Source organism: Rhodococcus sp. MEB032, from assembly GCF_030208925.1.
In the GTDB taxonomy this organism is placed as follows: domain Bacteria; phylum Actinomycetota; class Actinomycetes; order Mycobacteriales; family Mycobacteriaceae; genus Rhodococcus_F; species Rhodococcus_F qingshengii.
In genome coordinates this window covers 171,754-228,301 of record NZ_JARVSY010000002.1, presented here as the reverse complement: position 1 = coordinate 228,301, position 56,548 = coordinate 171,754, and the positions used below count along the sequence as shown (strand labels likewise).

The window sequence follows — 56,548 nt, the reverse complement described above, 5'->3', positions numbered from 1 at the left end:
GCTCTGACGGCAACCAGTGCGCCACGATCGTGGCCGACGAGGGCGAACTTCTCGTGTCCCAATTTCCTCGCCACCTCGACGATGTCGGCAGCCATTGTTCGTTTGGAGTAGGTGTCCGGGTTTTCCTCGACCGGTTTGTCGCTGGCTCCGTATCCGCGGAGATCCGGGCAGATGACGGTGTGATCCGACGCCAAGGCAGTGGCTACGTGACGCCACATGAGGTGAGTCTGAGGGAAGCCGTGCAGAAGGGCGAGTGGTGTTCCGCTTCCGCCGACCGCGACGTTGAGCCGCACTCCGTCTGCTGTGGAAATCTGCTGGTAGTCGAAGCCTGGAATGGTGATAGTCATCGGTCGCTCTCGTTAGTCGGGGTGATGGCAGGTCGGGGTGATGGCAATCAGCTTCGCCGCAGTCGATGAGCGTTCGATGAGCGCGATAGCGTGGGGAAATGCGAGACCACACATTTGAAGCCCCGGCTTTCGGAGTGCTCGGACCCGTGGTCGCGTGGAACGAGTCTTCACACCAGATCGATCTGAAGGGTCCACGACACCGAGCGGTCCTCGCTCGTCTCGTCGTCGCCCGCGGCCGTGTTGTTCCCGTGGACGTGATTGTCGACGACCTCTGGGTCGATCCTCCGTCCGGCGCTACCAGCGCAATACGTACGTTCGTTTCCGCATTGAGGCGTGCGCTCGAACCGGATCGCGCGCCGCGAAAGAAGCCGAAAGTCATTGTCACCGAAGGGCCCGGTTACGCCTTTCATGCAGCACCCGACGCGGTCGACGCTTGGGAATTCGAAAGACTGGTGCGAGAAGCCGCAGATTCGACGCCGGCGCAATCACTCGAACTGCTCCGAACCGCGCTGCAGCTGTGGAGAGGGCCGGCCTACGCGGAGTTCGCCGACGAGCCTTGGGCCCGAACGGAGCGATCACGCTTGGAGGAACTGCGTCTGACTGCCGTCGAACGCTTGGCATCCGCGCAGCTCGATCTCGGGCGAGCTGCCGAAGCGATTCCCGATCTGGATGCCCACGTGACGGAACACCCTTGGCGCGAGGAGGGTTGGCGACTACTCGCTCTGGCGCTGTACCGGTCCGATCGTCAAGGCGATGCTCTGGCAGTCCTACGTCGCGCACGGAAGTTACTCGCCGAAGAGTTGGGCATCGACCCTGGTCCACGACTGAACGACCTCGAGTCCGACATTCTCCGCCGGGAAACCCGCCTGGATCCTGTAGGGGCAGAACAGATCTTCAGTCAGGTTTCGGCAGCGTACGACCGGACCGTAGCGGCAGGATCGAAATCGAGATTGGAGTCAACCGTCGGCCTCCTCCGAAGTTTGGCAGTTGCGGGCGGAAGCGGACTCGAGACTGCCCGAAACCAACGACTGACAATCATCGGCGCCGCTGAACAATTGGACGACGTCGAACTCACCGCGCGGATCATCGGCAATTACGACGTGCCCGGGATCTGGACGCGATCCGACGATCCTCGGCAGGCTACGCAGATCGTCGAGGCCGCTCAGCGCACTCTCGATCGACTTCCGGCCGGCAACGAACCCGCTCGGGCGAGACTGTTGGCGACAATCGCACTCGAATCGCGCGGACTGCCCGGTCATCACGGTCTCGAATGTGCCCGTGCCGCAGTACAGATCGGTTGCGCTCTCGACGATCCAGGGCTCCTGGCCTTCGCTCTGAACGGATTGTTCATGCAGACGTTCTGGACTACCGGTCTGGCCTCCGAGCGCGACGACATCGGCCGTGAACTGGTCGACCTCGCCATTCGACACGGCCTGGCTACCTTCGAGATCCTCGGCCATCTGATCCGCATGCAAGCCCTCAGCGCCCTTGGGCAATTCGATGCAGCCGAGCTACATGCCGAGACGGTTGATCGATTGGCCGGACGTCACGAACGCCCGTTGGCAGCGGTGTTCACCACCTGGTTTCGCGCTATGCGTACTGCCGCTGCCGGCGCGGAGGCCGCGCACTGCGAGAAGCTGTACGAAGCTGCGGCGGTCAATCTTTCCGATGCCGGCATGCCGGGTCTCGCGGACGGCATACTCCCTCTCGCAATTCTCGCCCTCCGCGTGTGGCGGGGACTGCCGGCGATTTTCGACCCGACCACGCAGTGGGGCCCCTACGAACCCTGGGCCCGGCCACACCTGCTCATCGCACAGGGGCAGACGAACGAAGCAGCGAAGGCGGTCGAGGCATTGCCGGACCCGCCCGAAGACCTACTCTCCGAGGCACTGTGGTGCTTGACTGCCGCAGCGGCGACTGCAGTCGGCGACCGTCGAGTCAAGGAGCGTGCGCGAGCGGCGCTCCTACCTGCCGCCGCCGAAATAGCCGGCGCCGGAAGCGGAATGCTCACCGTGGGACCCGTCTCGCACTACCTGGCCGAATTGGAGCAGGGCTGAACCGTCAGGTGAATGCAATCACCGTCTCACCCCACGCCTCCCGGATCTCGCGGTCGAGATCAGCGACGACGGCATCGCGTTTGTCGATCAACAGTGTCGAGCGTGTGTCGGTGTCGTAAGTGGGCCACCCCGGGTCCGCACCCAGTTCGCGATCGTCCCCGGCGTCGTAATCGCCTGCAGCTCTGGCAAAGTCCAACCACCTCGCCTGCATGCGCTCAGAGACATGACGCGCCGCGCTCAAGCCACCCAACTTGTAGGTGATGTCTCGTGCCCCGTGGTTGATGTTGCCGAAGACGTAGGCAAGTTCGGTGCCGTGGGTCGCACCGATCTTCAGCGCCTTGAGCATCGGCGGCGCGTAGTCGAAGCGATACAACCACGTCGGCGCAACCTTGCTGTGAGCCTCGGCGATCCACAACGTAGGCAGCCGGAATCCGAAATCACGGGTCAAACCGAGACCGGCGCCCAGCTTGGACAGTCCCGAATACGCGCCTTCGATTTGAGAATGATCCGGTAGCTCGAGTCCTGGATGCTCGTCGGCGATCTCCGCGAACATCGACGTGATCACGACGGGATCGATCGGCATCAACGGCGACTTCATCATCCGGAAGAGCGAAGATTCGTCCTTGTTGGTTCCGATGATCAGCGGAATCGGGTGTGCATTGCCGTGACGGAACGCGCGCACCGGGTAGTCAGGGAGCAGATCACCGTCGACGATCGGCGCGAACGCCAAAGTGCCAGGCGTCTCCTGGGGGACGCGAGCAAACAGTTCGTCTGACGGCCCGATCAAGTCTTCGGCAGACGTGGACCGCAACAGACCCAGATCGCCTCCGCCGCTGAAGATATTGAGGAAAAGCTTCGCGACGATCTCACCACGTTCACTACCGTACACCGAAGTGGCGGGCGAACTTTCGGCAATAGCGCGATGAAACAGGCCGCGAGCGGACGGGACGGTCATCAGCGTCGTCACCGCGCCGCCACCTGCCGACTCGCCGAACAACGTCACTTTGTCGGGATCGCCACCGAAAGCCGCGATGTTGCCTTGAACCCATTGCAGCGCTGCAATCATGTCGCGGAGAGCGACATTGGGCTCGAAGGTATGTTCACTCGAATTGAAGGACGAGAAATCGACGAAGCCGAACACACCGATGCGGTAGTTGATCGAGACGACGACAACGTCGCCGTTCTCAGCCAATGTGGTTGCGTCGAAAAGTGGTTGGCTGGACGCTCCGCGGAAATACGCTCCGCCGTGAATCCAGACCATCACCGGTTTACCCGGCGCATCAGAACCGACGGGGCCCGGTGCCCACACGTTGAGGAACAGGCAGTCTTCGTCCATCGGAACGTTCTCACCGAGCGGGATCATCGCGAGTCGACTTTGCGGCTCACACGGCCCGAATTCTGTTGCGTCCTGGACCTCGGTCCATGGCTTCGGCGGAACCGGCGCGCGAAATCGCAGCGGACCGACCGGAGGTGCCGCGTAACGAATCCCCTTCCAACTCGACACCGAGCCTTCCGTCGATCCTCGAACCGGCCCGTACGTTGTCTCGACTACCGGCGCTTCGCTGGGTGTGATCGTCATTCGATTTCTCCTCGAAAACAAGTTGCTACTTCGACAGGGCTTCGACAACGTGCGAGAGTTCCAATGCTGCCAGCATCAGGAACAAAACGGTCATGATTGCCGCATTGTGGCGGATCAGAGTGCTTTTGGTGGCGCTCAGTGCATCGGTCACCTTCGCCGAGGGCACGGCAGCCAATGCTGACAGCACGATCAAAGCGATGGACGCCCCTACCGCGAACAGGACGGAGTACGCGATCACTGATACCCAGCCGAGGTGCCCGCCACCGATGATCGAACCTGCCTTGAGTTCGAGCGGCAGGTTCTTCGCGTTGGGTACGGTCAACAACAGTCCCAGGACCGCGGCTTTGGCCGGTTGCATCGAGTCGATCTGCGCCAGCCACGACGGCATCGCCGGCTCGGCATCGTCTTTCGGACGGCTACGCCAACTCGAGTATGCGAGCGCCAGAAAACCGACAGTGAACACGACGGCGAACACCGTCTGGACGGTATGCGCGCTGCCGCTGGACTTCGATTCCACTCCGGTGGTCGAAAGTGCCGTCGCTGCTGTGATCGCTGTCGCGGCCAGCACGATGCTCGCGGTGTACGCGAATGCATTTGCCTTCGCCCGAGTGGACAGCAGGATCGCGATGATCGCAACCAGAGGAATCGGGCTGATGACGACGCCGGTGGCGAGTGGGATGAGCTGCGCAGTAATCGATTCCATTTCTGCGACCGTACAAGCGGCCAATCCGGCCATTGGCGAAACGTTCGGCCTCCACGACATCGCCACTCACGGTGTCACAGAAGCACGGCTGTGAGGACCACCCGGTCTTCCTCTTCGACAAGTTCGAGGGACGTTACCGTACCGGCGAGCGATTCAAGCCCGATCCCTGAGTCCCGTGCCACCGGCAGCCGACCCGGCGAACTGATCCGCACTACTACCGCCCGAGCATCGGCGAGTGTCACCTCGAGGAAGACGGGCCCTCCTGCACCGTGTTTCACGGCGTTGGTCAGTCCCTCCGACAGGATCTCCACCACGCTGTCGAGCCGAGCGGAGCCGGAACCGATCACCGCCCAGACTTCGTCGTCGACGTGACTGACGACCGGAATTGCGTAGCGCCACACCGTGACAAGATCATCGATACGCTTTCGGGCATCGGAGTCAGCCGACTGATCGGATGACGCAGACAGGTCGCTTTCCAAGCCGTCGAGAATGTGGGCAATGGTTGCCGCAACATCGACTGGGCGACCGGCAACGGCGTCCGAAGACCATGCGGCCGCTACGAGTTCGCCCTGCACCGACGAGTGCAACAACCTGGCCAGTCCACGTCGGGTGTGCATGAGCTCGGCATGGATACGAGCTGCATCGAGCGCTTGCCGGCTCAGGGCACTGCGGAGTTGACGCTCCTCGTCCTGACGCTGCGTATCCGCAGCCCTGATCAGGCAGACGGACAGCGCAACCAACGGGTAGACGGCCATCGACGAGAGATAGAAAGTCGGGGTACGGCCGAACACCGTCAGGAGCAGCCACGTCGCGGTACTGCTGATCAGCGCACTCGAGCAGTACACCGCAGAAAGAGTCGCGATCCGTCTCAGAGGGCCGTCTCCGCTGCTGACAACTCGGCGAGCGCACGCATTGCCACCGACGAAGAGCCAGAAACCGACGCCGAGCTGGACCGCCGTGAACGTCACGCCGTAAGTCGTGAGCAGGTAGACGGTCACCAGTGCCGTGTACGCGAACACCGGTACGTACAGTGGCGCCGGTTCAACGCTGCGTACGACGCCGATCAGTCGATCTCTCGCCGTCAGCCGCACAGTCGGCGTCGGTGATTCGATCGGGGGAATCTCCCGGAACAGTCGATGACTCATCGGGCGAACCACGTCGTCGGAGATTCGCTTCAAGAGCGCTGCTCCTCGTACTCCCTCGAGTTCCGTTTCAGCAACCGCGTGCATGACTGTCTCGATACTGCGCTCGAGCTCTCGCCGACACTGCGCACGGGTTTGGTCGAGGCGGAATCGATCCCGGGTCTGCTGGAGTTGGACGGCGGCCCCGGCAACCTTCAAACTCCGTTGCAGCGCGAGGCGGTCACGGAGAGCGCCTACCAGTACGGCGGTCAACGACAAGAAGACAACGCTGCACACGACGTTGAGTCCCACCCGGACGAGCATCGGTCTGGGGTCGACGGGGAGTTCGAGCGAGCGGGTGATCGCGTCGAGGACGAACGGGCGGATCGCGCCGATCATTGCGAACAGGGCCAGGGCTGCGAGCTGCGATCGGTGTGCTGCAAGAACAGCCCTCGCCATCAGCAGCATCACCCCGACAACGCAGTGGGTCGCGAAGGCGCCGACTGCCATCACGCCTACTTCGCGCACCCCGGTACACAGGTAGTAGTTGGCCATCACGGTCACCGCGAACGGCAGCGTCAGAATCCAGGACCACTTGGTGACGATGTTCCGATCACCGAGACGAAGCCACCACTCGCGCGGGTTCACACCGAGTCGGTCACTTCGGGCACACCGAAATGGCGGATGAAGATACTCGCAGCAAGCACTCGCGGATTGGTGGACGAATCGTGCGTCAATCCCAGGCTCTCGAGAGTGCGCGCGATGAGCTTCTCCACACCTCGGATCGAGGACCCACGATGCGCTGCGATTGCGCTGTTCGACCACCCGAGCGAGATGTAACGCAGAAGATCGAGCTGTGATCTGGTGAGGCTCGACAAGGCGGAGTCCGGATCACTCCCGAGCGTCGGTGGCTCGGTTTCCGTCAACGCGGCCTCCACTACGCCGATCAACTGATCCGCCGACTGGACAGCCGCCTTGTCCACGAACAGCGATTTCGGCGGCACACCCGCAGAACCTGGCGCTGTCGATGCGTTGGGGTAGTTCGTCAGGAACACGATCGCGCAATGCGGGGCCTTCACGGTGACGATGTTTGCGAGATCGACGCCGTTCGGCCGTACGCCAAGGTCGATGTCGGTGACCAAGAGGTCAGGATCGAATCCGTCGAACTCCGTGAGCGCTTCGACCGCCGATCCGGCCGTATGGACCACGAACCCGGCGTGTGTGAGCGTGTCACCGACGAGCGCACGCATCAGCGGTTGGTCTTCCACCACCAACACCCGTCGCACCCACTGGCTGGTCTCCATGACCAGAGATTAACCGTTGGGAGAGTGCGTATTCGACCGAGCAGGTGGTGACGGATTCCGAGTAACACGGCAGTTATCAACCAGGCGGGTTCCAAGCATTTCGCCCGATATGTCCCAAGCGTCGGAGCCCAGGGTGTTCCGAGTACACACCCCTTCGACCATCAGGACGGGCCATGACCGCACCGATCACCCCGAAGAACACCGCAGTACGACGAGCCACTCTGCTGGCAGTATGCGTGAGCACCGCAATGCTCATGCTCGACATCGCCGTCGTCAACACCGCCCTGCCGTCGATCGCATCCGATCTCGATACCGGAGTCAGCGCCCTGCAATGGGTGATCGACGCGTACACGCTGGCATTGGCGACGGTGGTTCTCAGCGCCGGATCGTGGGCAGACCGACGGGGTCGACGCCATGTTTTCATCATCGGCATTCTGTGGTTCACCACGGCATCTCTGTTCTGCGCTCTGGCGCCGAACATCTGGGTGCTCGACCTCGCGCGGGCCGCTCAGGGTATCGGCGGTGCCGTACTCTTCGCCTGCTCACTTGCCTTGCTGGCGGACGTGTTCGAGAAGGGTCCCCAGCGCGCGACTGCTCTGGCTGCATACGGCGCCACGATCGGGGGCGCGTTTGCCGTCGGCCCACTGGTGGGCGGGTTGCTCACCGAGTTGTTGGATTGGCGCGCAATCTTTTTGATCAACGTTCCGATCGGGTTGATCACACTGGCGATGACGGTGCGGTGGGTTCCCGAGTCACGCGATCCTCGACCTCGCCGCGCGGACGTGCCCGGGCAGATTCTGGTGTCCACCGGCCTGGCAGCTCTGGTGTTCGGTTTGTTACGCGGTAACGAGGATGGGTGGTTCGAGCCGCAGCCGATGATCGCCGCGGTGATCGCCGCGGCCGCCATGATCGGTTTCTCCCTGCACGAGCTTCGTACCACCGAGCCCATGCTGCCCCCGCATCTGCTCGCCAATCGGGCCTTCGCCGGAGCTCAGGTCGCAGCGTTCTCGATCTCCGCCTCCATGTTCGCGGTGTTCGTCTACACGACCATCTACCTGCAGAACGTGCTGCATCTGTCTCCCGTGGACGCCGGCCTGCTGTATCTACCGGCGACGATAGCGATGTTCGTCGTCGCGGGCGCCACCGCGAAATTGGACGGGCGCATCCCCGTCTCGGTCTCGTTGACGTGCTCGCTTCTACTCGTCTCGGTGGGGCTGGTCATGATGACCGTCGTCGACGTGACCAGTTCGCCGTACGCGATACTTCCCGGATTTGTTGTCGCGTGCGTGGGGGCCGGGGTGTTCAACCCCGTCATGAGTGGGTTGGTTCTGGGCGAAAGCACTTCGAACCATTCCGGATTGGCCGCAGGGATCAACGACGCGTTCCGGCAGACCGGCATCGCAGTCGGGGTTGCCGTGCTCGGCGCCTTCCTTCCGGCGCAGTCGATGCTGCCCGGCGGACCACCGGACGACTTTGTCGGTGGACTTCGGTTGGCACTGTTTGTCGCAGCCTTCATCGCAGCTCTCGGTGCGTTGGTCTGTGCGGCGACGCTGCGCACTACCGGCGTCAACCAGACTCTTTCCGAGGAATCCGAGCAGATGTTGACGAGAACTAGTTGACCGTTTTGTCCTGCATGTATGAATTTCGCTCCTTAGAATCGAACCGTCCTGCGTCCGCAGGTACGAGGGGAAACGGATGATCTATCGACTGCTCGGGCCGTTGGAGGTCGCACGGGGTCCGGCGACGAGCGACGTGATCGATCTGGGCCCTCGAAAACAACGAACGGTCCTTGCCGTTCTACTGCTCAACCGTGGTCGCGTCGTCTCCACCGACCGGCTGATCGATGCTCTCTGGCACGACGACGCACCGGCGAGTGCGATGGCAAGCATCCAGGCGTATATCTCCAACCTGCGCCGAGCGCTACGCGTCGAAACCGGTACGGCGTCACCGATAGTGCGTCAATCGCCTGGCTATGTCCTCGAGGTCGCTCCGGCAGACGTCGATCTGTCGGTGTTTCTCGACGACGCCGAAACGGCGCGACAACACGCTGAGAACGAACGGTGGCAGGAGGCTTTGACGACCGCTGACCGTGCCCTCGCCTCGGTCCGGGGGCAGCTTCTGGACGACCTGAACGACGCGCACTGGGTGGAGGTGGAAGCCGCAGCCTTCGAGGAAGTGCGGACCGAGTGCCGGGAGACCCGGATAACGGCGCTTCTGGCTCTGGGGCGCCTGGCACCCGCGCTGGTCGAAGCTGCTCAACTCTGTGGCGAGTACCCGTTCCGCGACCGGACCTGCTGGCTGCGAATGGTTGCCCTGCATCGGGCGGGCAGGTCACCGGAAGCCTTGGAACAGTTTCGATTACACGCGTCTCGGCTCGACGCCGAGCTGGGACTGGAGCCCGGCGGGGAGCTGACAGCATTGCAAGGCGCGATCCTGCGCCACGAACCCGGCCTGGCCGCCTGGCCGCGCACTCCGGGATGGACGGGGGCCGAACAAGTGTCGGTCCCGGCTTCTCCCCCAGCCGTAGCAGCGATGCCCGAGACGGATTCCTCACGCTTGTTCGTCGGGCGCGACGCTCAGACGATTGTCGCCGACAAGATGCTCGACGACGTTCGCCGTGGCTCACCTCGCTGGTTGATCTTGACCGGCCCCGCCGGCATCGGCAAGACACGATTCGCCGAGGAGTGTTCGTCGAGAACAACGTCCATTCGAGGAGCCACCGTCTGGGCACGTTGCCCGGAGGACGACGGAACGCCGCCGTGGTGGCCGATCCGCCGACTGGTTCGGGAACTCGGAGCCGACGCCGATTTCGTACTGACGCCGCCGACGGACATCGATCCGGACGAAGCGAGATTTGCCGTCTACGAACGGGTTCGCACCACCATCGAAGCTGCGGCGAAAGATGCACTGTTGACCGTCGTCATCGACGACATTCAATGGGCCGATCCCACGTCCCTTCGTTGCCTGACCTACCTGGTCGGCGCAATGACCAGTGCCAGAGTCTGGTTCGTGTCGACGCTCCGAGACTTGGAAGTCGGGCCGGCAGTGCGCAAGTTCGAAGAAGCCGTACTCCACGGCGAAGGAAACCGAACCATGATTGTGCCGGCGCTCGCGCAGGGCGAGGTTGCAACACTCGCAAGGTGCGTCTCCGGGGACACGCTCGACGACGCGGAGGCGCGAACCCTGGCGGAACGAACCGGCGGCAACCCGCTGTTCGTCTCGGAGTACGCCAGGCTTCCCCGGAACGAGCGACTGGGCGACGGCATCCCCGTCGCCGTTCGATCTGTCCTCGGTCGACGCCTTGCCGCAGTCGAACCGGCAGTGTTGCAAGATCTTCGGGTTGCCGCAGTTATCGGCGACGCCATCGAGGTGTACACACTGGCCGCAGCCACCCGTCTCGATGTCGACACTCTCGCCGACCATCTCGACGCGGCTGCTGATGAACGAATCATCGTCGCGGACTCGACAAACGGCGGTTACGTCTTTGCTCACGGCCTTCTCCGAGACGAAGTCCTCGAAGCGATACCCACGCTTCGTCGCCAGCGGATACATGCCCGAGTTGCCGAAGTGCTCGAAAATTCCTCCGATCCGGACCGGCTGAGCCGCCGCGCGCAACATCTGATGTCGGCACTTCCCCTGGTCGATCCACTCGTCGTTCTGGAGGCATGCACGGCTGCAGCTCAGGATGCGACCGATCGGTGGAGTTCGGAGACCGCGGCCGAGTGGTGGGAGGCAGCTGTCCGCGCGTTCGACTTACTTCCGGTGTCCCAGCAATCCGCTGACGATCGGGACGACCTGCTGGTGGCCAGAGTCGAGGCCCTCGCCCGCGCAGGTCGAGGGCAGACAGTTCTCGACGTCGTCAATGCCGGTCTCCTCGAGGCTGTTCGGGAGGGGCGAACCTCCGCCGTCGGACGACTGGCAGGCGCATTACTTCGGGCTGCCGGTGCGTGGCCGTGGGTTTCCTACGGTACCGATCCGGGACCACTGCTCGAACGGCTCGCGGCGGTCGAGCCCTTGGTCGAGAACGACAGGTCAGCTCACGCACGGGTTCTTGCTGCGCTGGCGGTGGGAAGTTGCTACCACCCCGAAGCCGAGATCCCGAATCGATGGAGCGCCCGTGCTCTCGACATCGCCCGCGAACTCGACGATTCGGATGTGATCGCGGACGCGCTGCTCGGACGGATTCTGCTTTTCTCCGGAGTCGCGGTGCACAGCGCGGAGTCCATGCGCCTACTGCGCGAGCTTTTCGAACTGCCGCACCAACAATCGCGTGTCGACAGCGTCGTCGCACACGCCGTCGCGAGCATGACGGAGATGAATCTGGCCAATGTCGATGCTGCCGTCAAACACGTCAGGCAGGGGATCATCGGCTGCGAGCTACTGAGACTCCCGGTGGTTCGGGTCCAATTACGTTGGATGGAAGCAACTCTCGCCGAATGGTACGGAGACTTCGCGCAAGCCCGCCGGCAGTACGAGACGGCCAGGCAGATCCATCTGCAAACGGAGTTGTACACGGCTGGCAGCGCAGATCTGGCGTTCAACACTCTGGAGTGGGAGCGAGGTGCGTTGGCAGAATCTGATCCCGGTGTCGTGGAACCTGATTCGTGGAACATCGCCATCGACGCCGCCCGAGGCGAGCGCGACGCCACTTCCGAAGGCATCAAGAAGTGGCTGATCAATCGCGGGCCACAGACGTGGACGACATTGGGACACCAGACACTACTTGCACGCGTCGTGGCTGATCTGGAACTGGTCGAATACGCCGACACCTTCATCGGCCTTCTCTCGCCACACACCGGCTGCATCGCAACGGTAGGCCATGTCGGTGAACTGGGCTCGGTTGCCGAAGCCTCCGCGCGTCTGCACGCGCTTCTCGGTCACGTCGAGCAGGCATCGACTCTCCTGGATCAGGCCGAGAAGATCGCAACTGGCTCCGGCGGAGCACCAACACTGCTGCGCTGTCGACTGCTTCGGGCGCAGCTCCGAGAGCCGTCCGCCGAACGTGAACGGGAGCTGACGGAAGTGGCGGCCGAATCGGAGACACTCGGCATGCGGGGCGTAGCTGAACGAGCGCGATCGACATGGCCCTGAACTGCGAGAATGCGCTTGGATAAAACTTGGATCCGCTCGGGATACATACGTCAAGAACCACCCAAGCCTGTTCGGACATCCTTCCCTTGACCGAAAGACGGATGAGGAAAGGAAGACCATGAACCTTCAGACCCCCACGCTCGACGCCGCGGTCGAATCACTGCGCGCAGAGGTGACCGGCTCCGTTTCCCTGCCTGGCGAAACGGGATACGAGTTGGCGAATCCGTGGAATGCAGCGGTTCCCGTCGCGCCTGGCGCTGTGGTGGCAGTCGAGAGCGCGCAAGACATTGTCGCAACGGTGCGATTTGCGGCGAAGTTGGGTCTGCGCGTCGGTGTTCAGCGCACCGGCCACGGCGCGGTCCCTCTCGGCAGTGACGTTCTCCTCGTCCACACCGGCAGGCTCACGGAGTGCGTCGTCGACCCCGAAAACCGCACTGCCCGAATCGGCGCGGGCTTGATCTGGCAGGACGTCATCGACGCTGCCGCACCCCACGGCTTGGCGCCACTGGCAGGTTCTTCACCCACGGTCGGAGTCGCTGGCTTCCTCACCGGCGCCGGCATCGGCCCGATGGTGCGCACGTACGGGCTCTCGTCGGATCACGTTCGTTCGTTCGACATCGTCACCGGCAGTGGCGAACTCATTCATGTCACCCCCGACGAACATGCCGAATTGTTCTGGGGGCTACGCGGCGGCAAGGCCACACTGGGCATTGTCACAGCCATCGAGATCGACCTACTACCTGTCACCCACTTCTACGGCGGTGCACTCTATTTCGACGGCGCAGATGCAAGCGCGGTCGCGCACGCCTGGCTGGACTGGGGCGCCGACCTGCCTGAGCACAGCTCGACCTCTCTTGCCTTTCTGCAACTTCCACCCCTTCCACAGGTTCCGCCGCCGCTGGCCGGCAGGCTCACCGTCGCGGTCAGATTCGCAAGTCTTGCCGAGGAATCCGATGCCAAGTCACTGATCGACCGAATCCGTTCAATCGCAACACCCTTGATCGACGCAGTCGGTGTGCTGCCTCATGCCGCCCTCGGGGCAGTGCACGCCGATCCCGTCGACCCGATGCCGACGCACGAATCCACGGCATTGACCAACGAGCTGTCACACGAGGCCGTCGACGCACTGCTCGCCGCTGCCGGCCCCGGATCCGGTTCACCCCAAACCGTCGTCGAATTACGTCTCCTCGGGGGCGCCCTCGCACGGGAACCTGAGCACCGCAGCGCCTTCTGCCATCGTGACGCTGCCTTCTCGCTGTTCACCGTCGGAGTTCTTGCCCCACCGATGGTCGACGCGGTAGTCCCGCACGCCGAGACTCTCGGACGAACGATGGCGCCATGGACGAACGGGCATGCACTGCCCAACTTCGCGCCGAGCGTCGACCCGGAGAAGATCGCCCGCACCTACGACGAGGACACCGCTCACTGGCTGAGCGCTTTGGCGGACACGCATGATCCACAGGGAGTTCTGGCCGTCGGTCAGGTCATGCGCCGGATCTCCTGAACTTCGCCAACTCTCGCAACCGGACCAGATCCCAGGCGTGCCGGGGGCGACGGATACCCGGTCGATCTCGGGGGACTCTGACCCTCAGCGCCTGCGGACTGACCGTGCATCTGACCGGAGTTGGCATCACCAGCGCCTCGCCGTCGACGCCGACCGGAATCTCGTCGGTGTCGGCGTCGACGATCACCTCGAATCCGGTGCCCTGAGCCAGACCGTGTTGATGCGCCCTATGGAGCAACCCGATGGCCTGACGGGCACTGCTGACGGAGATCGCGACGATTCCGAGAGTGCCCCGGTCCAATCGCGGCCGATGACCGAGCCCCGCCAGGTCGTTCATCTCGTACGGGCCGTTGCTGACCAGCACAGCCTGTGGACCCACCGCGGACACGCTCGGGGAGCGCGCGGTCAGCACCGCTCCGGCACGTCCGGCGAGGAGATCCGGGAGCATCTGCAAGAAGGTGCTGGTCTTGGCATCGCGGTACTCCGGACTCTGGACTACCTCGGCGTACGCCCCGAACGATGCGTTGTTGACGAAAGTTCGACCGCCGACGTTTCCCAGATCCACCGTGACCTCGACGCCGTCGACGAGCGCGTCGAGGCACCGTGACGGATCCTCGAGATCGAGCCCCAGATCCGCGGCGAAGTGGTTGCGCGTTCCCGCACTGACGACGAGGAAGGGCAGGTCGTTTTCGGCCGCGACAGCAGCAACCAGTGCCTGCGTTCCGTCGCCACCGGCAACACCGAGTAGGTCGGCGCCGTCCGCGACCGCCTGCCTGGCCAAGGCCGTCACGTCGATCTTCTCGGGCCCCTCGAGCAGTGCGACCGTGGCCCCCCGTTCCTCGGCCTTGCGTTTCAAGTCGAACTTCTCGACCTTGCCACCGCCGGAGTTCGGGTTCATCACGAAGAACGGTTTGACGGGCGGCGGTGCAGTTCGCTCGACAACCGGCAATTCCTTCTCCTCCCCCTCCAAGGCGGTGCGAGCGAAGATACCGGCTACGACGAACAACCCGATCGCAAGGAGCACCACCCACAGGAGGCGTTCTCGGACCAGGAAGGTGAGCACCACGATCGGCGTCAGAACCGCCACGGCCAACGAGAGCCAGCGGAGGAATCCGCGGGTGGTCAGAAACCAGTACACGGCTACGACGCACACGACCACCCCACCAATCCCCAGGATCAGCATGGTCAAGGTTTTCAGTCCGGCGAAGATCAGGAGCACCGCGACTGCAAGAACCAGGGCCGCGAAGGCTGCGCGCGCCAACCAACTCTGTTTCGACGAGGGCCGATCCGTGTGGGCAGAGGTCGTCATCGAGCCACCTCCCCGCGATTGTCATTTCGGCCGGTACTTCGACGCTATCCCTTCAACGCAGGCCAGTCACCTACCGGCAAGAATCTCGCGATCGCGCACTGCTACTTTATGACGACACCTCGTCATAAAAAGGAGTAGCCGTGACAACACCGACGTCCGAAGCGTGGGAATCCGCCGAAGGAACCCTGACCGGCATTCGGAAAGCCGGACTCCACGGACTACGTTGGACGGCCTGGTTGGCCGGCGCGACAGGTCTCGCACAGTTGGTGTCGATCGGGCTGAACTTCACCGACACTGTCAGCGGAATCGTTCCGGCCACGTACCCGCCTGTAGATGTGGCGTGCAGCGTCGTCGCGCTCGTTCTTCTGGTCGGCCTGCTTGTCGGCCGCCCCAACGGTCCCGCGATGTTGTCGAGTCTCGCCCTCCTCATGGCCATGCTGATGGCGCCCACCCTTCACAAACATGCACCCGAGTCGCTCTGGCTGGCGGCGGCACACTCCGTCTCGGTCGTCGCCGTCATCACGCTGTCCGTGATGACTTCGCGGTTCTCCAGTGCCGAGTTGGATCGGTCGTGACACCGGATTCACCCCTCTCGCTTGCAGCCGAGGAATGGATCACTGATCTCACTACCGCGGAGATGGAGCGATTGCGCAAACGCACGACGCTCACACTCGCCGAAGAACAAGAGGTCTGCCGATCCGTACGCTCGATCGCGCAGCAGATGATGCTCGCACCCGTATCGATGTGGCAAGGTGATCCGCGCCTTGTTGCGGACCTGTTCGACCTCCCCGTGACCGTGAATCAGACCCAGGAGGATCGACCATGCCGAAGTTGACCGGTGGTGCGACAACCGCAGAGCACAAAATCGCCACCCGAGAAGCCATGTTGGACGCATTCATTCGCGAACTTCACGAGCAGGGCTGGCAAAACGTGAAGCTGCAGACGGTGGCCCAGGCGGCCGGCGTCTCGCGGACAGCGGTGTACAACTACTTCCCCGACAAATCCGCGTTACTGCTCGCCTGGTCCACCCGCGAGATGGACAGATTCCTACTCCTGGCCGAGCGTGAACTCGCGGACCGCGAGAATCCTGTGGACCGACTCGAAATCCTCGTCAAACTGACACTCGTCGAGTTCTCACTGCAACGATTCACAGGAATCGCGTTGGTCGAATTGTTGTCAGCGCAGGATCGCGAAATTTTCCTCGAACATATTGTCCCGCTGTCGGTTCTGGTCGAACAGCTCGTTCAGGAAGGTGTCGACGCCGGTGTCTTTGTCGATTCCGATGCTGCCGCATCCGCGCAACTCATCCTCGCCTGCGTGGAAAGCCGACGCCCGATGCTCATGGCCGGCGACCGAGTGGACGCCGTCGTAGCGACCACCGTCCCGTTCATCATGCGCGCGTTGGGCGTTGCGTGGCCGACTTCCCTCGCGGCCGAACCCTCCGATCGCTCTGCTCACGATCGGTAGGATCGCAGGTATGCATTTCGACCTCCCGCCCATCGATCAGCAAGCCGAGCGATTGATCGAACTCGGTGTTCACGAGATGGCCGGACTTTCTGCGGCGATGTCAGGGAGGCCGCAACCGGGCACGGTGATGTCGGACTACTCACCGTGCACGAAAAACTGGCTCCGGCTTCAGTTCTGACTCCGTTGCTCGAGCTCGGGAACAAGCGCGGATTCATAGTCGTCGACATGGCGGACGTCGATCTGTTCACCCCCACCGAGCAGTCAACGCTGCCCGAAAGCCCATTACATCTGCTCAGTGGAGTCGACCGCGGGGATCACCTGGCCAACTGGAGTCCGGACGAAGCATTGCCCGCAATCGTCGACGCAGACCGTACGCCGCTGACGCTTACCGAAGGCATCCACTGGCTGTTGCAGCGCCCCGACATTCTCGAACGCGGAAAGTGTTTCATGACCATCGGCTCCCGACTGCGCAAACCTGACGGATCCTTCGACACCAGAACTCCCGCCGTGTGGATCAGCAACGGAACCGGTCGCGACGGCAAAGACAACCGCAACGCCCCGAAAGTCGGGTGGTGCTGGTGGGGTAACCGCCACACGTGGTTGGGGTTCGCATCGGCGAGCGACCGGGTACCGCTCCCGAACTAGAGCACGGTTGCGCGGTCGAATCGGTACCGATCCTTCCACGGCATCTCGGCCTCGAGCATTGCAGCGGCAGAAAGTAATTCCGCGTCGCAACCCCATTTCGCCGAGATCATCACGCCGAGTGGAACGCCGTCTTCCGTCCAACCGAGTGGCAGACTGATCGACGGGAAACCGGTTGCATTGGCGACGACGGTGTTTCCGGTGAAAGCGACCATGTCGATCAGTTCGGTCGCGGGATCTTCGTCGTTGCGCAACTCCCCGATCGCAAGCGGCGGCTTCGTCACAGTCGGAGTGACAACAAGGTCGGCGTCGGCGTAGTCGAGACTCCATCGCCGCGCCCAGGCCTGAACAATACCGATTGCCGCGGCCAGCTCACCCGAAGACACCTGGTTTGCTTGAACTCGCAAGTGCTGCACTATCGGACGCAGAAGGTGTTCGTACTCCTCCGGGATCGGCTTGGTTCCCGCCAAAGACGAGAACATCTTGACGAAAGCATCGATGAAAATGTCATCGCGAGCCTGCGGTCGCTCGAACACGTTGTGGCCCAGACCCTCCAGCACAGACCCAACCTTCGATACAGCAGCCGAGAGCTGCGCATCCACGGCTCCGCCGGAGACCGATCCGTGAGCAAGAGCGACGGTCAAGGGGCGAGCCCGAACTCCCCCAGCCTGTACGACGAACTCTTCGAACGACTTCGGCCGAGGCGGGTGGATAGTTCCGGCGCCGGGTCGCGTCGCCAGAACGTCCAGCAGCGCAGCGGTATCGCGAACTGTCCGGGCGATCGGCCCCTTGCTCGCAAATCCGAAGTTGTCATGCCCCGCCACGCCCATCGTGATCAAACCGCGGCTCGGCTTGAGGCCAACGACTCCGCACGTACTTGCCGGCGAACGCAACGAACCGGCGGTGTCACTTCCCTGTGCAAACGGCACCAGACCAGCGCCGACGGCGGCAGCAGCGCCGCCACTGCTGCCGGCGGCACTCCGCGTGCGATCGAACGGACTGCGAGCAGGCGGAGCGACTTCCGGCTCGGTGTAACAGGCTGCCCCGAACTCGGGCACCGTCGTCTTCCCGATGTCGATCAACCCACCTTCTCGGATCGCCTCGACGATCTCGTCGTCAGCGTCCGGCACGAAGTCGCGAAAGAGCGCCGATCCGAAGGTCGTGCGAATGCCGCGCGTTGCGTCGAGGTCTTTGATTGCCGTCGGAACGCCGAACAGACGCGGAAGGGGCCCGGTGTCCCGCTCGTCCAACCTGCGCTGCGCTTGTTCGGCGAGGGCGACTGCGTGCTCCCCGGCGATCGTCGTGAAGGCGCCGACGTCATCGGCAGTGGTCGCACGGTCGACGAAGTACCTGGTGACTTCGGGAATCGAGACCTGTTTGGCGGCGATAACACCGGCAAGTTCGACGGCGGACAGTTGATGGAGATCGGTCATCGGGCAGCGCTCCTTGGAGGTCGATGGACACTTGTAATTTCGATACGCGTATCGCTATTGTTGTCAGCATGGTATCCGAATCCACCAGCTCTGCAAGGGCTGGTCGACCAAAAGCATTGAGTCACAGACAGATTCTTGATGCCGCGGCAGAGATCGCCGATACGGACGGCCTGGATGCGGTGTCATTTCGAGTGCTCGCCGAACGACTCGGCATATCGCCGATGTCCGTCCACCGCACAACCGGCGGCATCGACGCCTTGAGGCGAGATCTGATCTCGACTCTCGTAGGCGAAGCCGTCTCGTCGATCGACTGGCCGACCGACTGGCGCGGGGTTGCCCGCACGTTCGCCTACGGCCTCCACGACCTCCTGATGCGCCATCCCCTGGTCCTGGAAGCCCATCGGCAGGCATCACTGGAAGCACCCGGGGCCGACGATACCGCCCACCGAGTCGTGAGCGCCCTTTCCTTGGCAGGCCTCGAGGACGAGCAGGCCACGTACGCATACGGCGCGCTGCATGATTTCGTCACCGGACACGTCGCAATTCAATTGGGACGCGGCGCTTTCGACAGCGCACCTGCCGATCGACGCGAGGCATCGGTGTTCGCACTTCATCACGATCCCACCCGAAGGTTCGAGTTCGGAGTCGCCCTCATCCTGGACGGTGTGGCGTCGATCGCGCAGCAAGGAACCACATCATGACGAGCAGCGTGACCACAACCGAAATTCGCGACGCGTCGGGGCGTCGTATCGCATTCTGCGAGTACGGCGATCCGACTGGCCACCCGGTAGTCGTGGCCCACGGATCACCTGGCAGCCGATACGAAGGGCTCTCACTCCACAACGCGTCTTCGACGGCAGGCATACGGCTGATAGTCCCCGATCGACCCGGCTTCGGACGCACGGATCCGTACACGGACAAGGGATTTCATTCCTGGGACGACGACTTCGTCACCCTGGTCGATCACCTCGAGTTGGGCTCGGCCACACTGATGGGTTTCTCCGGAGGCGGCGGTTACGCGCTCGCAGTCGCTGCAGCCGTTCCCGAACGAGTCTCGAAACTGGTGCTGGCGTGCGCCATGATCCCCGGGGCACCGCGAGATACTTTGCGACGCAGAATAAAACTGGTATCTGCGTTGTACTTTGCCGCCACCTGGGCTCCCCGTGTGGCCGGCGCAATGCTCGCAGGAACCGGAGTGTTCTCCAAGCTACGCAGCGACTCAGTCTCGATCTGGCCGGCCGCCGATCAGGCCGTCATGACCGACGAGGTACATCGCCCCGCTCTCCAATTGGACTCGTCCGAAGGGATCGCACAGGGCGGATCCGCAGGGGTTGTCGACTTGGCTCGGTATCGCCACGAGATACCTGGACTCTTCCAATCGATCTCGGTACCAACGGTTTTCCTACACGGAACCGACGACGGAAACGTACCCATCGAAGTCGCCCGCTGGGCACACTCGTTGATTCCCGACTCTCGCTTCGAAGAGATCAACGGAGGCGGCCATCTGTTCGTCGTCGCCGACCCCACTCCACTCCTTCGCGCCCTCGCCTAATTCCCTCTTGACTCGAACGCGTGTTCGAGTACCCTTTGGGGAGGGGATCGGGGGATTCAATGAGTGTCTTGTTGTCGGATGTGGTGTCGGGTTCTGCGGTGGGGTTACGCGGACGGTTGTGGCAGTTGTCTGCTGCAGAGTTGCGCGCTGCTGCGGTGTCGGCGAGTGCGGAGATTCTGCGCCTCGAAGCTGTGCGTGTGGCGGTGGTGGACGAGTTGTCGTTGCGCCCGGATGATCAGGTGATTGCCAGTCGCGGTGTGGGGTCCTGGTTGGCGGCCAACACGATGCTGCAGGTTCGGGACGGGAAGAAGATCGCCGCGTTAGGTGCAGCTTTGCGGCCGTTTCCGGCGGTGGCTGCTCGGTTCGATGGCGGGGATTGCTCGTTCGATCATGCCGTGTTGATCGTGGCGTTCTGCGAATCACCACCGAAAGGCATGCCGGAGGAAGCACTACCGAAGTGCATCGATCTGTTGTTGGCTGCTGCGTCGGGGGTGGAAGCGACGACCACGAAGGTGCGGAACGTGATCGCGACCTTGGAGCGGTTGTTCGAGTCCGATGAGATTCCACCCGCCGAAGACGTCGACCGGAATGAGCTGCGGATCGCGTCGACATTGAATGGTCGAGTGGTGGTGCGCGGGGATTTCGACGCCCTCACCGGGGAAATGTTGCTGTCGGCGTTGTCGAATCTGACGATGCCGACCCCGGCACCGGATGGAACCCCGGATTCTAGGTCGGCGGCGAAACGCACGGCGGACGGGTTCAGCGAACTGATCCGCCGCTATCTGGACTGTGCCAAGACCGGAACCGATGGTGGCCAGCGCCCGCACGTGAACGTGCACATCAACGCGCGTGATCTCGCTGAGCATCGGGATTGCGCCGCCGCGCCCTCCGATGGTGAAGAGTCTCCGTCTGATCTTGATGTCGGGCACATGCCGTGGCTCGGACCACTGTCGGTGTCGCAGAGCAGGCTTCTCGGCTGCGACTGTTTCCTGTCGACCGTTCTGCTCGACGGTCACGGGGCGCCGCTCGATGCGAAACCAGGGAAGAGGTTGGTCACCGCCGAACAACGGACTGCGTTGATTGCCCGAGACAGAGGCTGTGCGTTCCCGGGTTGCACATGTGTACCGGCGTGGACCGATGCGCACCATATCCGGCACTGGGCCAACGGCGGCCCGACGGTGATGAACAACCTGGTCCTGCTGTGCCGTTCGCACCACCGGTTGATGCACCGGAAATCAGGGTTCGTCGGGAAGTGGGCGATTCGGATCGGTGTCGACAACAAACCGTGGTTCATCCCGCCACCCTCGATCGACCCCGGACAGCAACCCAGGCCGGCGAACACCACCTTCAAAACCTGAGAGGTCAAACCTCTTTGGCGACAACAGAACACGGACCAGCGCCGCATCGAGGAGACCTCGATGCGGCGCCAAAAGACATGCTCAGCCCAAGTCGGCGACAATCCGCTCGGCGAGAGGCCGTGACGACGCCGGATTCTGACCGGTGTAGAGCTTGCGGTCCACCACGACATAAGGCGACCACGCCTCGGCCTTCGAGAATTTGCCGCCCAATTCGCGTAGGCGAGTTTCGAGCAGCCACGGAGCCTTGTCCGCCAGACCAGCCTGCGTCTCCTCTTCGTTGGTGAACGCGGTCAGCTGATAGCCGTCGAACAGCCAGCTTCCATCGGGTCTCTGGGCCGGCAGGAGTGCCGCCGGCGCGTGACAGACCGCCGAGACCACCTTGTCCGCGTCCAAGAAGTTCACGAGAAGCTCACCGAAGGATGCCGACACCGCAAGATCCTCCATCGGTCCATGTCCACCCGGTACAAAGACCACGTCGTAATCGGCAGCATCGGCGTTCTCCAAAATCTCCGGCGAATCGAGCACCGGCTGCAGATCGGCGATGTACTTGCGCATACGGTCGGCGCCTTCTTGCCCGCCGTTCACCTCGGGCGCCAGGCTTCCCTCGTCCACAACGGGAGCTTTACCGCCAGGCGTCGCGATCACGATCTCGTAGCCGGCGTCGACGAAAACGCGATGCGCCTCGACCAGTTCTTCCGCCCAGTACCCGGTCGGGTGGGGTGTTCCGTCCTTCAGCGTCCAGTGATCTGCAGAAGTCACCGCAAACAACAGCTTTGTCATCGCGCAACCTTTCGTCGGTAAAAGGAACCCATTGGTGACAAGACACCATCTTCAAGGCCCGATCAATGAAATAACGTCCAGCCAGTGCAACACGCTGCCCTTGTGAGAATTCCTCACCACCGCAGAATCACGTCACCCGTCAGGTCCCGATCGGCTTGCCGAACAGGCCTGCGACGAGTTCACCGACCGCATCCACCCAGACTGGCCAGGTCCTCTGATCAAGCGCCATGGATCCAGCGTCGAAGGTGCTGCATCCCTGCCGAGCAGGCACACCAGCGAACCGATCGCGAAGCCACAGTAGAGCACTCGGCAAAGCGACGACTTCCATGCTGACATGCTCACTGAAGTGGTCTCTGGTGTAAACGACACTCGCAGAAGGATCTTGGCAATAGGTATCGACAAGTTTGTTCACCGGGCCAACAGGCACCAACCAGTCGGGATTCGACTGATAGATGTACATCGGCACGTCAGGAACAGACTTACCCATGGCAGCTCGGGAGAGCGCAGCTCTCACCGTGGGGTGTTGGACCGGATCTCCCGGGACATCGAGGAAGCCCTTGATGTTGAGGAAGGGCACTGCAGCCGACGTCCAGAGCATGCACAGGTTGTCCTTGGCAGCGAAAAGCGCTCGGCCGGCAGGGTTTATGTGCTGATCGATGAAACCTGCAAGTTCAGGATCTTCTCGGCTCACTCCGATTACACCGGCAGCGACGATCCCGGCCCCGAGAGCGTTGTTGGCATTGTCGAGCAAAGCGCCGAGATCCGCGGCAACACCACCTTCGGCGACTCCGACGATATTCAGTTCCGGCGCGTACGCCTGCCGTATTTCAGCTGCGTGACCGGTAGGAATCGATCCACCCGAGTAGCCGAGCAGCCCTACGCGAGTTGACCGCCCTTGCAGCTCCATGGGTTCGAAGTTCTCAGCAGCACGAATACCGTCGAGCGTGATCCGGGCCGCGACGGGGCCGGAGGCGAAGGAAGAATTGGGTCCCTGATGATCGGGCACCGACAATGCCCAACCCTGCGCCAGTGCCGCCTGCACTTCGAGGAATTGAGCCCCACCGGTCGCAGCGCCCGTCACCAGCCACGGCAACGCGCCTTGCTGCATGACATACGAAGGTGCGCAGTAGTTTCCGAGTGAATCCTCTGCCATCTGAAAGGACAGCAGCGGGCGCGGGCCTCCATCGCGAGTGTCGCCACGCGGCTTGATCACTGTGGTGACAGCAGGAATTGCCTCGCCCGCAGCATTATTGGATCGATACGAGATCTGCCACGCATCCACGTTGGTCGGAATCAGGTTGAGAGTACCGAGATTCACCGCACGAGCGGCGATGATCTCACCCGGTTGCTTGGATTCGACGACCTCGACAGGCGGTTCATAGAAGGCCTGGTCCAGTTCAGGCAAAGGCGGTGCAACCGCAGGCGGCAGGGCAGGCTGGACCTGAATTTGGGCGGGAACACCTTCGTCCGGTGCCGCTGAGGCAGGTGCCGAAAGTCCGATCTGCCCGATTACTGCAATCACGGCAATTGCGAGGCCCCCGCATTGTCGGTCAGTTGTCCAGCGTCGTCCCATACCAATTCCTCCCCGGAAAAGCACAGATTGCCTTGTGTTGCCGCAGTTCTCATCACGAGCACACAAGTTAGATGCGAGTGTCTAACACATTGAGGACGAGAGTAGAGCGTTGTGGGCCGGATTACAATCCCCTGGTGTTCGTGACCTATTCGTCGGTGCGAAGGGGCGCGTCGTCGATCAACGCATTCAAGAGCACCGTCATCAGATCGACCAGTACCGACACGGGAGGACGAGGCTCTGCAGTGCTCCACTGGTGCACCAGCGCGGTAAGCGCGCCGATGAAGGCGGTGGACGCCCACCGGTAACCACCCGGCGGTTCGTAATCTTCGCCCACGATCCCTTTGATGATCGACTCGAAAAATGTTGCCCAGACCGAACGTTGGTCCACACGATGCTTTTCCACCCGGGGACTGACACCTACGACGTCGATGAAGACAACGTGTGCGCGTCGTGGGTCACTTCCGACCGACTCGACGAAGGCGGCCATGGCCGTCGCTGCCTTGTCACGGAGATTGACCGAAGGCTCTGCATCGAGTGCGTCGACCATTGCAATTCTGGCGTCGAGTTGGATCTGGTCGTACAGCGCGAGGAGTAGATCCTCGCGACTACCGAACTCGTCGTAGAACTGCCTTCTGGCCAGACTCGCGGACGCGCAGATATCCGCCACCGAACTTCCGGCATACCCCTGGTCTGCAAACACGCTGAGAGCAGCATTCAAAAAGAGAGAACGGCGTTCGGCCTTGCGAGCCGCGACCGACCTTCCGCCGTAATTTCTGTCTGTTTCAGCGATTGCCACGTCTGCCAGAGTATGCGGCATCGCGCCGCACACAAAACGCACCTGACCTGCTGCGAAGTTCCTTCACCACCACTACCGGCGCATCGGCGCTGCAGCACGATCAGGCCAATACGAAGGCCACGGCAAAAAGTGTCCAGGCGGCAGCGAGAACCGTTGACGCCGCAGTAACTGCCCCGGTCACGGCAGGTCGAGTGCTGCGGTTGCGCGCGGCGATGATCCCGACCGTCATCAAAGTCAACGCCACCAGGAACGACAAAACCACGATTTTCACCAGCAAACCCTTCGACGACGGTCAACAGAACCGGAGACCATTTAGATAGTACACAAATAAATCGTGCATTAATTAAACTCAAAGTCCGTCAGGGGACTCTTGACAGAATTCAAGAGCGCCTGTCAGGCTGGTCCTGACGAAAGGAGAACTTCTCATGGAAGACCTGATCGAACGCGCCCTGACTGCGAAGATCGAGACCGCCGCGATCACCACGGTCAACGCCGCGATCACCGAGGCCGGCACTCAGGCAGACAAGATTGTCGGAACAGATCCTTTACCTGGTAGCCCTGAGTGGGAGGCAGAGAAGGACACCGACATCCCGGCGCAGCGTCAGATGGCGTGGCAGTTGGCCTGTTTCCGGATTCAGCTCGCCGCGGGTATCGATTCGACGGCAAGCGTCATGAGCCTGCGTAGATTCGGCGCAACATGGTCAACCATCGGCCGCGCAGCGGGAATGACCCGTCAGTCCGCGCATGAACGGTGGGGTCGACGTGTATCGGACATGCTCGATCCCTACGGAGTCGGGATGCCGCCCATGGTGCCGAATGATGATCCGACTCAGCCCTGACTAACAATCGCGTGACTAACAATCGCGTGACTACCGATCCGGCAGCAGCGCATCGGCTTTCGCGACCAGCACAGCGCGCTCACGCTCGTTCCCGGCCAGCCGAGCCGCTTCGAGGAGTTCGGTTCTAGCCTCCTCGGATCGGCCGAGCTGACTGAGCAACTCCCCCCGAACGCTGGGAAGCAGGTGGTAGTCGGCCAGTTCACCTGAAGCGACAAGCTTGTCGACGAATTCGAGCGCAGGGCCAGGACCGTATGCCATGGATACCGCCGCCGCATGATTGAGGTCGACCACGGGCGATGGCGCCAGTTGCGCCAGAGCCTCGTAGAGGATGACTATCTTCTTCCAATCGGTGTCTTCGAAAGTTGCTGCTCGCGCATGACATTCGGCAATCGCCGCCTGCAAGCAATACGGGCCTCGTCCACGCCCGACGGCGTCAGCTCGTTCCAGCGCGGCAAGCCCACGTGAGATCTGTAGGCGATCCCACCTCGTCCGATCCTGGTCAGCCAGCAGGATGGGTTCACCGGTCGAGGTTGTCCGAGCGCCGAATCTCGAGGCTGTCAGCTCCATCAAAGCGACAAGGCCGTGTACCTCGGACTCCCTGGGGACCAATTCGGCGAGTATTCGCGCGAGCCGCAGAGCCTCAGCACTGAGCTCCGCCCGCATCCACTCGTCCCCGGAACTGGCTGCATAGCCTTCGTTGAACACCAGGTACAGCACTCCGAGGACCGCGCTCAATCTGCTCGAAAACTCTTCTCGCCCTGGAACTTCGAAAACCGCTTTCGAGGCGGTCAGCGCCTTCTTCGCGCGGACTATCCGCTGCTGCACCGTCGCCGTCGGCGTGAGGAACGCTTTCGCAATCTCTTCCGTGGTCAAACCGCCCACCACCCGAAGCGTCAACGCCACCTGCGCTTTTCGATTCAACACGGGATGGCAGGCGATGAACATCAGGCGAAGGACATCGTCGTCGATGCGGTCCGGATCCCAGCTGACGTCGTCGAAATGTGAAGCGTCGTTCTCGAGTTCACGCGCAAAGTGGGCGTAGCGCTCGTCCAACCTCTCACGTCGTCGCCACCCGTCGATCGCTCGTCGTGTCGCCACAGATGTCAGCCAGGCAGCGGGGTTTCTCGGAACCCCCGTCGCGGGCCACTGCTCGACGGCTTCGAGCAGAGCCTGCGCGGCCAGATCCTCGGCGAGATCAAGATCTCCGACGGTGCGAGTCAACGTGGCGACAATCTTCGCGGATTCGATACGCCAGACCGCGTCGACAGCCTTTCTCGTTTCTTCTCGCACCGCCTCGTCGGTCATGGTTCAGCCTGCGACCGGACGATCGGTACCGAGCTCTTCACGCCAGCCTGCCTCTTTCTGGATGTACTCGTTGTCCTGATCGAAGTCCGACATCTCGCTCACGCGGCGTACCTCGAGCTTGCTTCCGGGCCCGAGCGGGCAGCGCTTCGCCCATTCCAAGGCTTCGTCTTTGGTCGACGTCTGAATGATCCAGAATCCCGAGAACAACTCCTTCGTCTCCCCGTACGGGCCGTCGGAGACCAGCGGAGGATCGGACTCGAAATCGACGATGAATCCCTCCTCCATCGCCAGTCCCTCACCGGCCAGCAAGACACCTGCCTTGATCAGGGACTCGTTGTACTGCCCCATCGCCGCGATGATCTCGTCGAAGTCCATGTCCTTGGATGCTTCGATGGCCTCATCGCTGGAACGCATGATCAGCATGTACTTCATGAGAATCTCCTTCGTTCGTGGACCGCTCTGTTCGGTCCCTCTGCTTACACGTCGAACGGCGCACTCACCGATCGACAAACTTCCGAAACAATTTTTCCGAGGACATAACCGCCAGTCGCGATTCGCTGCCCACGGTATCGGCGGACGGGCCGTCGGGCCGGTCAGAAGTCGAGAAATCCCGGCACAACTTCACGAACGAGCCCGGTCGCGTCAGTGCTCCCGTAGAAATACACCGACCCGTAACCGAATAGGTACTCCTCTACGAAATCGGGGTGGGACTCGGCAACCACCGGCCACCCCTCTTCGTTGATCTGGAACAGGAAGCTGTGTCCATCCGCCTCAACGGCATCGGCGTAGGACGGTTCGTTCTGAATGAGCACCGGTTGCGGAGCTATCAACACCAACGGCATCACCTCGTCGTCCGAGGGAATCCTGATCAACGCCGCACTGCCAAGGCCCGCATGGCTGCCCGCCGATTCCGCACTTCGTGACGACGGCAAGTGCAGGACTGCCCTAACCCCGATGTCCGGGTATTCGAGGTCGTCGTCGCCGATGGAGAAACCTCGACGGATGAAGATCGAAAGCTCTCGCACGCCGAGCCACGGCGCCGTGTGTGCCTCGAGCGTCAGAAGGTACTCGTGCGAATGCAGAATCGCCTGACCAGCGAAAACCTGCGGAGGTCGTCCACCAATCCGTGCCCCACTATTCGAATCGCTCGAACCCACCCCGAGATGTACCCTGTCCACCGGCGTCATCCTAGGGAGATCCGACGGGTGTCGGAGGGAGACTCTCCGATTTCCTACAAGCCGCTGGTGACGTAGGCCACATTCAGGCTCGATGATGGGTGCATGACAACATTCCCGACTCTCGACCCCGAACTCGCCGCGGCACTCACCATGCTCCCGAGGGTGGACTTCGCGGACCTCCCCAACGCACGGGCCACCTACGACGCTCTGGTCGGCACCATGTTGGCCGACCTGTCATTCGACGGAGTCACGCTTCGTGAACTGTCGGCACCCGGCCTGGACGGCGATCCGGAGGTCACGATTCGTTTCTTCACCCCGGACAACACTGCCGGCCCTGTCCCCGTTCTGCTCTGGATCCATGGCGGCGGATTCGCAATCGGCACCGCAGAATCCAGCGATCCATTTTGCGTCGAGGTGGCGCGGGAACTCGGATTCGCCGTTGCGAACGTGGAGTACCGCCTCGCCCCCGAAACCCCCTTCCCCGGCCCCGTCGACGACTGCTACGCCGCACTCCTCTACATCCACGCCCATGCCGAGGAGCTGGGGGTCGATCCACGCCGCATCGCAGTGGGAGGGCAGAGCGCAGGCGGTGGACTGGCCGCAGGCACTGTCCTCAAAGCCCGTGACGAGGGCGTTGTGCCCGTGGCCTTCCAATTCCTCGAAATCCCTGAACTCGACGACCGCCTGGCGACGGTCTCGATGACGAACTTCGTCGACACCCCCTTGTGGCACCGCCCTAACGCCATCCTGTCGTGGAAGTACTATCTCGGCGAGTCGTATTCCGGTCCCGAAGATCCTGACGTGTCCATTTACGCTGCGCCGTCCCGGGCTACCGACCTCACCGGCCTGCCGCCGACCTACCTGTCCACCATGGAACTCGACCCGCTCCGCGACGAAGGAATCGAATACGCCCTTCGGCTGCTGCAAGCGGGAGTCAGCGTCGAATTGCACTCCTTCCCCGGAACCTTTCACGGGTCGGCACTGGTCGCGACCGCCGCGGTCAGCGAAAGAGGTGCCGCCGAAGCCCTCACTGCGCTCAGGAGAGGGTTGCGTTCGCTCTCGCCGGTCTCGTAGCGTTGCGAGATGCAAGGACTGATGTACCGGCTTGCCGAGCTCGATGCAGACTCGGCAGGCCTGGTACGTGTCATCGATTACTTCGACGCCCTCGTGCGGCACGGCTCCGACACCGCGTCTTTGCTTCGTGCGAGCGCGCAGTTGGCGGACTGCGTCGTGGGTATCGAGATCGTCGAGCGCGGCAGAAGCAAGAAGAATTTGCGCCGTTGCGATCCGCGCGGCCGCTGGTCACCCGATCCTCAGCTCCCACCGAGCATGACCAGAAACATTGCCGTAGACGACGAGGTTCTCGGAACGGTATGGATCGAACGACCCGGGGCCAGCTTGCCACTCGACGAAATGCTCGTCGACCGGATGGCCCTGACCGCAGCGATAATTCTGCAACCGCGACGCCTGCCTACCGAAGCCGAGCACACTCGAAATCTGTTGTTCCCGATGGATGAACTCGCGGTGCTCACCTCCTGCGCCGGTCTCGGTATCGAACCCCAAACCCCAGTCCGTGTAATGGCAACCAAGGCAGTCTCAGGCACGGCCGAAGGTGCTGCACACCTTGTCATTTCGCCAGATTGCACACCTGGCAAAGCCGTTGGGATAGACGCTGACGGCGAGTATCTGAATCTCGTGACGGGTTCGTTCGCACCGACACCCGAGCTGTCCGTGGCCGCACTGTCGTCATCCGTACGCGCCGGAATATCTTTGACTGCTTCCGCTTCCGAAGTGAATACAATACTCGGCACTGCACGATTCGCTCGCGCACAGGCGTCGGCAACAACACCGATCGTGAACGCCGACGATCTCGGCGCCCTCAACCTCTTGGCGCCGGGACCACACATCGATCACTCGCGAATACCGGATCTGGTTCGTGCCGAAGAGATCGGCGACACCAAACAGGGGTTAGAACTACTCGAAACCTTGAGGTCATACCTGCAGTTCGGAACCTTGAGGGCCGCAGCCGATTCCATGCATCTTCACCACAGCAGCGTCGCGCACCGATTGGCGAAACTGTCCCAGCACGTCGGATTCCACGTCGATTCCATCGAGAACCGAGCACGCGCAACGGCCATGATGCTGGTCCTCGATGGCGGATAGGACCCACCGCGCATCACAGGTCCTACGCAGTGGTTGACGATCTTTCGCGTTCAGCGAGCGCAACAAACGGCGCAAGCGCCGGATTCGGATTATCCGGCCGGTAGGTCACTGCCACGTCGAGAGTTGGTTGCTCACCGGCGATCTCACATAGATGGACACCCGGGATGCGGAGCATCCGCGCTCTGCCCTGGGGGATCGGCGCAATACCCACCCCGTCCGAGACGGCATGCAGCACCTGCTCGTCGTCGGCCTCGAATCGAACGATGCTGGGCGCCCCGTTTGGCCAAAGTTGTTCGAGCGTACGCAAATACATCCCCGGGGCGTTGGCCTCCGGCCAGAACACAACGGGGACATCCACCAGATCTCCGAGTTCGAGCGTCGCTCGACCACCGAACGGATGATCCACGGGCACAGCGACCAGGATAGGTTCGGTGTCGAGGACGATCAGGGGAAGTTCTCGATCGTCTTCATCGAGCGGCGGGCGAACAACCGCGATGTCGACGGCTCCGGTTCGGACGAGGTCGACAGTCTGCGCCGAAGTGCCACGATGAACGACAACTTCGACGCCCGGGTAGAGCCTTCGATAGGTGCTGACCAGATCCGCGACTGCGCCGCCCGCCCACGAACGGGTGTACGCGATGCGCAGTTCTCCGTCCACACCGCGCGCGGCCAACCGAATTCGTTCGACAGCCCGGTCCGCACACCCGATCAAAAAGCGCGCCTCTCGTACCGCCACCTTGCCGGCTTCCGTGAAGGTGAACTGCGGACCCCGACGATCCACCAGCGGAACTCCGAGTTCGCGCTCGAGAACCTTGATCTGTTGACTGAGGGCCGATTGCGCGACGTGGACGTTCGCAGCGGCTCGAGTGAAGCTCCCATGATCCGACAGAGCGATCAGATAACGGGCACGCTGCAGGTTCATACGGCGATTATAAGAAAAACAGATGGTGGTGTCACTACTTGGTCTTGGACACGGCATCACCTGAGGTCGGAGGATCGAGTTCACGTTGATCCACCGTCTGTCTCCCGAAAATTGTCACCCGAACGATCACAAGGTTGCACATGAACCCCCGAGCACTCACTGAACCTGCAACAGACGCGAGGCTTCTCGACGCCCTCGCAGAGATCGTCGGCCACACGCATGTCCTTACCGATCCCGAACTGATCGAGGGCTACACACGTGACTGGACGGGACGTTGGATCGGCGACGCGATCGCGGTCATCCGCCCCGGCAACACTTCCGAAGTGTCTGCGGTTCTTCGAGCATGCTTCGACGCGGGGGTTCCCGTCACACCGCAAGGCGGCAACACCGGACTGGTCGGTGGTGGGATCGCCTCGGCTGGGTCCGTGGTGCTGAGTACCAGGCGTCTGGAAACGATCGAAGCCGTCGACCCCATCGGTCGGACAATCGCAGCCGGCGCCGGCGTGACCGTTGCTCGCGCCGACCTGGCGGCATCGGCACACGGTCTCCGCTTCGGAATCGATTTGGCATCAAAGGAATCCGCGACACTCGGCGGCATCGTCGCAACCAACGCCGGTGGGACGCGCATGGTCCGATACGGAAATACACGCGCACAGATACTCGGTATCGAAGCCGTGCTCGCGGACGGTTCGGTGCTGAGTAGATGGACTCCACTCGTCAAAGACAATGTCGGATACGATATTCCAGGACTTCTTGCCGGCAGCGAGGGAACGCTCGCAGTCATCACCAAGGTCCTGATGAAGCTGGTCACCCCGGCGACCGACACCCAGGTCGTGCTCGCGGGTGTACGCGACGTCGATCAAGCGCTTCATTTGTGTAATCGCGTGCGTCAGAGCGGATTGACCGTCGAAGCCGCCGAGATCATGACCGACGACGGCATCTCCCTCGTCTGCGCACACACCGATGCCCGTCGCCCGTTCGGCACCCCTTCACCGATGTACACACTCATCGAGGTGTCATCACCGCGCGAGACGGAAGAGTCACTCCTCGAAGTACTCTCCGACTCTGCCGACCTCATCGAGGACGCGACGGTCGAGCCTGGGCCGGCTCGAAAACTGTGGACTCTGCGGGAAAGCCATACCGAAAGCATCAGCGCGTCGTCGACGACGCCGGTAGTCAAGCTCGACATCTCCGTCCCCTTGTCCGTGATGGGAATGTTCATCGACAACCTCCGAGAAAGCCTGGCACAACGATTCCCCCTCGTGCGGCCAATCCTGTTCGGGCACTTCGCCGACGGAAACATTCATGTGAACCTTCTGGATGCCGAGCCGAGGGTCGCACACGAACTGACCGATATGGTGTTCCGACTCGTCGCCGCCCACCATGGAAGCATCAGCGCCGAGCACGGGATAGGCCGCGCGAAGTCGCCGTGGATATCGCTGGGGCGCACTGAAACCGACATTGCCGCAATGCAGTTGATCAAATCGTCCTGGGATCCCCGTGGAATCCTCAATCCTGGAATACTGTTGCCGGAAAAAGTCGGGTAAGCAAAAGGGGTCTCATGCAGGATCTTTACGTCGTCACTCATCCTCATGCCGAACACACAGCGCAGGACGTAGTCGGCGGTTGGCACAATTCGGTTCTCACCCCCGCTGGTCGGCGCGATGCAGGTTTGATCGCCGAAGCACTGAAACGACGACGCACCGGAACTTCGCGCGCGGTCCGCATCACCTCGTCCGACCTCGAACGGTGCACCGAGACATCCACGATCATCGCCCGGACACTCGATGCTCCGGCGACAACGGATTCACGATTGCGCGAAATCAGCTTTGGCGAAGCCGAAGGACGCCCGAACTCGTGGCTGGCCCAGCGGCAGGTCCCGGCCCCTGACAACAACCGCCTCGATCACCGTGGCCCCGTTGCCGGTGCCGAGACCCGCCGCGACATCGCATCAAGGGTTCACGAGTGCATGTGCGAACTGATGGACGATCTCGATCACGATCACATCGTCGTAACCCACGGCTTTGCACACACATTCGTCGTCTCCGCCTGGCTACAGATTCCCGTCGAAGCCGCAGGATTTGCGACCTTCGCGACCACCCCGGGTGCAATCACACATCTCCGACACGACGACTACTGGCGCAACCGAACCCTCGTGCAACTAGCTGATACGACGCACCTGGACTGTGGCACGATGGCCTGATGCGCCATGTCTCCGACGACGAACGCCGTGCTCGCATAGGAGTACGTCATGCGCTGGAGCCAATGTTTCACGTCGATTCGCCGGAAGCTGCCACGCGGGCGATGACGGTACTGCACGCCACCGAGTCAGCGACGGTCTATCTGTCTTGCCGGGCGAGGGTTCGGTCCGTGGACGCCGCCGACGTCGACCGCGCCCTGTACGACCAACGCAGTCTCGTGAAGCAATTGGCAATGCGCCGCACACTCTTCACCTTTCCCCGCGACTTGCTGCCGGCCGCGTGGTCGAGTGCGTCCGCCCGCGTCGCGAACACCGAGCGGGCACGAATGGCCAAGGATGTCGTCAAGGCCGGACTCGCCGTCGACGGCAACGACTGGCTCGATCGCGCACGGACGGAAGTGCTGAAGTTGCTCACCGATAGGCCTGAAGGGCTTTCAGCGGTAGAGATTCGTCAGGCCGTGCCGATGACAGACGTCAAGGTCGAGGGTTCGGCAGGTGAAATCTGGTCGGCACCCAGGGTTCTCACGCATCTCGGGGCGACCGCAGACATCATGCGCGGCACCAACACCGCCCGCTTCCCCGTCTCACGCCCACTGTGGACTCTCACTCGACACTGGCTCGACGACGCCCCCGTCGATCTCGAATCTGCAGACGGCTATCGAGAAATAGTCCGCCGTTGGCTCTACACCTTCGGACCGGGCACGGAAGACGACATCGTCTGGTGGCTGGGCTCGACGAAGACGGTCGTCCGGGCCGCCCTCGCCGAACTCGACGCCGTTGCAGTCTCACTCGACGGAGGCGACACCGGCTGGTTGCTACCGGATGACGTCGCCACGGTGCCTGATCCAGGTCCTTGGGTGGCACTCCTACCGGTGCTCGACCCGACGATCATGGGGTGGAAGAACCGTGACTTCTACCTCGGCCCGCACCGCAACCAACTCTTCGACACCCGCGGTAATGCCGGCACCACCGCTTGGGTCGACGGTCGCGTCGTAGGGTTCTGGATCCAAGACGAAACCGGTGTGGTGCACGTCCGATTGCTCGAGACCGTGTCAGCGTCTGCGCGACGTTCTCTCGATGCCGAGGCGGCGCGCCTCACCGAGTGGCTGGGCGGCGTCAGAATCGGCACGGGGTACGTCTCACGGGCTATGAAGCAGGCGGCTGAAATTGCTGGAGCCACGCCTTGACGATGTGACCAGAACACTGTTCTAGCTGTTCTTTCTGCTAACGCCATCCATGCGCGGCAAGGCAACCATCGACAAGTGTACGAAACGTACAGTACACTTCGAACTTCACCGATTGACCGATCTAGGAGGATCCATGGAAGGTCAAGCAGTTCGTGAATACGGTGCGTACATCGATGGAGCGTTCCGAGCCATCGGCACATCCACCTTCGAGGCGCGTGACGCCGCTTCCGGCGCTCTGCTCGCCACACTGTCCCGATGCGGGGCAGAAGAAATCAATGATGCGGTCGAAGCCGCCGGACGGGCATTTCCGGCGTGGGCAGGCCTGACGACCGAAGAACGGTCCGCACAAATCTTGCAGTTTGCCGCACTGGTGGAGGAACGAACTGAAGAGCTTGCCCAACTCGAGTGCATGGACACCGGGCGACACATCAGGGAGATGCGAGAAGACTATCGGGCCGCAGTGTCGCACCTACGATACTTTGCGTCAGTTTCGTTGGCGCACCACGGTTTCGGCCGCGAATTGGCCTCGGGGTATCTGGTTGCGAAACGGGTACCCTTGGGCGTGTGCGGACAGATCATTCCCTGGAACGATCCCGTTGTGATGACGGCATTCAAGATTGCTCCCGCTCTCGCTGCCGGAAACACCGTCGTACTCAAACCTGATGAAAATGCCTGTGTTTCAGTCATGGAACTGGCGAGGATCGCCGCCGAAGTGTTCCCGAAAGGCGTTCTCAATGTTGTACCCGGCCTCGGCGAAGAGGCCGGCGCAGCCCTGATCGGTCATCCGAAAGTCAGCAAACTCGCTTTCACCGGGAGCACCGAAGTCGGCCGGCTGGTGGCACACGCCGCAGCATCCCGACTGATCTCGACCACTCTCGAACTCGGCGGCAAGAGTCCGAGCATCGTCTTTCCTGACATCGACGACGTCGATGCGGTAGTCGCAGACGCGACCTCCGGCGTCCTGATGTGCAACGGTCAATCCTGCTTAGCCGGAACACGTCTGTTTATCCACGAGGATATCTACGACGCCTTCGTGGAAAAACTCGTCGCAGGATTCCGATCATTGCGAGTCGGGCCACCACTTGAGGAGGACACCGAACTGAGTGGATTAATCCACAAGGAACATGCCGATCGTGTGATCTCGATGATCAATTCCGGAATCGAAGAAGGCGCACAAGTACTTACCGGCGGCAACCGAACAGTAGTGCCGGGATTCGAAGCCGGAAACTTCGTCGAACCGACAATTCTGGAGGTCACGAACTCGATGCGAATTGCGCAGGACGAAATCTTCGGGCCTGTTTTGTGCGTCCTCAAGTGGAACAATTACGAGCAAGTGATCACAGAAGCCAACGACACTCCATACGGACTCGCTGCTGGGATCTATACCTCAAACCTGAAGAACGCCATGGAAACCGCGGACCATCTCGATGCGGGCTGCGTCTGGATCAATCAGTACTTCAATCTGGGAGGCGGCGTCCCCTTCGGCGGATTCAAGGAAAGCGGTCTCGGGCGAGAGTTCTGCCTCGAGACGCTCAACGAATACACCCAACTCAAATCCATCACTGTCGCCACGTCGACGCCCACGACAAACCAAGGAAACACACATTGAATATCTCGGGAAATACCATCTTCATTGCCGGCGGAACCTCCGGTATCGGACTCGCACTTGCAGTGGGCCTGCAGAACGAGGGGAACAATGTAATCATCGGTGGGCGGCGATCCGCTCTGCTGCAAGAGATCTCGGACAAGTACTCGGGCATCGGCACTGTCGTCATCGATGTGGACGACCCGAAATCCATTCGAACGGCGTATGAATCCGTAACGGAGGACTTTCCCGATCTGAACGTCCTTGTGACGATGTCGGGAATCATGTACCCGGAGGACCTGAAGAACCCGGACTTCCTCGACGTCGCCGAACGAACGATCACGACGAACCTACTCGGCACTATTCGACTGGTCGGCCAGTTCATTCCGCATCTGTTGACGAAGCCGACCGCCACCATCGCCACTGTGTCATCCGCCGTCGGCTTCGTCCCACTTCCCATCACGCCCACGTACAACGCCACGAAAGCTGCCGTTCATCTCTTCACCGAGAGCATGCGCGTTCAACTCGCCGATACTTCGATCCAGTGCATCGAACTCATCCCACCGGGCGTCCGCACCACACTGATGAACCAGGAGAACTCGGAATCGGCTCTACCCCTTGATGATTACATCGAAGAAACCATTGCTCTACTGAAAGCTGACGACAACGCCACAGAGATTGTGGTCGAAGCGGCCAAGCCACTTCGTCATGCCGAGATCAACGGTGAGTACCAGAACGTGCTGAAAATGCTCAGCTGACAGTGCCGAGTTGACACACATCGCGCAACGCTGGAGAGGGCAGAACCCTCTTCAGCACAAAGGATTTCAGCGAATATCCCCTTTAGACACCGTTCCGGAGTCCACGAACTGCATGATCGATGATCGAGCGCACCGTGTTGTCGTCGATACTCGCGTGCCCCACCAACATCCGGTAGATCAAGGGACCGAAGAAGAGATCGATCGCTTCCTCGATCTCGATGTCGTCGCGGAAGTATCCGGACTCAACGCATCGTCGAATCAGTTCGGCGAAGCCGCGACGACGTTCGTCGAGGAAGAAGGTACGGAAGTATGCAGCCGTCGTCGGGTCGTTGGCACACGCGCCGACAAGTTCGGCAAAGATCGACCCGAGTGGACCTCGGTAGAACCTTCCGATGTCCTCGAGGTAATCGTTCAAATCGTCTTGCGCACTGTCGGTCTCCGGAAACGTCAAGTGCCGGGCCATGAGCACACCGAACGCTTCAGCGGCGATCGCCTGCCGCGACGGCCAGTGCCGATACAGCGTGACTTTGCTGACGCCCGATTGCTCGGAGATCGCATCGATGGTCGCCGCCTTCATTCCCCCGGATTTCAGAAGCGCTTCCGCTGACCGAAGGGCCTTCTCGTGGGCCGCCTCGCTACGTGCACCGCTCGGAGGAGTGAGCAGTCCAGCCTGGGCGCCGGCCGAGTCTCGAAACACGCCGTCATCGGGAGCGCGCTTACCCATGTCCACTCCTTCGTCCTTCAATACCGTGCAGCACAGAACATTTCCCGGAATCGGACAACCCGGAACAGCCCAAGGCAGCAGCTCGTCGCGACAGCTACTAGTCGTATCGTACACATGGCATCCTGAGCAGAATTAGCAAGGCCACTTCAAAGATCTCAATCACATTGCGTCCATGCATGATTCAAACAACCGGCGCAAGCCTCTCGTTTATTACTCAAAAGTAAGATAACGTGTGGTCGTCATCACACCAGCCCGTCAAGTACCGAGAGACATACGAAACCGAAGGGTCGATCGTGGCATCAAAGATTCTCTTTCAGGGAGCGGTGGCGCTGACAGCCATTGCACTCACAGGCATCACAGCACCTACTGTCGCCGCGCAACCGTCGGCGGATTCCTTCTATCAGTACGACGGTTCGGCACCGCTGTCGTCGTATCAGCCTGGGGCCGTGCTCAAAACGAGAACCTTGCCCTATCACGTCGTCAACATTCCTACCCCGTTGCAAGCCGTACAGGTGTTGTACCGGTCGACCGACGCTCTCGGCCGGCCGTCTGCGAATGTCACATCGATTCTTCGACCACCCAATGCCCAGCCGGACAAAGTTGTCTCGTTCCAGTCTGCCTACGATTCGCTGAACCCGGAAGACGGACCGTCACGAGCAATCGCGGGGGACACCCCGATCGGCAGCCTTACCGTCAGCGGGCGCAATGTCGCCTTCGGCGGGACTCTCGCTTCCGGCGAAGCCGTCATGTTCGGTCCTCTACTGGCGCTGGGCTACACCGTCGTCATTCCCGACACCGAGGGCCCGAACGCGGACTTCGCGGCAGGACCCGAATACGGAATGATGACTCTCGACTCCCTCCGTGCCGCTCGCAACACATCCGAGACAGGTATTTCCGACTCAGCCGAGATCGGTCTGATGGGATACTCGGGCGGAGCAATCGCCACCAACTGGGCGTCCATCCTCGCGCCGGACTACGCCCCGGACATCAACGAGGACCTGATCGGCGCCGCCCAGGGTGGTCTGTTGGTCAACCCGGCAAACAACCTCCGGTACGCAAACGGAAGCATCGGTTGGGCAGGCGTTGTCGGGATGGCGGTCGTCGGACTTGCCCGTGCCTACGACATAGATTTCGACCCGTATCTCGGCGATCGCGGACGCGAACTCCTACCTCGGATCGAGGATGCCTCGATCGGGAACGTCATCCTGCAGTACCCGGGGGTGACCTGGCAGGACCTTGCCAAACCAGAGTATGCGAACCCCAACTCGGTGCCCGAGTACGTCGACGTGGCCAACAAGATCAACATGGGCAACGCGCCGATACCCACCATCCCGATGTTCATCGCTCAAGCCGCAAACGGAGCCCTCGAGGGCACCCAGCCAGGTGGACCGGGCGTCGGCCCTGGCGACGGAGTCATGGTTGCCGGGGACGTCCGCTCACTCGCCACTCGCTATTGCGACGCAGGTTTGTCCATCCAGTACGACCAGTACGACACCATCAGTCACGTTCCGGGTGGCGCGCTGTGGCTCCCCGGCGCCATCACCTGGCTCAACGACCGTTTCAACGGAAATCAGTTGCCGAACAACTGCTCGAACATCGCACCGGGCAATTCCCTGGCGCCGGAAGAACACGCGGTGGGCTGACGAATCCAACAGTCGCATCAGATACCGATTGCCAGATCGTCGATGTCTGCGAGCGTGCCGCCGTTTTCGAGGATGCTCGTGTAGTTCCGAAGTCGGTTCTGATCTATCTCGGTAGTGCTGACCCCTCGCTTCCAGTACCCGAAGACAACTACATCGTCCTTCGCCAGGCCGACTGTCTTGCGGAAATGCGCTCGAATGGCTCGCATCTCGTCCCGTTCCCCGGCACCCCACACCGCGTAGTCTCCTGGGTTATCGAGTTCGACGGCGTACCCGGCGAGGCCGTCTTCGACATGGTGCAGCTCGAGGCCGGGGATCACGGGTAGTTCCGCGAAAGCCTCGGCGTCACCGGTGGCGACCCAGCCGACGCCGGTCAGTCCCTCGGGCCACTGAAGCAGAATCGAATAGAGGGCAGGTATCGCGGTGTCGTCGGCGAACAGTGCGACGCGGCGCCCGGCGATCTCGGGAACGAGGAAGTGCGGGCGAGGACCGGTGAGTGAGAACGTGTCACCCACACGCAGGTCGGCGGCCCACCTCATCATCGGGCTGGTGTGGCCGTGCAGCACTACGTCGAAGGTCATCGAACTGCTCGGCGCGTTGCAGGTGCGCACCGTGTAGACGCGAGAGACGTCGCCGTACTGCGGACCGAGCTGGATGCGAAATGCGACGTTGGGCCGCAACCAATTCGGGTCGTCCGCCGACGAAGTCAACTGGACGGCGATGCGCAAGATGCTCTCGGTCGGCCGTTCGACGCGTTCGACGACGGCAACCACGTCGTTGAGACCGCGGTCGTGGTCTTCTCCGCGTGGCGCCTTTGCCGACGCAGACGTTTCAGTTTCTTCAGGTCGAGATGCGGTAGTCATTGATATCTCCTGATCGGTGGTTCAGTTGTGGACGGGTAGCTGACTGACAGGTCTTCGATCACGCGGAACAACAAGTGGCCGTCCGGTTTCCGGGTCTTCGAGAACCAGCGCCTCGAGGTCGAAGACTTCGCGCAGTAACTCAGGGGTGAAGACGTCCGAGGCACTGCCCTGCATGACAATTTTTCCGGACCGCATGGCAACTACGTGCGTGGCATATCTGGCCGCGAGGTTCAGGTCGTGCAGGACCGCGACCAATGTTCGACCGGACTGGTGGAGTTGGGAACAGAGGTCGAGAACCTCGATCTGGTGTGCGATGTCGAGAAAGGTGGTCGGTTCGTCGAGCAACAACACCGGGGTGCGCTGCGCAAGCGTCATGGCGATCCATACCCGCTGACGTTGTCCCCCACTCAGCTCGTCCACCAATTGGTCTGCTGCATATCGCATTCCGACTTCATTCAGGGCCTCGGAGACAACATGCTCGTCTTCGGGTGACCACTGGCGCAGCATGCTCTGATACGGATATCGGCCGCGGGATACGAGGTCTGCGACACTGATCGCTCCAGGAGAGAGCGGGGACTGTGGCAACAGGGCGATTCGCCGGGCGACTTCTTTGGTTCGATAGGACCGAATATCGTTACCGTCGAGCACAACACGACCCGATCGAGGTGCGAGCATTCTGCCGAGCGCACGCAACAAAGTCGACTTGCCACACCCGTTCGGTCCGACGACGACGGTGAACCCTCCATCGGGGATCTCGAGACTCAACTCGTCCACGATGGTTCGATCGGCGTACCGTAGTTCGATCTTCTCGGCGCGCAGCCGCGATGTTGGGGTGGCAGTAGTCATGAATCTCTTTCGTAGCGAGTTTTTTCAGGCCTGACGAGCGAGCAGCCAGATCAGATAGGCACCACCGAGCAGACTGGTGACGAGACCGACCGGAGTGCGGAGACCGACCTCGACCGCTTGCGCGATCAAGTCGGCGCCCGCCAGCAGAACTGCGCCGAGCAGGAAGGAAGTCGCGACAAGAACACCGCTGCGCCGTGCCAACCGTCGTGCGATCTGGGGAGCGGCGAGCGCCACAAATGCGATGGGGCCGGTGGCCGCGGTCGCCGCGCCGGTGAGCGCGACCGCAAGCAGAATGCCGGCAAATCGGTATCGCTCCACGGAGATCCCGAGCGAGGACGCAGCGTCGTCGCCCATCTCCATCATGGTGACGCGCCGGGACACCACGACGAGAGCAGGAACGAGAACACCGACGGCGATCGCAACACTGACCGCGTGTGGCCAACCGCGCCCGGTCAGCGAGCCGGCCGTCCACTGCTGCACAACGGTGGCGTCGTCGATATCCGCACGCACCACCAGGAACGACATCACGGCGCTCAGCATCGCGCCCACGCCGATACCGACCAAGACAAGTCGAAGACCGCCGCTGACGCCGTCTTTGCGTGCCAGCGCGTACACCAGAAGCGCCGTCAGCATGCCGCCGAGAACAGCGGCGCCCGCGGTCTGCAGTACCCCGCCTCCGAAGAAGACGATCTGAACCACGGCTGCAGTCGCAGCGCCGGTGGTGAAACCGATGATGTCCGGCGAGCCGAGAACATTGCGCGAAAGCGTCTGGAAAACCGCGCCGGCCACACCGAGGCTTCCGCCCACGCCGATCGCCGTGATCAGCCGCGGCAGCCTGCGATTCTGGACGGACCGAACCGCCGCTGGGGCGCCTTCGCCGTGCAGGGCACGCAATACTTCACCCAAGGACAGATCCAGGGTTCCATACATCAGCGTGGCAAACGAGAGCGCCGCCAATGCCGCACTGATTGCCACGGCTACGAACAGCACTCGCGGAACTATCCGCCACGAGTACGACCCGATTCGAACCACCCAACCGCGGAACAGCGGTGGAACCGGCTGCGCTGCAATCGCATTCACAGCGACGCCACCCGCCGCGAGCGAACAAGCGCAACAAACAAGGGGCCACCGAGCACCGCCACGGCGATCCCCGTCTGCAGATCTCCCGGCGCTGTGGCAACGCGACCGAGAACGTCGGCCAAGAGCAGAAATGCCGGGGCGACAACGAGCACGCACGGCAGAAGAAATCGCAGATCCGGCCCGACGACGCCGCGCACGATGTGCGGCGCAGCCAGGCCCACGAATCCGAGCGGTCCAGCCGCCGCAGTTGCGGCCCCTGCCAGCAGGATGACTGCGACAGCGGATCCGACCCGTGCGGGTCCGGTGCTGGCACCGAGCCCTTTGGCGACATCCTCGCCGAGCGCGATTGCGTTGAGTGGACGAATCAGCAACAACGACAACACGATACCGACGATGACGAAGGGCAGAACAGTGACGATCACGTCTCCGCCGCGGCCTTGCAACGAACCCACTGCCCAAAATCGGAACTGATTGAATGCGGCCTCGTTGCTTATGAGAACCATGCTGGTGAGAGCCGTGATCGCCGTCGCAACAGCGGCACCGGCAAGCGCCATGCGCGCTGGGGTCGCGGCGCTGCGATGCGCCGACCCCAACATGTACACACCTACCGAGGCAACGGCCGCGCCGGCAAGCGCGAACCACAGATAGCCGCCGACCGAAGTCACCCCCAGACAGGCAATCGCAATGACGACTGCTGCTGATGCTCCGGCGTTCACACCGAGTAGTCCCGGATCGGCTAGAGGGTTGCGGGTGATCGACTGCATCAGCGCGCCGGCCAGTCCGAGCGCGGCCCCGACCACAAGCCCGAGAATTGTTCGAGGCAAACGTGATTCGATCACAATCAGGTGCTCGTTGTTACCGGCGTCGTAGGAAAGAACTGCATCGAGGACAGTGGAGACGGGAATGTTGCGTGAGCCGATGACGAGTCCGCCGACGGATGCCAGCACGATTACAACGATGGAGACGAGGACCAACAACCCCGCACGCGCTGCCGTCCCGGACCGCAGTGGCGCTTCGGTCCGGGACTGCACAGAAACACCCACGCGGTCATCCACCGAACGTGGACACCAGCGACTCGACCGTCTGCTTTGCACTGAAGTAGTCGAGACGGAAGGCTGCCGTTCCCATCGCGTATACCCGATCACCCTTGACCGCAGGTTGATTCGCAAGGAGCGGGTCGGCCGCGAGTTGCTTCTCCACGTCCTTGGGCCCCATCGAGACGGCAAACAGCGTCTGCGCCCCGTCTAGTGCGGCAGACATGTTTTCGGAGCTGACGATCGCGACGCCGGAGGCACCCCGCTTGTCCGGAGCGACAAACTGCTCGGCGGGCTCGGCATAGGTGAAGCCGAGCGAGCCCAGCAGATTGCCCTGCGGGCTGTCGGCTCGGAACGTCCAGACACCGTCGGCACCCATGTAGACCAGTGCCGTCACCGGCTGCTCGGGAAGTTTGATCTTCGCGGCTTGGGTGGTGACCCAGCTGTCGTATTCGTCGACGGTTTTGGCGGCCTCGCTCTCGAGTCCGGTGACAGTCCCGAGCTGATCAGCGAGCTCCTCCCAGGAGCTGGCGCCGTAGTCGAGAAGAACAGTGGGTGCGATGTCGCTCAGCTGTGAGTAGGCATCGAGTGTCGAGTCGCCGCCGTTGGCGGAGCCGATGATCAGATCGGGCTCGAAGGTCTCGATCGCGTCGAGGTCCAGCTCGAGATTTCGGTAGAGCACCGCGACGCCACGATCAGCCGCCACGCCCGACCACTGGGAGAAAAACCCCTGGTCATCGGTCATTCCCGACGGCGTTGTCGCCGCACTCGCGACCACCGGCGCTCCGATCGCAAGCAGCGTGCCGGTCAACGACGGCGAGGTGGACACGATCCGAGTCGGCTTTGCAGTGATCTCGGTACTGCGGCCGCCGTGATCGACGGTGCGCGGCCAGCCCTCGGTGGCCCCGGAGGTTTCCTGGGTGCCCTCGGTTCCGGTGTCACTACCTGACGAATTCGAGCAGCCGGCAAGAGCGAGGGCGACGACCGCGGCGAGTACTGCCGCCGTCGGGCGTAGAGATCTGCGCATGAGTATGTGGCTTTCTGAAGATACGAGAGTGCGCCGCTGCGAACGCAGTCGGCAGAGGTAAAGTTAGCCATACTTAAGTCGCAAGGGTTGTCCAGGAGCGCCAACGTGTTACCACTATCGGGAAGGTCGGACGCAATCGACTTGGGGCCGATCCACGCCTGCCGCACCGAGCCAAGCATCGGCCGCTCACCCCTGTTGTTCTGGGTTCTCGCAGGCAGTGGACGCGTCAGGACCGGATCGACCGTCTACGAGGTGCCGGCAGGCGAGTTGTTGTGGATCCCGGCGGGCGTGCGATATTCGATGGAGACGGACTCGGATTCCGTCGCGTTTCCCATCCTGCTTCCGCCCTCGAACGGCGTCAGCGCCGGGCCGGCTACCGTGACGCGTCTGCGCGTTCCGCCCGGATGGGAAGACAGACTGATCCACGAGTTCGTTCACAACCTGGGCTATCTGCGCGGCGACGCTGCACACCCGTCGTCCTTGTTCGAAATGATTACCCGGGCCGACGACGGGGCCACCTCGCTGCCGCAATTGCCGCAATCACGGGAAGCGTTCGAGATCGCGCACGCCCTGTTGCGAACACCTGGCACCGACGACACCGAGGCACAATTCGCGAAGCGTGCCGGGATCAGCATTCGAACGCTCCAGCGATACTTCGTGGAAGAAACCGGCCTCACCTTCACGCGCTGGCGGCTTCGAGCTCGGATCGCCGCGTCGTTGGAGTACCTGAAGCAGGACCGCGAGATCGGTTGGATTGCAAACGAAGTCGGCTTCGAAACGGGCAGCGGATTCACGCGTGCGTTCCGGTCCCAGATGGGAGAGAGCCCGAGCGACTATCGCCGCCGGGCCCTCTCCGGTCCAACCGATCGCAGCGTGGACACCGACAACGATCAAGCATTGGTCCGCATGCTCGCAGAGACCAGGCAGCCCGGGGAAACAGCGCCGCCGATACCGGCCAATGCGACGTGGCCGCGCGTCAACGGCGCCCACGTCGCCGTGTGGGTCTACCGAGGCCAAGCCCGGGTGGACGTCGCGGACCGCAGCTGGGAACTGCGCACCGGAGAGGCCATGATTCTTCCTGCAGGCGTCCTCAATACCGTCACGGTTCCGACTGGTTCACTGCTTCTGCCGCTCGGCTTCCGTTCCTCGAACGGGTCGACCGTATCTGCCGACGCCCTCGAGACCGTGCAGTTCTCCCCCGCTGACGAGTTGGCATTGCTGCACACTTTCGTCGCCGCATACACGCCCTTGCGCCCGCGCGGCCACGACAGCGCCACGGCATTCGACATCATCGCCACCGGCCCTCTTGCACAACCGGTTTCGAACACCTCGCCCGCCGATTCGATTGCCACACGACTGGCAGCGACGATCGCCGCCCGCCCGGCCGACCCTCGCACTCTGGACGAGTGGGCGCAAGAGTTCGGTACCGACGCGGCCAGGCTGCGCCGGGAGTTCCGTATCGAAACCGGCACCACGTATCCGCAGTGGCGATCGCTTTCACGGATGACCCAGGCACGCACCCAACTCCAACTCGGGGTTGCACCCGGCACGGTGTCGAGGAACCTGGGTTACGCGCACCTGCCCGCATTCAGCCGAGCGTTTCGCACTGCGCACGGGATCTCACCGCAGCGCTTCCAAGCCCAGTCCGTCGAACGCGCCCTCTGGTTACGTTCTGTGCCGCGCGCCGCGGAGCCGAGCGCTCGGGTTCTTCACACCCACTGAACGAGTTGCCACACGATTCCGTTGGCGTCGACGAACTGGCAGTAACGCTCACCCCACGGTTCCGTCTCCGGTTCGGTGACGACGGAGGCACCTTCAGCAGCGATGCGGGCGAACTCGGCGTCGACATCGTCGACCACGAATGCAATGAGCATGCCTTGACCGGCCGGACCTGCGACGAAGTCGGGCTTGAACGTCCCGAGCCCGGTGCGCAGGAAGACCACGTTGACCCCGGCATCCGGATGATTCAGGGAAACGAAGCCGTCATCGGCCATGGCCTCGGTGAAACCGAAATGGGTTTTCGCGAAGTCTGCCGATGCGTCGGTGTCGTCGACGTTCAAGGACAGAGCAGTGCTGGTGATTTTCATCGTGGGCCTCCCATGATCGATAAACCTTATGCAGTGCATACAGTATGCACCGTATAAGGTATACCACCGTTGAGGTATTCCCGATTTCTGGAGACGACTGATGGCGCGCGAACTGATCGACCTGCTCTGGCGCGATCACCCCCTCGCGCCGAAGGGTGGCACCCGCGGCCCGCGAGCGAAGGTCACCACCTCACAGGCGGTCGACGTCGCGATCTCCGTCGCGAATACCGACGGCCTCGACGCCGTGACGGTCCGCCGATTGGCCGCCGAACTCGGAATCTCGGGCATGGCGGTGTACACCCACGTCGGATCCCGCGACGATCTGCTGGTGCTCATGGTCGACGCCGTACACGGACACAGCCCACTCCTGCCGTACGGGAACATGACCTGGCGCCAACGTGTGCGTCGGGTCGCCGAGGAAGAACTTGTCCTCTATACGGAGCATTGGTGGCTCCTGGACATCTCCGATCAGCGCTCCGCGTTGGGTCCGGGAACTATCGCGAAGTACGACCACGAACTTCACGCCTTCGACGGCACGGGACTGACCGACATCGACCGGGACTCCGCCCTGACATTTGTCGCCGACTTCGCACGATCCTCGGCGCAAGCGCGGCGCCCTGACCCTCGAGCAGCCGACATGGCCGAGGTGTGGTCGTCCTGGAACCAGCGTCTGGCTGCTTATCTCGGCGACGACTTCCCGCTGGCGCAGCGAGTCGGAGGGGCGGCCGGCGAGGCCAAGAACTCCCCGTACAGCCCCGAGGCGGCGTGGGAGTTCGGACTGGACCGGGTACTGGACGCCCTGGACGGCCTCATTCACATCGAATGACATTCCTGCAATTCGTGGGAGACAATGTGTCCGTGCAGCGTTTCGGTTGGTCTCGACGGTCCGACGGCAACCCTTCGTTGTTCGAACCGCGAGAGCTGTTGCACGCCTACGAGAATCTTTCGACCCGAGAGGTACGAGATTCCGGCGAGCTTCTCATCGAGATTCCGCTGAGCGACGCGAGCATCGTCGAGATCACCGTTCTTGATCCCTCTGCGGGCTGGATCGACTCCCGCGTGCGAGGACTCTGCAGTTCACTGGACAAGATCGACCGCCGGGCTCAACGCGTACTTCGAGGGGGATTCAGCATCGGCTGGATCGAACTCGAATCGGAGCGCCACGGCGTCATCGACTACTGGGAAAACGGGGTCAACAACGAATACCCCATCTCCATCGTGTGGAACGGAAACTCCTGGGAAGAAGCGGCAAGCACCTAGCCTCGAAATCAGCGGCATATATCCACGAAGACGGGGTAGACGAGTACATACCAGCGGCACATCGACTCAACTCCAGGCGTGGTGGACAATGTTTCTCAGCGACCAGTCAATTCGTCACCACACCCGTCGTTTCGGAGCAGCTCTGTCGCCTTCACACAAGTGGCCTCCGCCCACCGAGACACAGCGCATCGCACGCTGGAGTGAGCGGTCGGAGATGCTCGGCGCGCTGTCGGTACTCCTGTTCTGGGCTTTCGGCTTCGGCATCCTGCTGGGAGTCGGCGCGATTACAACGGGAATCTTCGCGCTCCGACGTCACCCGAAGAAGTCTGGTGGGCATCTGCTCTCGAATGCCCGCCAGCTGCCATGGGATGCAATAGTCGGCCTCTGCACCGGCGTCATCGGTCTTGCCCTGAGCGGTTGGTTCTTTGTAGTGGTCCTACCCAACATGTAACTCGACCTAGAATCCACCGAAGAGATTGCCGCAACGATGGTCGAACACGTTTCGCGGCAACCATTTTCGCACGTGGTGCGGCAGTCCCTTCTTGGTAAGCCCCGAAAGAGCGTGCCGACGACGATTTCACCGGACAAAAGCGCTGGCCGAGCGTCTACACGCCACGATTGCCGTGCCCGCCAGCTGCTCGTCTCGAGGTGGACTCGCCTACAACAAACCCTCGCCCTCGGATATTGCGATCTGCAATTTCGCGATCGAATCATGAAGTCCTTCAGATAGTTCTGCATGCACACCGGCATCGTCGATTTCGTTCCGAACTTCGGAAATAGCTTCACTCCACGAATCGAGCGCGATTGCGCTCACCGCGGCAGTCAACTTACCCCGCTGCTCGTCCCGCGACTTCTGCTCCTGTGAAGCCACTGCCCGATTCATGCGAACTTCGTCAACCCAAGCGGCGATTTGAACAACTATCGGTAACAGGAAGGCGGCAATGTCGGCGCCGTCGCTCAACGACCACGCATTCTGCTCAGAGCTTCGACTGGCCGAGCCCCGATTTGCGCCTTTTCCGGAAGATGCTCCCTTCGGGCCACGCTCGAAGTCGCGCAATCGCTTGATCAACAACGCTCCGACCATGCTGACGTGGGGGGCAAATGCGGTGAGTTGGACCGCAGCAGCGGGTTCATTGTTATCGGCGATCTTCGCCACAAGCCCTTCAAGCTTTCCCCAAGACGGCTGATTTCGCTGGCGCTCCGCCGATTTCCCTACATCCTGACGCAATCGATCCAATTCACGTTGGTGCTTACCGAACCAATCGACAAGAGTGGGCCGCAGGATCGCAACCACTTCCGATTGGTCCAGTACTCCACTTTCTACGACCCTTCGGGTAGCTTCCCCCAACGCACCGCGTAGGTCGTCTCTGGCCGCGGAGTCGACACTTTCGAGTGCGACAAGCGATTGACGACGACGACCTGCTGTGGCGTCGGCCTGAGCAGCAAGCGGGGCACAAGCATCCAGCTGAGTTCTCAACTCAGCGACAATTCTGGCGACTGTTTGGCGCCAGTACCGTCGCTCAGTCGACGCTCTCAGCGCAACAAAGTCAGATGCCGCGACTCTCTTGATCGCCGCGGAGAGAGCATCCATACCGTCCCACTGACGTGAGTCGTCCCAAACCTCGGCATCGACTTCCCTCGCCGATCCTGCCATCTGAGCAAAATCTTGGGCGACAACGAAAATGGGGTACTCGGCCGACAACTCCAATGATTCGGATAGTTCCACTGCCTTTCGAGCCGCCAGTTGCCTGTACCCCTCGAGATCATCATCCGGATCGATCCCCGCTTCATCGAACCTGGAGATGGAGAACCAAAGGCTATCGGACGTCCATCCGCTCCCGACGATCTCACGAAGCACCTGATGTTCACCGGTTGCCAATTGCGTTGTGACGGTGATGATTGCTATATCGGTTAAACCAATTGCCTCGGTTGCACGTTGCGTGTTCATCACGCCCCGAGCATCTTTCGCCCCAATTGCCAGACCCGGCGTGTCCCGCAGAACGACGCCTGTCAGCTCGACACCATTGACGTCGAATGTCTCGTGCCGGGCACTGATCGTCAGCCAATCCGGCACCCTCACTTCACTATCCACCAACAGACGTCGGATAAGCGAGCTCTTGCCAGTGTCGTACGATCCGAAGATCGTAAACACAGGCGCATCGATCGAGTCGAATTGCTGCCATTGTTCGGCATAGTTCTCTGCGAGGGAACCACCGGGCAGGCTGGCCAGCCATTCGTTGACCTTCAGCACATCGATGTCGTTCATTCACCGCTCCGTTCGCATTCGCGCAGATTTTCAACCTGAGACAGTAACCGTTCGACCTTCGAGAGCGTATCCATCAGCGCGCGTTCTTCATCGGCTGCGACTAGTCGCTGACTCTCGAGCAACTTCGCATATTCGGACAAAGAGGCTGCGGAGACACGAAGGACCGGTGTCGGCCCGTTCTCATCTATGCCGTTCAGTAATTGATGCACGAGATCCGCTGCGGCCTCCTCGATGACCCCCGCCGCCTCACGCCTTTGCTCCTCACGAGCATTCGTTGAGAGTTCACCCTTGACCATCGCGTGTGCATCGGCAGCCACTCCGGCTGCGGCCAGGATCGGGGCAACCTTTGCGACCCTGCCGGCGGCTTTCACAGCTCCCCAAGGCTTGAACTTCACCCCGATGCCCTTGCCGATGGCGTAGACCGTGTCGCGATTCGCAATCGCTCTCACGAATGCAGAGCCTCCCTTGGCCGCACCCGCAGCTATGTTCCCCGCATCCACACCAACAAATTCTGATTCGGGATCCTCGGCACGGTGCCTCACCGTCGTAAAGGCCAGCGCATCCATTTCACGCCCGATTGTCGACGCGTGCGTACGGAACCAAGTCTCGATTTCTTGATGAGCTTTGATCATGAACTGATCGATATCCGAGTCGAGGTCGCTATTCGCCCACAACCCGTTCAAGGCGGCGGGAATGTCCTCGACACCCCCACGATCCTGTCCAACCGCGTAAGCCGTGTACCTATTCGCATAGGGCTCGACGACTCGCTGCGCATCTTGCCGAAGCGACTTCTCCAGTAACTCGGAATCCTGCTGGCAGTTTCGAATTGACTGTTCCAGCGAGGTTCGGGCCGTCTCCTCACCCCGCAACTCCGCAACCTTCTGCTCAATTCGATTGCGCCCCTGCAGCAGCATATTCACTGCTGTATCGAGCTGTGCTCCGCTCACACCGGCACTCCCCGATTTTCTCGAGTACGAGTCGAGCATCCGCACGAGGGGTTCGACACCGTCCCAATCGCGGTGCTGCGCGTAATCTTCACGGCTGACGTCCGTACGTGCGCCGATCTCTCCGAACGGATCACCGGAGAGAACGTGAACCTGGTTCGCGTTCACCTCGATCCCACATGAACCCAACGCCGCAATGAGTTCCGCCTTCTTGCGATCCTTCAACAGAAGGAAGTCCTCCGGTGCGGCGGTGGGATCGACGCCCAACTCATCAGATCGATTGATCAGGTAGATCGTTCGAGTACCTTTGGCAACAGTCTCGTGTGTCCCTTCGACAATCCCTCGGAGAAGGGTCATGTCGCCGATGAGCAAGTTGACGTGCAAAACGACGAGTACAAGCGCAGCCTCGCCGGCAGATTTCAACGCCAAGGCGTCGTGTTCGCGATTGCCACTCTGAAACCCTGGCGTATCGAGCAACTGGATATGTCCGAGGTCGTAACGCTCAACCGCGCTTGTCGCCGCACCACCCCGCACACGGAGGTTCGCAGGAACCTGACCGCTCATCTCCACCAACAAACGTTTGATCAGACTGGACTTCCCCGAACTGTAGTCACCCAGCACGACGATGGCTGGCTTGATTGCTACCTGGCTGTGCGAAGCACCTGACATCTGCGCATCAAGGACGGTCGCGTCCTCGATCTCTCGGATCAGTTCGGCGACAGACGAATCAGCGGGTAGGTCCCATGCTTTCAAAAGTGCCTGCTTCAGGTTCGACAGATCCACGTTGTCCCGTTCTACGAAGACCGGAAGTCGTTCCGTCTCAACCGCATTCTTGTCCAGGGATCCGGACTCGAACCAATCTTCACCCAACCAGATTTTACGTCCGGATACGGAGCCCCTCGCATCTGCTCCGGACGCCCCACCCTCGCCCGGCCGCAGCGCCGAATGGTCGGCCAGGACGCGTGCTTGAGCACGTTCCAAAACCGATTTTGCATCTGTCGCCAGCGGAAGCGACTCCGATGCCTGACGGAGGCGAGCTGCCAGATGAGCTGCGTCCTTCCGATCCTTTCGCAACGCAAGTGCTTCGCCCATCAGTTCTGACAGAACGGGCTCTGCCGCTTGCCAAGACACATCTCGTCCATGCTCGCGCAGTTCCTGCTCGATCCGGTCGTAAGTCCGATGAACTGCAGATCTGGATTGCCGCCCGAAATCGAATCTTGCCAAAGCGCCCTGCTTTTCAGTGCTTGCGGCGACCCGTTCGCCGATGTAGCGACCGGCTTGGGATGCGCCACCCAACCCGACTGCAACGGCCGCGCCCGCCCAACCAACAGGATTCCAGACGTTCGCGACGGCTGGAACGAAGATGGCACCCGCCGCACCACCGGCGGCCATCCCGGCGATCTTCATGGACCTGGCCAGGTTCGACTTCATACGACCTGCATGCCCATCCAAGGTCGCCGAATCGGTCGACGATTCGGTGATGTCGGGCGCCTCGTCGACGCTCGCCAGCTTCAGTTCCCTCATCAGGAATGCTGCCTTCGAGTTCCAAACCGTCACAACTGCCGCTTGGATATCGTTCATCGCGAAAACTGTATTACTGAACAATTCGTCGTCGATTGAGTTGCCACTCTCGAAAACAGTGGCTGCCAGTTCGTCTGATTTCACGATAGAAGCTTCACGAAGTCCCGACAGGTGCGATTTGATCAGGTGGCTCATATGTCGATCGAGCGTGCCTTCGGGAGTTGCTGTGAACGTCTGTCCACGCGTGTCTTCCAAAGCGGACAGGAGATCCAGACCATCATCACGGCCGAGATACTTTGCTCGCTCATCGCCGTCTATATACCCCAAGACGTCCAGGAGTTGGTCGATCTGGCGCTCCGCGGCAGCAACTCTTGGTTCTATGCCCGCAATCATTCGCTCGAGCCTGTCGGCCGTCAGGTCAAGCACACCACGGCAGCCCTCACGCAGCGAGGTTTGCCGTAGCTCGGCACCACCCTCGACTATCGACGCAGCGAGTAGTTCTTCCAGCACCCCGAAGTTCGACCAGTGGGTGAGGTATTCCACGCCAAATTGCTCACGATCCGACAGAAAATTCCGTCCCGCAGGGCCTTTGAACGGAGTACTCGCGCGACCGAACAATGCCCGGCGGCTTTGAACTGCAACGATCGGGGCGAATGGAAGATCAATCTTGGCCAACTCTGTTGCGATCGAATCGACATGCTCTCGAACTGCGCGAGACAGCGATTGGCGCGCAGATTGGCTCGCTACCTTGGCGGGGTGTCGCCAGCGGAGGTTGCGAACGTTCAATACCGCCACGGCTGGCTTTCCGTACGCACGCACCCACTGAGAGACTTTCGTGAACTCCGAATCTTGCTGGCTCTGGCTGTCGAAGCACAAGAGAACCACGTCTGCAATCTCGACGGCTCGCCTTGCGGTTTCCTCGAGATCAACCCTCGACTGAGTGCGCCCCCATCCATTTATCCCGGGCGTATCCCATAACCGGCAGCTATTCCATGCGATCTCTGTGACGTCGGTGGTCCAATCGCTTTCACCAGGCGAGACATAGCCACCATCGAGCCCACCGAACGCTGAGAGCAACGTGCTCTTTCCAGCTCCGGTTCTGCCGAAAAATGCAATGTTGAACGTCGATAACATGCGGCGCTGGTCAGCCAAGTGAGTGCGAAGGCTGCGCTCGAACCCGTCTGCGATTTCGGCAAGCTCAGGGCTGAGACCTGCTCCCGATGTGGCCGCGGAATGTGCTCCGGCAGGCAGTGCAAACTGTTTGACCAGAGAGCTGATCAAGGCGTCGAGTTCTTCCAATTCACGATTGCCACTAGCGACGGCTCGTTCCACTGCGTGTTGCAGCGCCACTCCAGCATCAACCATTCCTGGCCCTTTCGCAGGCTGTTCGCTCTATCGGAAAGGCATCCGGAACTCCGAATTGCAGTTCGCTTGGATTCGGTTCGAATGGCTGACGCAATGCGGGAACCGGTGTTCTGCACTGACGGACAATCACTATGACTAACCAACCGCCAACAAACGACGCATTCCTAATTCCGACTGCCACCCAAATCTATTCCGTCTCCCGACGTGAGCATCGGTATTTGGATTGCATCTTAGATGACCCCACCGACAGGATTCCGTCCTTCTCGGTTTGCACTCTCTGAAGTCCAAATGCGACGCGCGATCCGTCCCGACGAACCCTAGGGTTTTTACTGCGATAACTGTTCCCCTTGCAACAAACTCGCGAACAACCTCTCGAGTCAACTAGCAAGACATGTCGACGAGCGTGCTGTGCGACGGCGCACGAAGGTAGCAACAAGCCCTTCTGGGTATGCCTCAACTCCCTGCCCACGTTGCCGCGAGGAGTTCGATTCCTCGGCCAGACCAAAAAGGTTTGAACTGATATCTCCCGAGCTGGTACGAACTGAACATGCAACTACCCGCGGACAGTCATGTTCACAGCGAGTGGTCGTGGGACACCGGTGGACCGCTGTCGCACGCATCCGGACGAATGCAACAGACTTGCGCGCGTGCCGAAGCAATCGGATTGCCGGCGTTGGTGTTCACCGAGCATCTCGACTTCGATGCTCGGTGGCGCACAACCGCCGCAGATCTGATGCCCCATCAACATCACCTGCTGAGCACCGACGGCTATGTCCGCGCACCGATCCTCGACGTCGACGGCTATCTCGACAGCATCGAACGATGCCGACACCGTTTTCCTGAATTGCGGATACTCACCGGCGTCGAGTTCGGACAACCGCACCTGCACGAAGCGCAGGCGTCGCACCTCCTTGATCTCGGTGTCATCGACCGGGTATTGGGTTCCTTGCACACGCTCGAAGTCGGCGACGATCGGAGTGAACCGAACACTCTGTTTCGAAAGTGGAGCGCCGACGAAGTCATGTGGGCATACCTCGATGAGATCCCGCGTATGGTGGCTGGCTCTCGGACCTTCGAGGTGTTCGCCCATATCGACTACGCGGTTCGTGCATGGCCGATCGAAAGTGCCGGACCTTTCGATCCCCGTCGATTCGAAGAGGGATTCCGAAATGCGATGCGCGCCATCGCCGACAGCGACCGGATCCTCGAGATGAACACCCGTCGGCTGTTGCCCTGGATACCCCAATGGTGGGGCGAAGAGGGAGGTAAAGCGGTGACATTCGGCAGCGATGCACATGTGCCCGAAGCTCTGGCAGCCAATTTTCCGGAAGCGACCGCGATGCTCGCGCACTACGGATTCCGTCCGGGTCAACGTCCCGAAGAGTATTGGACCCGCTGATCCGCCTGACTCCCAGACCGATATTTCCGTGAACTCGGGTTGTCGGAGACGGATCAACCCGCAATAGTCGATGTATGGATCGGTACAAAATCACGATGCCCGACGGCTCTTCGACCGAGGAACCTTTCAATTCCGACAAGGAAGCAATCACTTGCGCAGTGGATGCGAACCGAGGAGTCAGCAAGAACCTCGTAGTCGAAAAATACACGGCCGACGGTCATCTGGTTCCAACCGCGCAGGCGCCTGCGAAACACACAGGTCGTCACAAGAAGAACCGTTCGAAGAGTTGAAAACTCGACTAGTTCACAACTCTCGAACTCGGTGTGTGGCGACCGGATGCGTGACGCAGAAGTTGTTGGATCGCGTGCTCGACAGTTGCACCGAGGACAGCTTCGGGGTCGCCCGAGAAAACCTGCTTCTCCGTTTCGGCGGTCCCATGGTCGACGACTCCGAACCACACAGTTCCGGGTCGAACGTTCTCCTGGGTATCAGGACCGGCTTCACCGGTGACGGCCAGCGTTAGCGACGCACCCATCAGTGTGGCGGTGCTGTGCGCCATGACCCTGGCTGCCTCTTCGCAGACCACTGGCCCGTCCGGAACATGAAGTACGGAATGTTTCACCTCGCGGGTGTACGCGACGATCCCACCACAAAACCACGATCCGGCGTCCGGCGCCTTTCCCAGATGTGCGGCGATGTTCCCGGCAGTCAACGATTCCGCCGTCGCCACCGACAGACCGTGTTCCTCTACTGCCGCAGCCAATTGCCTGCACATATCGTCGAGATCCTTGCCCGACGGAAGCTCGGGTCGTGGATCGCCATTCATATGTTCCTCCTCCTGCAGTCCGATCGGTGACTTCGACAAGACATTGAAAGTTCTCGAATGCCCATTCCAACCGTGCCTTACAGTTCACTGCCCCCTTGCGAACTGCACCCTTCGAAAGTGCGTCGAGCGCACTCGTCGATCACATCAGCTACACGTGACCGACGCGTGAGTTGACGACGCTGCACGATCGCCCCGTTTCCGTTGCTGAACACCTTGTCCAAGGAGGCCGTGACCTGCTCGAATTCTCCGAATGCAGTCAACGCAGGTTCGACGTGATCCACCAATTGCCGAACCGCCTGGTGTGCAGTCAGCAAGCGCACGGATTCCACGTCCAGCGACCTCCCGTCGAGTCCGTCACGCGCCGCCCGCCAGCAAGCCGCGCGGAGTAGCTCGTGATCGACAGCAGGCGCTGCTTCACCTTTCGTGATCGCGGCGGATGCCGTACCGACGAGTGCCTGCACCAGTGTGGCCAGAGTCATCGTCTCCTCCACGGTGGCGGGCACGTCGCTGATCCGAATCTCCACGGTGGGAAGGTGATCCGACATGCGCACATCCCAATAGACCATGTGTGGATCGAGAATGACCCCTGTCTCCAGCATTGCTGCAACAGCATCTTCGTAGTGCGCCACGGACTCGAAGTAGGGCGGCGGACCCGAACTGGGCCATCGGCCGAACAGAACGTAACGCCAACTCGCATAACCGGTATCGCGACCGGCGCTGATCGGAGAGTTCGCCGTCAGTGCCAACAAGGTCGGTAACCATGGGCGCAGATGGTTGATGATCTGGACCGATCGTTCTCGATCTTCCACACCGACATGAATGTGGCAACCACACATCACACCTTCGGTGATCGCTCCGAATTGACCGGCCATTCGCTGGTATCGCGACGTTTGAGTGATCTCGTCTACCGGCG

General features: G+C 61.5%; 52 protein-coding genes and 1 pseudogene (2 of these 53 running past the window's edge). 26 read left to right on the top strand and 27 right to left on the bottom strand.

All coding sequences use genetic code 11. The annotated features are described in order from the left end of the window. A protein-coding gene (locus tag QRN54_RS03830) for an alpha/beta fold hydrolase (RefSeq protein ID WP_285181616.1) crosses the window boundary here: on the bottom strand, positions 1-347 show its 5' end (the start). It extends 532 nt beyond the left edge of the window; only the first 347 of its 879 coding nucleotides appear in the window; the start codon lies at positions 345-347; the stop codon falls past the left edge of the window. Between the two features lie 98 nt (positions 348-445). Between QRN54_RS03830 and QRN54_RS03825 the strand changes: the two genes are divergently transcribed. Then, positions 446-2,404: an AfsR/SARP family transcriptional regulator gene (locus tag QRN54_RS03825; RefSeq protein WP_285181615.1), complete on the top strand. Its 1,959-nt coding sequence runs from the start codon at positions 446-448 to the stop codon at positions 2,402-2,404. 4 nt (positions 2,405-2,408) lie between these two features. On the opposite strand, the gene QRN54_RS03820 is transcribed toward QRN54_RS03825, so the two are convergent. The 4 genes from QRN54_RS03820 to QRN54_RS03805 form a co-directional block, all read right to left on the bottom strand. Continuing rightward, complete coding sequence (locus QRN54_RS03820; RefSeq protein ID WP_285181614.1) at positions 2,409-3,983, bottom strand: carboxylesterase/lipase family protein; 1,575 nt, start codon at positions 3,981-3,983, stop codon at positions 2,409-2,411. A gap of 25 nt (positions 3,984-4,008) precedes the next feature. After that, positions 4,009-4,686 (bottom strand): GAP family protein, encoded by a 678-nt coding sequence (locus QRN54_RS03815; RefSeq protein WP_064113576.1) that lies wholly within the window; start codon positions 4,684-4,686, stop codon positions 4,009-4,011. 74 nt (positions 4,687-4,760) lie between these two features. Further along, positions 4,761-6,455, bottom strand: a complete 1,695-nt coding sequence (locus tag QRN54_RS03810) for a sensor histidine kinase (protein ID WP_064075085.1) — start codon at positions 6,453-6,455, stop codon at positions 4,761-4,763. Then, positions 6,452-7,111, bottom strand: a complete 660-nt coding sequence (locus QRN54_RS03805) for a response regulator (protein ID WP_050654977.1) — start codon at positions 7,109-7,111, stop codon at positions 6,452-6,454. Before QRN54_RS03805 ends, QRN54_RS03810 begins: the two co-directional genes overlap by 4 nt. 173 nt (positions 7,112-7,284) lie before the next feature. Here QRN54_RS03805 and QRN54_RS03800 point away from each other — a divergent pair, with 173 nt between their 5' ends. The 3 genes from QRN54_RS03800 to QRN54_RS03790 all read left to right on the top strand — a co-directional run bounded on the left by QRN54_RS03800 (position 7,285) and on the right by QRN54_RS03790 (position 13,706). Beyond that, positions 7,285-8,730, top strand: a complete 1,446-nt coding sequence (locus tag QRN54_RS03800; RefSeq protein WP_285181613.1) for an MFS transporter — start codon at positions 7,285-7,287, stop codon at positions 8,728-8,730. Positions 8,731-8,806: 76 nt separating this feature from the next. After that, positions 8,807-12,202: an ATP-binding protein gene (locus QRN54_RS03795; RefSeq protein ID WP_082931271.1), complete on the top strand. Its 3,396-nt coding sequence runs from the start codon at positions 8,807-8,809 to the stop codon at positions 12,200-12,202. Positions 12,203-12,320: 118 nt separating this feature from the next. Then, complete coding sequence (locus QRN54_RS03790) at positions 12,321-13,706, top strand: FAD-binding oxidoreductase (protein ID WP_285181612.1); 1,386 nt, start codon at positions 12,321-12,323, stop codon at positions 13,704-13,706. Here QRN54_RS03790 and QRN54_RS03785 read toward each other — a convergent pair. Continuing rightward, entirely contained in the window at positions 13,687-15,015 is a 1,329-nt protein-coding gene (locus tag QRN54_RS03785) for a diacylglycerol/lipid kinase family protein (RefSeq protein ID WP_064113570.1), read from the bottom strand. The two genes, QRN54_RS03790 and QRN54_RS03785, sit on opposite strands and share 20 nt — an antisense overlap. Positions 15,016-15,155: 140 nt before the next feature. On the opposite strand from QRN54_RS03785, the gene QRN54_RS03780 reads away from it, so the two are divergent. The 4 genes from QRN54_RS03780 to QRN54_RS03765 all read left to right on the top strand — a co-directional run bounded on the left by QRN54_RS03780 (position 15,156) and on the right by QRN54_RS03765 (position 17,127). Continuing rightward, a complete protein-coding gene (locus QRN54_RS03780) occupies positions 15,156-15,590 on the top strand; it encodes a hypothetical protein (protein ID WP_285181611.1) in 435 nt (144 codons plus the stop codon). Beyond that, complete coding sequence (locus tag QRN54_RS03775) at positions 15,587-15,850, top strand: hypothetical protein (RefSeq protein WP_007730221.1); 264 nt, start codon at positions 15,587-15,589, stop codon at positions 15,848-15,850. The genes QRN54_RS03780 and QRN54_RS03775 overlap by 4 nt, the downstream gene beginning before the upstream one ends. Continuing rightward, positions 15,838-16,482 carry a TetR/AcrR family transcriptional regulator gene (locus QRN54_RS03770; protein ID WP_054826732.1) on the top strand — a complete coding sequence of 215 codons (645 nt, stop codon included), beginning with the start codon at positions 15,838-15,840 and terminating at the stop codon, positions 16,480-16,482. Before QRN54_RS03775 ends, QRN54_RS03770 begins: the two co-directional genes overlap by 13 nt. A 144-nt stretch (positions 16,483-16,626) precedes the next feature. Continuing rightward, the gene (locus QRN54_RS03765; protein ID WP_285181610.1) at positions 16,627-17,127 is read left to right on the top strand and encodes a DUF5701 family protein; all 501 of its coding nucleotides are present in this window, start codon (positions 16,627-16,629) and stop codon (positions 17,125-17,127) included. Here the strand turns inward: QRN54_RS03765 and QRN54_RS03760 are convergent. After that, a complete protein-coding gene (locus QRN54_RS03760; protein ID WP_285181609.1) occupies positions 17,124-18,557 on the bottom strand; it encodes an amidase in 1,434 nt (477 codons plus the stop codon). The two genes, QRN54_RS03765 and QRN54_RS03760, sit on opposite strands and share 4 nt — an antisense overlap. Before the next feature lie 116 nt (positions 18,558-18,673). Here QRN54_RS03760 and QRN54_RS03755 point away from each other — a divergent pair, with 116 nt between their 5' ends. From QRN54_RS03755 to QRN54_RS03745, 3 genes are read left to right on the top strand one after another with little or no spacing between them, the layout of a single operon-like run. Beyond that, a complete protein-coding gene (locus QRN54_RS03755; protein WP_230359246.1) occupies positions 18,674-19,258 on the top strand; it encodes a TetR/AcrR family transcriptional regulator in 585 nt (194 codons plus the stop codon). Next, positions 19,255-20,109 carry an alpha/beta fold hydrolase gene (locus QRN54_RS03750; RefSeq protein ID WP_285181608.1) on the top strand — a complete coding sequence of 285 codons (855 nt, stop codon included), beginning with the start codon at positions 19,255-19,257 and terminating at the stop codon, positions 20,107-20,109. The genes QRN54_RS03755 and QRN54_RS03750 overlap by 4 nt, the downstream gene beginning before the upstream one ends. Before the next feature lie 59 nt (positions 20,110-20,168). After that, positions 20,169-21,467 carry an HNH endonuclease signature motif containing protein gene (locus tag QRN54_RS03745; RefSeq protein ID WP_285181607.1) on the top strand — a complete coding sequence of 433 codons (1,299 nt, stop codon included), beginning with the start codon at positions 20,169-20,171 and terminating at the stop codon, positions 21,465-21,467. 81 nt (positions 21,468-21,548) lie between these two features. Here QRN54_RS03745 and QRN54_RS03740 read toward each other — a convergent pair whose 3' ends face one another. The 4 genes from QRN54_RS03740 to QRN54_RS03725 form a co-directional block, all read right to left on the bottom strand. Beyond that, a complete protein-coding gene (locus QRN54_RS03740; RefSeq protein ID WP_030537402.1) occupies positions 21,549-22,247 on the bottom strand; it encodes a type 1 glutamine amidotransferase domain-containing protein in 699 nt (232 codons plus the stop codon). Between the two features lie 139 nt (positions 22,248-22,386). Further along, complete coding sequence (locus tag QRN54_RS03735) at positions 22,387-23,820, bottom strand: lipase family protein (protein WP_141751481.1); 1,434 nt, start codon at positions 23,818-23,820, stop codon at positions 22,387-22,389. A 145-nt stretch (positions 23,821-23,965) separates the two neighbouring features. After that, positions 23,966-24,637, bottom strand: coding sequence for a TetR/AcrR family transcriptional regulator (locus tag QRN54_RS03730; RefSeq protein WP_285181606.1), 672 nt, complete (start codon positions 24,635-24,637; stop codon positions 23,966-23,968). A 79-nt stretch (positions 24,638-24,716) separates the two neighbouring features. Then, positions 24,717-24,887, bottom strand: a complete 171-nt coding sequence (locus QRN54_RS03725) for a hypothetical protein (RefSeq protein ID WP_007735738.1) — start codon at positions 24,885-24,887, stop codon at positions 24,717-24,719. A 154-nt stretch (positions 24,888-25,041) separates the two neighbouring features. Between QRN54_RS03725 and QRN54_RS03720 the strand changes: the two genes are divergently transcribed. Continuing rightward, positions 25,042-25,455 carry a hypothetical protein gene (locus QRN54_RS03720; protein WP_065351605.1) on the top strand — a complete coding sequence of 138 codons (414 nt, stop codon included), beginning with the start codon at positions 25,042-25,044 and terminating at the stop codon, positions 25,453-25,455. Between the two features lie 30 nt (positions 25,456-25,485). Here the strand turns inward: QRN54_RS03720 and QRN54_RS03715 are convergent, their stop codons facing one another. From QRN54_RS03715 to QRN54_RS03705, 3 genes are all read right to left on the bottom strand, one after another. After that, positions 25,486-26,760: an RNA polymerase sigma factor gene (locus tag QRN54_RS03715; protein ID WP_007735736.1), complete on the bottom strand. Its 1,275-nt coding sequence runs from the start codon at positions 26,758-26,760 to the stop codon at positions 25,486-25,488. Between the two features lie 3 nt (positions 26,761-26,763). Next, the gene (locus tag QRN54_RS03710; RefSeq protein WP_285181605.1) at positions 26,764-27,192 is read right to left on the bottom strand and encodes a YciI family protein; all 429 of its coding nucleotides are present in this window, start codon (positions 27,190-27,192) and stop codon (positions 26,764-26,766) included. A 161-nt stretch (positions 27,193-27,353) separates the two neighbouring features. Further along, the gene (locus QRN54_RS03705; protein ID WP_285181604.1) at positions 27,354-27,947 is read right to left on the bottom strand and encodes a hypothetical protein; all 594 of its coding nucleotides are present in this window, start codon (positions 27,945-27,947) and stop codon (positions 27,354-27,356) included. A gap of 93 nt (positions 27,948-28,040) precedes the next feature. Here QRN54_RS03705 and QRN54_RS03700 point away from each other — a divergent pair, with 93 nt between their 5' ends. Both QRN54_RS03700 and QRN54_RS03695 read left to right on the top strand, forming a co-directional pair. Beyond that, entirely contained in the window at positions 28,041-29,012 is a 972-nt protein-coding gene (locus QRN54_RS03700; RefSeq protein ID WP_285181603.1) for an alpha/beta hydrolase, read from the top strand. Positions 29,013-29,021: 9 nt separating this feature from the next. Further along, positions 29,022-30,101: a helix-turn-helix domain-containing protein gene (locus QRN54_RS03695; RefSeq protein ID WP_285181602.1), complete on the top strand. Its 1,080-nt coding sequence runs from the start codon at positions 29,022-29,024 to the stop codon at positions 30,099-30,101. Between the two features lie 22 nt (positions 30,102-30,123). On the opposite strand, the gene QRN54_RS03690 is transcribed toward QRN54_RS03695, so the two are convergent. Further along, a complete protein-coding gene (locus tag QRN54_RS03690) occupies positions 30,124-31,023 on the bottom strand; it encodes a LysR family transcriptional regulator (protein WP_042922908.1) in 900 nt (299 codons plus the stop codon). Between the two features lie 140 nt (positions 31,024-31,163). On the opposite strand from QRN54_RS03690, the gene QRN54_RS03685 reads away from it, so the two are divergent. The 5 genes from QRN54_RS03685 (at position 31,164) to QRN54_RS03665 (ending at position 36,753) form a co-directional block, all read left to right on the top strand. Beyond that, a complete protein-coding gene (locus tag QRN54_RS03685; RefSeq protein WP_285181601.1) occupies positions 31,164-32,570 on the top strand; it encodes an FAD-binding oxidoreductase in 1,407 nt (468 codons plus the stop codon). A 14-nt stretch (positions 32,571-32,584) separates the two neighbouring features. Then, entirely contained in the window at positions 32,585-33,226 is a 642-nt protein-coding gene (locus tag QRN54_RS03680; protein ID WP_050654967.1) for a histidine phosphatase family protein, read from the top strand. A gap of 62 nt (positions 33,227-33,288) precedes the next feature. Then, positions 33,289-34,410, top strand: a complete 1,122-nt coding sequence (locus QRN54_RS03675) for a winged helix DNA-binding domain-containing protein (protein WP_285181600.1) — start codon at positions 33,289-33,291, stop codon at positions 34,408-34,410. A 133-nt stretch (positions 34,411-34,543) separates the two neighbouring features. Then, positions 34,544-36,019 carry an aldehyde dehydrogenase family protein gene (locus QRN54_RS03670; RefSeq protein ID WP_151098455.1) on the top strand — a complete coding sequence of 492 codons (1,476 nt, stop codon included), beginning with the start codon at positions 34,544-34,546 and terminating at the stop codon, positions 36,017-36,019. Next, positions 36,016-36,753, top strand: coding sequence for an SDR family oxidoreductase (locus QRN54_RS03665; protein ID WP_285181599.1), 738 nt, complete (start codon positions 36,016-36,018; stop codon positions 36,751-36,753). The genes QRN54_RS03670 and QRN54_RS03665 overlap by 4 nt, the downstream gene beginning before the upstream one ends. Positions 36,754-36,835: 82 nt before the next feature. On the opposite strand, the gene QRN54_RS03660 is transcribed toward QRN54_RS03665, so the two are convergent. Then, complete coding sequence (locus QRN54_RS03660) at positions 36,836-37,477, bottom strand: TetR/AcrR family transcriptional regulator (protein ID WP_058038428.1); 642 nt, start codon at positions 37,475-37,477, stop codon at positions 36,836-36,838. A 293-nt stretch (positions 37,478-37,770) separates the two neighbouring features. On the opposite strand from QRN54_RS03660, the gene QRN54_RS03655 reads away from it, so the two are divergent. Then, complete coding sequence (locus tag QRN54_RS03655; RefSeq protein ID WP_058038488.1) at positions 37,771-39,120, top strand: lipase family protein; 1,350 nt, start codon at positions 37,771-37,773, stop codon at positions 39,118-39,120. A gap of 17 nt (positions 39,121-39,137) precedes the next feature. On the opposite strand, the gene QRN54_RS03650 is transcribed toward QRN54_RS03655, so the two are convergent. From QRN54_RS03650 to fepB, 5 genes are read right to left on the bottom strand one after another with little or no spacing between them, the layout of a single operon-like run. Next, positions 39,138-39,980: a siderophore-interacting protein gene (locus tag QRN54_RS03650; protein ID WP_058038429.1), complete on the bottom strand. Its 843-nt coding sequence runs from the start codon at positions 39,978-39,980 to the stop codon at positions 39,138-39,140. A 21-nt stretch (positions 39,981-40,001) separates the two neighbouring features. Next, positions 40,002-40,826, bottom strand: coding sequence for an ABC transporter ATP-binding protein (locus QRN54_RS03645; RefSeq protein WP_007735712.1), 825 nt, complete (start codon positions 40,824-40,826; stop codon positions 40,002-40,004). A 24-nt stretch (positions 40,827-40,850) separates the two neighbouring features. Next, positions 40,851-41,906 (bottom strand): FecCD family ABC transporter permease, encoded by a 1,056-nt coding sequence (locus QRN54_RS03640; protein ID WP_082661421.1) that lies wholly within the window; start codon positions 41,904-41,906, stop codon positions 40,851-40,853. After that, positions 41,903-42,949, bottom strand: coding sequence for a FecCD family ABC transporter permease (locus QRN54_RS03635; RefSeq protein ID WP_242430651.1), 1,047 nt, complete (start codon positions 42,947-42,949; stop codon positions 41,903-41,905). The genes QRN54_RS03640 and QRN54_RS03635 overlap by 4 nt, the downstream gene beginning before the upstream one ends. A gap of 4 nt (positions 42,950-42,953) precedes the next feature. Beyond that, positions 42,954-43,967: a Fe2+-enterobactin ABC transporter substrate-binding protein gene (gene fepB, locus QRN54_RS03630; RefSeq protein WP_063315467.1), complete on the bottom strand. Its 1,014-nt coding sequence runs from the start codon at positions 43,965-43,967 to the stop codon at positions 42,954-42,956. 105 nt (positions 43,968-44,072) lie between these two features. On the opposite strand from fepB, the gene QRN54_RS03625 reads away from it, so the two are divergent. Beyond that, positions 44,073-45,689 carry an AraC family transcriptional regulator gene (locus QRN54_RS03625; protein ID WP_285181598.1) on the top strand — a complete coding sequence of 539 codons (1,617 nt, stop codon included), beginning with the start codon at positions 44,073-44,075 and terminating at the stop codon, positions 45,687-45,689. On the opposite strand, the gene QRN54_RS03620 is transcribed toward QRN54_RS03625, so the two are convergent. Further along, positions 45,677-46,054, bottom strand: coding sequence for a VOC family protein (locus QRN54_RS03620; RefSeq protein ID WP_285181597.1), 378 nt, complete (start codon positions 46,052-46,054; stop codon positions 45,677-45,679). The genes QRN54_RS03625 and QRN54_RS03620 overlap by 13 nt on opposite strands. A 100-nt stretch (positions 46,055-46,154) precedes the next feature. Between QRN54_RS03620 and QRN54_RS03615 the strand changes: the two genes are divergently transcribed. From QRN54_RS03615 to QRN54_RS03605, 3 genes are all read left to right on the top strand, one after another. Then, positions 46,155-46,880: a TetR/AcrR family transcriptional regulator gene (locus QRN54_RS03615; protein ID WP_075834823.1), complete on the top strand. Its 726-nt coding sequence runs from the start codon at positions 46,155-46,157 to the stop codon at positions 46,878-46,880. Next, a complete protein-coding gene (locus tag QRN54_RS03610) occupies positions 46,877-47,314 on the top strand; it encodes a hypothetical protein (protein ID WP_075834825.1) in 438 nt (145 codons plus the stop codon). The genes QRN54_RS03615 and QRN54_RS03610 overlap by 4 nt, the downstream gene beginning before the upstream one ends. Positions 47,315-47,402: 88 nt before the next feature. Continuing rightward, a complete protein-coding gene (locus QRN54_RS03605; RefSeq protein ID WP_223304476.1) occupies positions 47,403-47,765 on the top strand; it encodes a hypothetical protein in 363 nt (120 codons plus the stop codon). A gap of 207 nt (positions 47,766-47,972) precedes the next feature. Here the strand turns inward: QRN54_RS03605 and QRN54_RS03600 are convergent, their stop codons facing one another. Next, complete coding sequence (locus QRN54_RS03600; RefSeq protein WP_285181596.1) at positions 47,973-49,580, bottom strand: GTPase domain-containing protein; 1,608 nt, start codon at positions 49,578-49,580, stop codon at positions 47,973-47,975. Further along, a complete protein-coding gene (locus QRN54_RS03595; protein ID WP_223304483.1) occupies positions 49,577-52,105 on the bottom strand; it encodes a LeoA/HP0731 family dynamin-like GTPase in 2,529 nt (842 codons plus the stop codon). Before QRN54_RS03595 ends, QRN54_RS03600 begins: the two co-directional genes overlap by 4 nt. A 135-nt stretch (positions 52,106-52,240) precedes the next feature. On the opposite strand from QRN54_RS03595, the gene QRN54_RS03590 reads away from it, so the two are divergent. After that, positions 52,241-52,507 (top strand): hypothetical protein, encoded by a 267-nt coding sequence (locus tag QRN54_RS03590; protein ID WP_223304485.1) that lies wholly within the window; start codon positions 52,241-52,243, stop codon positions 52,505-52,507. 330 nt (positions 52,508-52,837) lie between these two features. On the opposite strand, the pseudogene QRN54_RS33580 reads toward QRN54_RS03590, so the two are convergent. Then, positions 52,838-53,179: pseudogene (locus QRN54_RS33580) on the bottom strand (GTPase); the annotation flags it as partial. 778 nt (positions 53,180-53,957) lie between these two features. On the opposite strand from QRN54_RS33580, the gene QRN54_RS03585 reads away from it, so the two are divergent. Beyond that, complete coding sequence (locus tag QRN54_RS03585) at positions 53,958-54,809, top strand: PHP domain-containing protein (protein WP_073512494.1); 852 nt, start codon at positions 53,958-53,960, stop codon at positions 54,807-54,809. Between the two features lie 298 nt (positions 54,810-55,107). On the opposite strand, the gene QRN54_RS03580 is transcribed toward QRN54_RS03585, so the two are convergent. After that, a complete protein-coding gene (locus QRN54_RS03580; RefSeq protein ID WP_285181595.1) occupies positions 55,108-55,635 on the bottom strand; it encodes a CinA family protein in 528 nt (175 codons plus the stop codon). A 77-nt stretch (positions 55,636-55,712) separates the two neighbouring features. Continuing rightward, positions 55,713-56,548, bottom strand: partial view of a glutamate--cysteine ligase 2 gene (locus QRN54_RS03575; RefSeq protein ID WP_064073391.1) — the 3' portion only. Its footprint extends 313 nt past the window's final position; 836 of the gene's 1,149 nt are visible here — the last part of the coding sequence; the start codon falls outside the window, past its right edge — the gene reads right to left on this strand; its stop codon occupies positions 55,713-55,715.

What these genes read in the sequence shown, in the direction of transcription:
- QRN54_RS03825 (WP_285181615.1), top strand. Translation starts at nt 446, where the DNA reads ATGCGAGACCACACATTTGAAGCCCCGGCTTTCGGAGTGCTCGGACCC.
- QRN54_RS03820 (WP_285181614.1), bottom strand. Translation starts at nt 3,983, where the DNA reads ATGACGATCACACCCAGCGAAGCGCCGGTAGTCGAGACAACGTACGGG.
- QRN54_RS03815 (WP_064113576.1), bottom strand. Translation starts at nt 4,686, where the DNA reads ATGGAATCGATTACTGCGCAGCTCATCCCACTCGCCACCGGCGTCGTC.
- QRN54_RS03805 (WP_050654977.1), bottom strand. Translation starts at nt 7,111, where the DNA reads ATGGAGACCAGCCAGTGGGTGCGACGGGTGTTGGTGGTGGAAGACCAA.
- QRN54_RS03800 (WP_285181613.1), top strand. Translation starts at nt 7,285, where the DNA reads ATGACCGCACCGATCACCCCGAAGAACACCGCAGTACGACGAGCCACT.
- QRN54_RS03795 (WP_082931271.1), top strand. Translation starts at nt 8,807, where the DNA reads ATGATCTATCGACTGCTCGGGCCGTTGGAGGTCGCACGGGGTCCGGCG.
- QRN54_RS03790 (WP_285181612.1), top strand. Translation starts at nt 12,321, where the DNA reads ATGAACCTTCAGACCCCCACGCTCGACGCCGCGGTCGAATCACTGCGC.
- QRN54_RS03785 (WP_064113570.1), bottom strand. Translation starts at nt 15,015, where the DNA reads ATGACGACCTCTGCCCACACGGATCGGCCCTCGTCGAAACAGAGTTGG.
- QRN54_RS03770 (WP_054826732.1), top strand. Translation starts at nt 15,838, where the DNA reads ATGCCGAAGTTGACCGGTGGTGCGACAACCGCAGAGCACAAAATCGCC.
- QRN54_RS03760 (WP_285181609.1), bottom strand. Translation starts at nt 18,557, where the DNA reads ATGACCGATCTCCATCAACTGTCCGCCGTCGAACTTGCCGGTGTTATC.
- QRN54_RS03750 (WP_285181608.1), top strand. Translation starts at nt 19,255, where the DNA reads ATGACGAGCAGCGTGACCACAACCGAAATTCGCGACGCGTCGGGGCGT.
- QRN54_RS03745 (WP_285181607.1), top strand. Translation starts at nt 20,169, where the DNA reads ATGAGTGTCTTGTTGTCGGATGTGGTGTCGGGTTCTGCGGTGGGGTTA.
- QRN54_RS03740 (WP_030537402.1), bottom strand. Translation starts at nt 22,247, where the DNA reads ATGACAAAGCTGTTGTTTGCGGTGACTTCTGCAGATCACTGGACGCTG.
- QRN54_RS03735 (WP_141751481.1), bottom strand. Translation starts at nt 23,820, where the DNA reads ATGGGACGACGCTGGACAACTGACCGACAATGCGGGGGCCTCGCAATT.
- QRN54_RS03730 (WP_285181606.1), bottom strand. Translation starts at nt 24,637, where the DNA reads ATGCCGCATACTCTGGCAGACGTGGCAATCGCTGAAACAGACAGAAAT.
- QRN54_RS03720 (WP_065351605.1), top strand. Translation starts at nt 25,042, where the DNA reads ATGGAAGACCTGATCGAACGCGCCCTGACTGCGAAGATCGAGACCGCC.
- QRN54_RS03715 (WP_007735736.1), bottom strand. Translation starts at nt 26,760, where the DNA reads ATGACCGACGAGGCGGTGCGAGAAGAAACGAGAAAGGCTGTCGACGCG.
- QRN54_RS03710 (WP_285181605.1), bottom strand. Translation starts at nt 27,192, where the DNA reads ATGAAGTACATGCTGATCATGCGTTCCAGCGATGAGGCCATCGAAGCA.
- QRN54_RS03705 (WP_285181604.1), bottom strand. Translation starts at nt 27,947, where the DNA reads ATGACGCCGGTGGACAGGGTACATCTCGGGGTGGGTTCGAGCGATTCG.
- QRN54_RS03700 (WP_285181603.1), top strand. Translation starts at nt 28,041, where the DNA reads ATGACAACATTCCCGACTCTCGACCCCGAACTCGCCGCGGCACTCACC.
- QRN54_RS03695 (WP_285181602.1), top strand. Translation starts at nt 29,022, where the DNA reads ATGCAAGGACTGATGTACCGGCTTGCCGAGCTCGATGCAGACTCGGCA.
- QRN54_RS03690 (WP_042922908.1), bottom strand. Translation starts at nt 31,023, where the DNA reads ATGAACCTGCAGCGTGCCCGTTATCTGATCGCTCTGTCGGATCATGGG.
- QRN54_RS03685 (WP_285181601.1), top strand. Translation starts at nt 31,164, where the DNA reads ATGAACCCCCGAGCACTCACTGAACCTGCAACAGACGCGAGGCTTCTC.
- QRN54_RS03680 (WP_050654967.1), top strand. Translation starts at nt 32,585, where the DNA reads ATGCAGGATCTTTACGTCGTCACTCATCCTCATGCCGAACACACAGCG.
- QRN54_RS03675 (WP_285181600.1), top strand. Translation starts at nt 33,289, where the DNA reads ATGTTTCACGTCGATTCGCCGGAAGCTGCCACGCGGGCGATGACGGTA.
- QRN54_RS03670 (WP_151098455.1), top strand. Translation starts at nt 34,544, where the DNA reads ATGGAAGGTCAAGCAGTTCGTGAATACGGTGCGTACATCGATGGAGCG.
- QRN54_RS03660 (WP_058038428.1), bottom strand. Translation starts at nt 37,477, where the DNA reads ATGGGTAAGCGCGCTCCCGATGACGGCGTGTTTCGAGACTCGGCCGGC.
- QRN54_RS03650 (WP_058038429.1), bottom strand. Translation starts at nt 39,980, where the DNA reads ATGACTACCGCATCTCGACCTGAAGAAACTGAAACGTCTGCGTCGGCA.
- QRN54_RS03645 (WP_007735712.1), bottom strand. Translation starts at nt 40,826, where the DNA reads ATGACTACTGCCACCCCAACATCGCGGCTGCGCGCCGAGAAGATCGAA.
- fepB (WP_063315467.1), bottom strand. Translation starts at nt 43,967, where the DNA reads ATGCGCAGATCTCTACGCCCGACGGCGGCAGTACTCGCCGCGGTCGTC.
- QRN54_RS03620 (WP_285181597.1), bottom strand. Translation starts at nt 46,054, where the DNA reads ATGAAAATCACCAGCACTGCTCTGTCCTTGAACGTCGACGACACCGAC.
- QRN54_RS03615 (WP_075834823.1), top strand. Translation starts at nt 46,155, where the DNA reads ATGGCGCGCGAACTGATCGACCTGCTCTGGCGCGATCACCCCCTCGCG.
- QRN54_RS03610 (WP_075834825.1), top strand. Translation starts at nt 46,877, where the DNA reads ATGACATTCCTGCAATTCGTGGGAGACAATGTGTCCGTGCAGCGTTTC.
- QRN54_RS03605 (WP_223304476.1), top strand. Translation starts at nt 47,403, where the DNA reads ATGTTTCTCAGCGACCAGTCAATTCGTCACCACACCCGTCGTTTCGGA.
- QRN54_RS03600 (WP_285181596.1), bottom strand. Translation starts at nt 49,580, where the DNA reads ATGAACGACATCGATGTGCTGAAGGTCAACGAATGGCTGGCCAGCCTG.
- QRN54_RS03595 (WP_223304483.1), bottom strand. Translation starts at nt 52,105, where the DNA reads ATGAACGATATCCAAGCGGCAGTTGTGACGGTTTGGAACTCGAAGGCA.
- QRN54_RS03590 (WP_223304485.1), top strand. Translation starts at nt 52,241, where the DNA reads ATGTCGATCGAGCGTGCCTTCGGGAGTTGCTGTGAACGTCTGTCCACG.
- QRN54_RS03585 (WP_073512494.1), top strand. Translation starts at nt 53,958, where the DNA reads ATGCAACTACCCGCGGACAGTCATGTTCACAGCGAGTGGTCGTGGGAC.
- QRN54_RS03580 (WP_285181595.1), bottom strand. Translation starts at nt 55,635, where the DNA reads ATGAATGGCGATCCACGACCCGAGCTTCCGTCGGGCAAGGATCTCGAC.